The organism is uncultured Stenotrophomonas sp., assembly GCF_963519925.1.
GTDB classification, from domain to species: Bacteria; Pseudomonadota; Gammaproteobacteria; order Xanthomonadales; family Xanthomonadaceae; genus Stenotrophomonas; species Stenotrophomonas maltophilia_AE.
The window spans coordinates 1-55449 of the sequence record NZ_CAUQPH010000012.1 but is presented as its reverse complement, the minus strand read 5'-3'; the positions used below and the strand labels follow the sequence as shown (position 1 = coordinate 55449).

56 protein-coding genes (1 of these 56 only partly in view) are annotated in these 55449 nt (G+C 65.5%); 28 read left to right on the top strand and 28 right to left on the bottom strand.

Features of this window, described 5'->3' with window-relative positions:
- From RWO33_RS04355 to RWO33_RS04345, 3 genes are all read left to right on the top strand, one after another.
- Positions 1-66: the 3' end of an HAD family hydrolase gene (locus tag RWO33_RS04355; protein WP_314102482.1), read on the top strand. The gene continues 699 nt to the left of window position 1, outside the view; 66 of the gene's 765 nt are visible here — the last part of the coding sequence; its start codon lies beyond the left edge, outside the window; the stop codon is at positions 64-66.
- A gap of 4 nt (positions 67-70) precedes the next feature.
- A complete protein-coding gene (locus RWO33_RS04350) occupies positions 71-625 on the top strand; it encodes a hypothetical protein (RefSeq protein WP_314102480.1) in 555 nt (184 codons plus the stop codon).
- A gap of 301 nt (positions 626-926) precedes the next feature.
- Entirely contained in the window at positions 927-2291 is a 1365-nt protein-coding gene (locus RWO33_RS04345) for a VOC family protein (RefSeq protein ID WP_314102478.1), read from the top strand.
- Positions 2292-2548: 257 nt separating this feature from the next.
- Here the strand turns inward: RWO33_RS04345 and RWO33_RS04340 are convergent, their stop codons facing one another.
- Positions 2549-4063: an acetyl-CoA hydrolase/transferase family protein gene (locus RWO33_RS04340; RefSeq protein WP_314102476.1), complete on the bottom strand. Its 1515-nt coding sequence runs from the start codon at positions 4061-4063 to the stop codon at positions 2549-2551.
- Between the two features lie 521 nt (positions 4064-4584).
- Here RWO33_RS04340 and glnE point away from each other — a divergent pair.
- A complete protein-coding gene (glnE, locus tag RWO33_RS04335) occupies positions 4585-7443 on the top strand; it encodes a bifunctional [glutamate--ammonia ligase]-adenylyl-L-tyrosine phosphorylase/[glutamate--ammonia-ligase] adenylyltransferase (protein WP_314102474.1) in 2859 nt (952 codons plus the stop codon).
- Between the two features lie 376 nt (positions 7444-7819).
- Here glnE and RWO33_RS04330 read toward each other — a convergent pair whose 3' ends face one another.
- From RWO33_RS04330 to RWO33_RS04310, 5 genes are all read right to left on the bottom strand, one after another.
- Complete coding sequence (locus RWO33_RS04330) at positions 7820-8374, bottom strand: queuosine precursor transporter (RefSeq protein ID WP_145481274.1); 555 nt, start codon at positions 8372-8374, stop codon at positions 7820-7822.
- Positions 8375-8631: 257 nt separating this feature from the next.
- Positions 8632-9156 carry a hypothetical protein gene (locus tag RWO33_RS04325; RefSeq protein ID WP_314102472.1) on the bottom strand — a complete coding sequence of 175 codons (525 nt, stop codon included), beginning with the start codon at positions 9154-9156 and terminating at the stop codon, positions 8632-8634.
- Between the two features lie 55 nt (positions 9157-9211).
- Positions 9212-10063, bottom strand: a complete 852-nt coding sequence (locus tag RWO33_RS04320) for a DUF2145 domain-containing protein (RefSeq protein ID WP_314102493.1) — start codon at positions 10061-10063, stop codon at positions 9212-9214.
- A gap of 186 nt (positions 10064-10249) precedes the next feature.
- Complete coding sequence (locus tag RWO33_RS04315) at positions 10250-10462, bottom strand: hypothetical protein (protein WP_314102470.1); 213 nt, start codon at positions 10460-10462, stop codon at positions 10250-10252.
- Positions 10463-10536: 74 nt separating this feature from the next.
- Positions 10537-11508: a mitochondrial fission ELM1 family protein gene (locus RWO33_RS04310; RefSeq protein ID WP_314102468.1), complete on the bottom strand. Its 972-nt coding sequence runs from the start codon at positions 11506-11508 to the stop codon at positions 10537-10539.
- Between the two features lie 125 nt (positions 11509-11633).
- On the opposite strand from RWO33_RS04310, the gene RWO33_RS04305 reads away from it, so the two are divergent.
- Both RWO33_RS04305 and RWO33_RS04300 read left to right on the top strand, forming a co-directional pair.
- A complete protein-coding gene (locus RWO33_RS04305; protein WP_145481281.1) occupies positions 11634-12224 on the top strand; it encodes a malonic semialdehyde reductase in 591 nt (196 codons plus the stop codon).
- Positions 12225-12384: 160 nt separating this feature from the next.
- On the top strand, positions 12385-13092 hold the full coding sequence (locus RWO33_RS04300) for a YceI family protein (protein ID WP_314102465.1): 708 nt from the start codon (positions 12385-12387) through the stop codon (positions 13090-13092).
- Between the two features lie 197 nt (positions 13093-13289).
- Here RWO33_RS04300 and RWO33_RS04295 read toward each other — a convergent pair whose 3' ends face one another.
- From RWO33_RS04295 to RWO33_RS04285, 3 genes are all read right to left on the bottom strand, one after another.
- The gene (locus RWO33_RS04295; protein ID WP_314102463.1) at positions 13290-13706 is read right to left on the bottom strand and encodes a hypothetical protein; all 417 of its coding nucleotides are present in this window, start codon (positions 13704-13706) and stop codon (positions 13290-13292) included.
- A 442-nt stretch (positions 13707-14148) separates the two neighbouring features.
- Complete coding sequence (locus RWO33_RS04290; RefSeq protein ID WP_314102461.1) at positions 14149-14943, bottom strand: siderophore-interacting protein; 795 nt, start codon at positions 14941-14943, stop codon at positions 14149-14151.
- Positions 14944-15037: 94 nt separating this feature from the next.
- Positions 15038-15541 (bottom strand): PadR family transcriptional regulator, encoded by a 504-nt coding sequence (locus RWO33_RS04285; RefSeq protein WP_314102459.1) that lies wholly within the window; start codon positions 15539-15541, stop codon positions 15038-15040.
- 437 nt (positions 15542-15978) lie between these two features.
- Between RWO33_RS04285 and aceE the strand changes: the two genes are divergently transcribed.
- Both aceE and RWO33_RS04275 read left to right on the top strand, forming a co-directional pair.
- The gene (gene aceE, locus RWO33_RS04280; protein WP_314102457.1) at positions 15979-18666 is read left to right on the top strand and encodes a pyruvate dehydrogenase (acetyl-transferring), homodimeric type; all 2688 of its coding nucleotides are present in this window, start codon (positions 15979-15981) and stop codon (positions 18664-18666) included.
- A gap of 663 nt (positions 18667-19329) precedes the next feature.
- On the top strand, positions 19330-20415 hold the full coding sequence (locus tag RWO33_RS04275) for an ImmA/IrrE family metallo-endopeptidase (protein WP_314102455.1): 1086 nt from the start codon (positions 19330-19332) through the stop codon (positions 20413-20415).
- Here the strand turns inward: RWO33_RS04275 and RWO33_RS04270 are convergent.
- The 4 genes from RWO33_RS04270 to RWO33_RS04255 all read right to left on the bottom strand — a co-directional run bounded on the left by RWO33_RS04270 (position 20396) and on the right by RWO33_RS04255 (position 23672).
- Positions 20396-21322 carry a hypothetical protein gene (locus tag RWO33_RS04270; RefSeq protein ID WP_314102453.1) on the bottom strand — a complete coding sequence of 309 codons (927 nt, stop codon included), beginning with the start codon at positions 21320-21322 and terminating at the stop codon, positions 20396-20398. The genes RWO33_RS04275 and RWO33_RS04270 overlap by 20 nt on opposite strands.
- A 10-nt stretch (positions 21323-21332) precedes the next feature.
- Positions 21333-22307, bottom strand: coding sequence for a thymidylate synthase (locus RWO33_RS04265; protein ID WP_314102491.1), 975 nt, complete (start codon positions 22305-22307; stop codon positions 21333-21335).
- A gap of 299 nt (positions 22308-22606) precedes the next feature.
- On the bottom strand, positions 22607-23368 hold the full coding sequence (locus RWO33_RS04260; protein ID WP_314102451.1) for an HNH endonuclease: 762 nt from the start codon (positions 23366-23368) through the stop codon (positions 22607-22609).
- An 88-nt stretch (positions 23369-23456) separates the two neighbouring features.
- The gene (locus RWO33_RS04255) at positions 23457-23672 is read right to left on the bottom strand and encodes a hypothetical protein (protein WP_314102448.1); all 216 of its coding nucleotides are present in this window, start codon (positions 23670-23672) and stop codon (positions 23457-23459) included.
- Positions 23673-24010: 338 nt separating this feature from the next.
- On the opposite strand from RWO33_RS04255, the gene RWO33_RS04250 reads away from it, so the two are divergent.
- The gene (locus tag RWO33_RS04250; RefSeq protein WP_314102446.1) at positions 24011-24361 is read left to right on the top strand and encodes a SymE family type I addiction module toxin; all 351 of its coding nucleotides are present in this window, start codon (positions 24011-24013) and stop codon (positions 24359-24361) included.
- On the top strand, positions 24358-24579 hold the full coding sequence (locus RWO33_RS04245) for a hypothetical protein (protein WP_314102444.1): 222 nt from the start codon (positions 24358-24360) through the stop codon (positions 24577-24579). The genes RWO33_RS04250 and RWO33_RS04245 overlap by 4 nt, the downstream gene beginning before the upstream one ends.
- A gap of 38 nt (positions 24580-24617) precedes the next feature.
- Here the strand turns inward: RWO33_RS04245 and RWO33_RS04240 are convergent, their stop codons facing one another.
- Positions 24618-25397 carry an NYN domain-containing protein gene (locus tag RWO33_RS04240; RefSeq protein ID WP_314102442.1) on the bottom strand — a complete coding sequence of 260 codons (780 nt, stop codon included), beginning with the start codon at positions 25395-25397 and terminating at the stop codon, positions 24618-24620.
- Between the two features lie 304 nt (positions 25398-25701).
- Positions 25702-26562 (bottom strand): hypothetical protein, encoded by an 861-nt coding sequence (locus tag RWO33_RS04235; protein ID WP_314102440.1) that lies wholly within the window; start codon positions 26560-26562, stop codon positions 25702-25704.
- A gap of 191 nt (positions 26563-26753) precedes the next feature.
- Between RWO33_RS04235 and RWO33_RS04230 the strand changes: the two genes are divergently transcribed.
- The 3 genes from RWO33_RS04230 to RWO33_RS04220 all read left to right on the top strand — a co-directional run bounded on the left by RWO33_RS04230 (position 26754) and on the right by RWO33_RS04220 (position 29581).
- A complete protein-coding gene (locus RWO33_RS04230) occupies positions 26754-27686 on the top strand; it encodes a hypothetical protein (RefSeq protein ID WP_314102438.1) in 933 nt (310 codons plus the stop codon).
- Between the two features lie 157 nt (positions 27687-27843).
- Positions 27844-28608 carry a hypothetical protein gene (locus tag RWO33_RS04225; protein WP_314102436.1) on the top strand — a complete coding sequence of 255 codons (765 nt, stop codon included), beginning with the start codon at positions 27844-27846 and terminating at the stop codon, positions 28606-28608.
- Positions 28609-28957: 349 nt separating this feature from the next.
- A complete protein-coding gene (locus RWO33_RS04220) occupies positions 28958-29581 on the top strand; it encodes a hypothetical protein (protein ID WP_314102434.1) in 624 nt (207 codons plus the stop codon).
- Between the two features lie 48 nt (positions 29582-29629).
- Here RWO33_RS04220 and RWO33_RS04215 read toward each other — a convergent pair whose 3' ends face one another.
- Positions 29630-29845 (bottom strand): hypothetical protein, encoded by a 216-nt coding sequence (locus tag RWO33_RS04215; RefSeq protein WP_312326755.1) that lies wholly within the window; start codon positions 29843-29845, stop codon positions 29630-29632.
- 182 nt (positions 29846-30027) lie between these two features.
- Between RWO33_RS04215 and RWO33_RS04210 the strand changes: the two genes are divergently transcribed.
- The 3 genes from RWO33_RS04210 (at position 30028) to RWO33_RS04200 (ending at position 32230) form a co-directional block, all read left to right on the top strand.
- A complete protein-coding gene (locus RWO33_RS04210) occupies positions 30028-30309 on the top strand; it encodes an antitoxin VbhA family protein (RefSeq protein ID WP_314102489.1) in 282 nt (93 codons plus the stop codon).
- A 13-nt stretch (positions 30310-30322) separates the two neighbouring features.
- Positions 30323-30946 carry a Fic family protein gene (locus RWO33_RS04205; protein ID WP_314102430.1) on the top strand — a complete coding sequence of 208 codons (624 nt, stop codon included), beginning with the start codon at positions 30323-30325 and terminating at the stop codon, positions 30944-30946.
- A 141-nt stretch (positions 30947-31087) separates the two neighbouring features.
- Positions 31088-32230 carry a YncE family protein gene (locus RWO33_RS04200; protein WP_314102426.1) on the top strand — a complete coding sequence of 381 codons (1143 nt, stop codon included), beginning with the start codon at positions 31088-31090 and terminating at the stop codon, positions 32228-32230.
- A 558-nt stretch (positions 32231-32788) separates the two neighbouring features.
- Here the strand turns inward: RWO33_RS04200 and RWO33_RS04195 are convergent.
- A complete protein-coding gene (locus RWO33_RS04195) occupies positions 32789-33778 on the bottom strand; it encodes an MDR family oxidoreductase (protein ID WP_314102424.1) in 990 nt (329 codons plus the stop codon).
- A 108-nt stretch (positions 33779-33886) separates the two neighbouring features.
- Between RWO33_RS04195 and RWO33_RS04190 the strand changes: the two genes are divergently transcribed.
- On the top strand, positions 33887-34219 hold the full coding sequence (locus RWO33_RS04190; RefSeq protein ID WP_314102421.1) for a helix-turn-helix domain-containing protein: 333 nt from the start codon (positions 33887-33889) through the stop codon (positions 34217-34219).
- 55 nt (positions 34220-34274) lie between these two features.
- Entirely contained in the window at positions 34275-34922 is a 648-nt protein-coding gene (locus RWO33_RS04185) for a hypothetical protein (protein WP_314102419.1), read from the top strand.
- 28 nt (positions 34923-34950) lie between these two features.
- Here RWO33_RS04185 and RWO33_RS04180 read toward each other — a convergent pair whose 3' ends face one another.
- From RWO33_RS04180 to RWO33_RS04170, 3 genes are all read right to left on the bottom strand, one after another.
- Positions 34951-36474: a serine hydrolase domain-containing protein gene (locus tag RWO33_RS04180; protein WP_314102417.1), complete on the bottom strand. Its 1524-nt coding sequence runs from the start codon at positions 36472-36474 to the stop codon at positions 34951-34953.
- A 145-nt stretch (positions 36475-36619) separates the two neighbouring features.
- Positions 36620-38149: a M56 family metallopeptidase gene (locus tag RWO33_RS04175; protein WP_314102415.1), complete on the bottom strand. Its 1530-nt coding sequence runs from the start codon at positions 38147-38149 to the stop codon at positions 36620-36622.
- Complete coding sequence (locus RWO33_RS04170) at positions 38146-38541, bottom strand: BlaI/MecI/CopY family transcriptional regulator (protein ID WP_145481340.1); 396 nt, start codon at positions 38539-38541, stop codon at positions 38146-38148. The genes RWO33_RS04175 and RWO33_RS04170 overlap by 4 nt, the downstream gene beginning before the upstream one ends.
- A 226-nt stretch (positions 38542-38767) precedes the next feature.
- Between RWO33_RS04170 and RWO33_RS04165 the strand changes: the two genes are divergently transcribed.
- Positions 38768-39580, top strand: a complete 813-nt coding sequence (locus tag RWO33_RS04165; protein WP_314102487.1) for an alpha/beta hydrolase — start codon at positions 38768-38770, stop codon at positions 39578-39580.
- 107 nt (positions 39581-39687) lie between these two features.
- Positions 39688-39861, top strand: a complete 174-nt coding sequence (locus RWO33_RS04160) for a hypothetical protein (protein ID WP_314102412.1) — start codon at positions 39688-39690, stop codon at positions 39859-39861.
- Positions 39862-40065: 204 nt separating this feature from the next.
- Here RWO33_RS04160 and RWO33_RS04155 read toward each other — a convergent pair whose 3' ends face one another.
- Both RWO33_RS04155 and RWO33_RS04150 read right to left on the bottom strand, forming a co-directional pair.
- Positions 40066-40998, bottom strand: a complete 933-nt coding sequence (locus RWO33_RS04155) for a GAF domain-containing protein (RefSeq protein WP_314102410.1) — start codon at positions 40996-40998, stop codon at positions 40066-40068.
- A 117-nt stretch (positions 40999-41115) separates the two neighbouring features.
- A complete protein-coding gene (locus tag RWO33_RS04150; RefSeq protein WP_314102408.1) occupies positions 41116-42018 on the bottom strand; it encodes an MnmC family methyltransferase in 903 nt (300 codons plus the stop codon).
- Between the two features lie 156 nt (positions 42019-42174).
- Between RWO33_RS04150 and RWO33_RS04145 the strand changes: the two genes are divergently transcribed.
- Positions 42175-42660 carry a transposase gene (locus RWO33_RS04145; protein WP_314102405.1) on the top strand — a complete coding sequence of 162 codons (486 nt, stop codon included), beginning with the start codon at positions 42175-42177 and terminating at the stop codon, positions 42658-42660.
- Between the two features lie 276 nt (positions 42661-42936).
- Here the strand turns inward: RWO33_RS04145 and RWO33_RS04140 are convergent, their stop codons facing one another.
- Complete coding sequence (locus RWO33_RS04140; protein WP_314102403.1) at positions 42937-43362, bottom strand: hypothetical protein; 426 nt, start codon at positions 43360-43362, stop codon at positions 42937-42939.
- Between the two features lie 110 nt (positions 43363-43472).
- Here RWO33_RS04140 and RWO33_RS04135 point away from each other — a divergent pair, with 110 nt between their 5' ends.
- On the top strand, positions 43473-43847 hold the full coding sequence (locus tag RWO33_RS04135; RefSeq protein ID WP_314102401.1) for a hypothetical protein: 375 nt from the start codon (positions 43473-43475) through the stop codon (positions 43845-43847).
- Positions 43848-43938: 91 nt separating this feature from the next.
- On the opposite strand, the gene RWO33_RS04130 is transcribed toward RWO33_RS04135, so the two are convergent.
- From RWO33_RS04130 to RWO33_RS04120, 3 genes are all read right to left on the bottom strand, one after another.
- Positions 43939-44316 (bottom strand): MerC domain-containing protein, encoded by a 378-nt coding sequence (locus tag RWO33_RS04130; RefSeq protein WP_314102399.1) that lies wholly within the window; start codon positions 44314-44316, stop codon positions 43939-43941.
- A gap of 99 nt (positions 44317-44415) precedes the next feature.
- Positions 44416-46026 (bottom strand): ABC-F family ATP-binding cassette domain-containing protein, encoded by a 1611-nt coding sequence (locus RWO33_RS04125; protein ID WP_314102397.1) that lies wholly within the window; start codon positions 46024-46026, stop codon positions 44416-44418.
- A 144-nt stretch (positions 46027-46170) separates the two neighbouring features.
- Positions 46171-47772, bottom strand: a complete 1602-nt coding sequence (locus RWO33_RS04120) for an EAL domain-containing protein (RefSeq protein ID WP_314102396.1) — start codon at positions 47770-47772, stop codon at positions 46171-46173.
- 198 nt (positions 47773-47970) lie between these two features.
- Here RWO33_RS04120 and RWO33_RS04115 point away from each other — a divergent pair, with 198 nt between their 5' ends.
- Positions 47971-48744 carry a lytic transglycosylase domain-containing protein gene (locus RWO33_RS04115; protein WP_145481357.1) on the top strand — a complete coding sequence of 258 codons (774 nt, stop codon included), beginning with the start codon at positions 47971-47973 and terminating at the stop codon, positions 48742-48744.
- Positions 48745-48757: 13 nt separating this feature from the next.
- Here the strand turns inward: RWO33_RS04115 and RWO33_RS04110 are convergent, their stop codons facing one another.
- Complete coding sequence (locus tag RWO33_RS04110) at positions 48758-50260, bottom strand: tetratricopeptide repeat protein (protein WP_314102394.1); 1503 nt, start codon at positions 50258-50260, stop codon at positions 48758-48760.
- Between the two features lie 142 nt (positions 50261-50402).
- On the opposite strand from RWO33_RS04110, the gene RWO33_RS04105 reads away from it, so the two are divergent.
- Positions 50403-52484 carry an NHL repeat-containing protein gene (locus RWO33_RS04105; protein WP_314102392.1) on the top strand — a complete coding sequence of 694 codons (2082 nt, stop codon included), beginning with the start codon at positions 50403-50405 and terminating at the stop codon, positions 52482-52484.
- 4 nt (positions 52485-52488) lie between these two features.
- Here RWO33_RS04105 and RWO33_RS04100 read toward each other — a convergent pair whose 3' ends face one another.
- Complete coding sequence (locus RWO33_RS04100) at positions 52489-52863, bottom strand: YciI family protein (RefSeq protein WP_314102390.1); 375 nt, start codon at positions 52861-52863, stop codon at positions 52489-52491.
- A gap of 212 nt (positions 52864-53075) precedes the next feature.
- Between RWO33_RS04100 and RWO33_RS04095 the strand changes: the two genes are divergently transcribed.
- From RWO33_RS04095 to RWO33_RS04080, 4 genes are all read left to right on the top strand, one after another.
- Positions 53076-53495: a YciI family protein gene (locus RWO33_RS04095; RefSeq protein ID WP_145481361.1), complete on the top strand. Its 420-nt coding sequence runs from the start codon at positions 53076-53078 to the stop codon at positions 53493-53495.
- 27 nt (positions 53496-53522) lie between these two features.
- Positions 53523-53948: a VOC family protein gene (locus tag RWO33_RS04090; protein WP_314102388.1), complete on the top strand. Its 426-nt coding sequence runs from the start codon at positions 53523-53525 to the stop codon at positions 53946-53948.
- 13 nt (positions 53949-53961) lie between these two features.
- Positions 53962-54372 (top strand): VOC family protein, encoded by a 411-nt coding sequence (locus tag RWO33_RS04085; protein WP_314102485.1) that lies wholly within the window; start codon positions 53962-53964, stop codon positions 54370-54372.
- Between the two features lie 57 nt (positions 54373-54429).
- On the top strand, positions 54430-55449 hold a 1020-nt coding region (locus RWO33_RS04080), incomplete at its 3' end, for a sigma-70 family RNA polymerase sigma factor (RefSeq protein ID WP_314102386.1).

Genomic DNA, 55449 nt, shown 5'->3' with positions numbered 1-55449 from the left:
GCGGCTACCGCCTTCGACTGGCCGCAGGCCCTGCGCGCCATCGAAGCCAAGGCGGCGGGCGGTTGAGCCGATGAAGGTCCTGCGCGCGCTGCTGGTGGCATTGCTGCTGTGGCTGCCGTTGCAGGCGGCCGCGCAGCAGACCGCCGCCGAGTCCGATGCCTACCAGGTGGACACCGGCGACAGCTGGGTGGACGCCCAGCTGCAGGACATCAACCGCTATGCCGAGCGCTACCCGGACAGTTTCCTCGACGAGGTCGCCCGCTATGCCGGGGTCTCGCGCGGCTACATCGCCGCGCTGTTCCAGACCCACGGCTGGCAGGCCGGCGACATCTACTTTGCCTGTTTCTGGAGCAAGGTGACCGAACGATCCTGCCGCGACAGCGTCAAAGCGTGGTCGCAGGCGGTCCCGGAAGAAGGGCAGCCCAAGCGCTGGGGCGACGTCGTCGCCGACATGCCTGTCACCCCGACCAACCTGCACTGGCGCGCCCTGCGCCACGCCATCGTCGCCAGCCACGACCATTGGGACCGCCCGGTGACGCTGGACGCCACCCTGAAAGCCCAGCTGGGCGACCGCGCCAAGCGCGACGGTGCGGCCACGGAAGCTGCCACCATACGCGACCGCTGACGCAAGGCGCGGTAATGCACGCAGAGGGCTGATCGGGGTGCGGTAGGGTCGGTTCCCAAACGACCGCCGATAGGGTGCCCGCGTTCGGTGATGGCATGACCTCCGGCGGGGACGGCTTTTGTTTGTGCCCGTGGTCATGCGTTACCGGGCGTTGGCCTGCCATCGGCGGTCGTTTGGGAACCGACCCTACCGCGGCGGTTCCGAGTGCCGCCCTGATGCTGCTCTGCACCTCGCCGCCTCCGCTCCGCTGCGCGACAATACGCGCCTGCTTTTCCCTTCGTGTTCCATTGCCGAGTACGTAATGAGCGCCGACCGTTTCGTTTCACCCGACGATATCCGCAGCCTGTTCGCCCAGGCCATGTCCACCATGTACCGCACCGAAGTGCCGCTCTACGGCAACCTGGTCGACCTGGTGGCCGAGATCAACGATGCCGTGCTCACCGACAACCCGGCCCTGGCCGAGCAGCTCGAGCGCAATGACGAGCGCGCCCGCCTGGCCCAGGAACGCCACGGCGCCATCCGCGTCGGCACCGCCGACGAGCTCGCCACCCTGGGCCGCCTGTTCGCGGTGATGGGGATGTACCCGATCGGCTATTACGACCTCTCCGTGGCCGGCGTGCCGGTGCACTCCACCGCCTTCCGCCCGCGTACCGCCTCAGCGCTGGCCGCCAATCCGTTCCGCGTGTTCACTTCGCTGCTGCGACTGGAACTGATCGAAGACCAAGCGCTGCGCGGCGAAGCCGCACGCATCCTCGCACGCCGCCGCATCTTCACCGACGACGCGCTGGCGCTGATCGCACAGGCCGAACGCGACGGTGGCCTCGATGCAACCGACGCGCGCCGCTTCGTGCTGGCCGCGTTGGAAACCTTCCGCTGGCACAGCGATGCCACCGTCTCGCTGGCCACCTACAACGCGCTGAGCAACGCGCACCGGCTGGTGGCAGACGTGGTCAGCTTCCGCGGTCCGCACATCAACCACCTCACCCCGCGCACGCTGGACATCGACGCCGCCCAGGCCGGCATGCTCGCCCGTGGCATCGATGCCAAGGCCGTGGTCGAAGGCCCACCGCCGCGCCGCTGTCCGATCCTGCTGCGCCAGACCAGCTTCAAGGCGCTGGAAGAAACCGTGAACTTCCCACGCGGCGAGGGCGGCGATGCCGGCACGCACACCGCGCGCTTCGGCGAGATCGAACAGCGTGGCCTGGCGCTCACCCCGAAGGGCCGCGCGCTGTATGACCAGCTGCTGGCCCAGGCGCGCGACGCCGGCGGTGCCGGCAGTACCGGCCAGGACTATGCAACGCGCCTGGCCGCGGCGTTCACTGCCTTCCCCGACGACCACGACACCCTGCGCCGCGAAGGGCTGGGCTACTACCGCTACGCCCTCACCGACGCCGGTCGCGCCGATCCGTCGGCCGTGGGTGACCTACCCGCCGAAGCGCTGGTGGCCGCAGGCCTGGCCAGTGCCGACCCGATCGTCTACGAAGATTTCCTGCCGGTCAGTGCCGCGGGTATTTTCCAGTCCAACCTGGGCGGGGAAGAGCAGCGCGCCTACGCCGCGCACGCCAACCGCGATGCCTTCGAGCAGGCATTGGGCAAGAAGGTGGAAGACGAGTTCGCCATCTACGAGCGCCTGCAGCAGGAATCGCTGGACAGCCTGCGCAGGTGATGGCGCGCATGCGCCACGACCAACGGTCGTGGCCTACCGGATTGCACCAACCCGGTAGGTACCGACCGTTGGTCGGTACATGGCATCAACGCGCCACCCCCGGTGGGTACCGACCGTTGGTCGGTACATGGCATCAACGCGCCACCCCCGGTAGGTACCGACCGTTGGTCGGTACATGGCCTCATGCGTTCAATGTCGTTCCAACGCGCGCTGCGAACAAAAAACGCCGGGAATTCCCGGCGTTCTCATGCATTCCATCAGATCTTCATCGTGCCCGTCTCCAACCACCGCTGGTGCCACGACAACGCTTCCGGCAACAGGTGCGGGGTGTGCTTGCCGTAGCTGTCCCGGCTCGCCCGCTCGAAATAATCGTTCAACTGGTCGCGGAACTCCGGGTGCGCGCAGTTATCAATCACCGCACGCGCGCGCTTGCGCGGCGGCAGCCCACGCAGATCCGCCAACCCCTGTTCGGTCACGATCACCGACACATCGTGCTCGGTGTGGTCCACATGGCTCACCATCGGCACGATCGCGGAAATGGTGCCGTTCTTCGCCGTGGACGGGCTGAGGAACGCCGACAGGAACCCGTTGCGCGCGAAATCGCCCGACCCGCCAATTCCATTCATGATCCGCGTGCCCATCACGTGGGTGGAATTGACGTTGCCGTACAGATCCACCTCGATCATCCCGTTCATGCCGATGCAGCCCAGGCGGCGCACCAGTTCCGGATGGTTGGAAATCTCCTGCGTGCGCATGATGATGCGCTCGCGGTAGAAATCGATGTGCTCCTTGAACGTCTCATTGGCCTGCGGGCTCAGCGCGAACCCGGTGCACGAGGCGTAGCTCAGCACCCCGTCGCGCAGCAGGTCCAGCATGCCGTCCTGGATCACCTCGGTGAACGCGCTCAGGTCACGGAAGCCGCTCTTTCCCAGCCCCGCCAGCACCGCGTTGGGAATGTTGCCCACGCCGCTCTGCAGCGGCAGCAGGTTGGCCGGCAGGCGGCCGCGCGCCACTTCGTGTTTCAGGAACTCGATCAGGTATGCGGCAATCTGCTCGCTGGTCTGGTCGATCGGGCTGAACGGGCTGTTGCGGTCGGGTCCGTTGGTGCGCACCACCGCCACGATCTTGTCCGGGTCGCAGTGCAGCGCGGTTTCGCCGATGCGGTCGTTGCCGTGGATCAGCGGAATCGGCTTGCGATGCGGCGGCAGCGCGGTGCCGTAGTAGATGTCGTGCATGCCGTCCACACCGGCCGGCTGCCATTCGTTGACCTCGACGATCACCTTCTTGGCTAGGTCCAGCCAGGTCTTGTTGTTGCCCACCGAGGTGGAGGGCACCAGCGAACCATCTTCGCGGATCGCGGAAACTTCGATCACCGCCGTATCGATCTCGCCATAGAACCCGAACCCCACATGCTGCGCGACGTGGCTGAGGTGGATGTCGATGTAATCCAGCAGGCCGGCGTTGATGCGGTTGCGCGCGTCCGGGTCGCTCTGGAACGGCATGCGCATGGCGATACCATCGGCCTTGGCCAGCGCGCCATCCAGTTCCGGCGCGGTCGAGGCACCGGTCATCAGGCTGATCTGGAAGGGCAGGTGGTCGGCGTGGAACGCCTCGATGCGCTGCGCCAGCGCCACCGGTACCGCCTTGGGGTAGCCCGAACCGGTGAAACCACTCATGGCCACCGTTTCACCCGGCTGGATCAGCGCGGCGGCGGCTTCGGCAGATACAACGCGAGCGCGCAGGCGCGCGTCGGCAATGCGATCAACGGACATGACGACTACGTTTTGTGGGGGATATTCATTATCCGCCATACCACCCCCGTGCCGGGTGCGACCAAGGTGGAATGGCGCTCTCCGGGTATATGAGCTCCTATTCAGTTAAATGAGCGCATCTGTACCCGCCAGTATTGTTTTGCAGTGCAGCGTGCAACTTGTTCGCGGAGCCTAGAAGATCGCCCTGCATCCCGACGTGGGGGAGGGAGCAGAGCCCGCTGGCAGTTCGCTGCAAGCGGGCTTTTTTATGTCTGGAATTCGGCAGATGCCCAATTCACTGAAGGGCACTGCGCCATGCCGGTCGGACGGCGGTGCCTTGGTAGGGTCGCATCCCAATCGACCGCCGTTGGATCACCCGCGTTCGATGGGGCATGACCTTGGGCGGGGAAGGCCTTTACGTTCACCAACGGTCATGCGTTACCGCGCGTTGACCCGTTATCGGCGGTCGTTTGGGAACCGACCCTACCGCACCGTGTCCGTGCCATTCGGGGGCCGCGCGCGGCCCCGTGCATAATCGCTTCATGCCGATTCCTGCCGATGCCGTCCCCGCCGCCCTCGTCCCCCTGGTCGACCGCGCGCTCGCCCGTCTTGCGCTCAGCCTGAACGACTCAGGATCCTGGCCGCCCCCGGAACCGGTCCTCGCCCAGCTCCGCCTGCTGGCCATCACCAGCGACTTCGCCATCGACACGCTGTGCCGACAGCCCGCACTTTTGTCGCAATTAACCCAAAACGACTGCCCGCCGCTGCCGCTCCCGGAACTCGATCCGCAGCAGCCGGCGGACTGGCCGGTGCGCCTGCGCCGCTACCGCACCGCCTGTTCCACGCGCCTGATCTGGCGCGACCTGGAAGGCCTGGACGACGTGCCCGCCACCCTCGCCGGGGCCACCCGCCTGGCCGAGGAATGCCTGGGCCTGGCGCTGGCCGCGCTGGAGCAGGAATTCGCCACCCGCCACGGCGTGGTCCGCGCCGCCGACGGAAGCGCCCAGCAGCTGGTGGTATTCGGCCTGGGCAAGCTCGGCGGCGGCGAGCTCAACTTCAGTTCCGACGTCGACCTGGTCTACGCCTACCCGCAGGGCGGCGAATCCGACGGCGCGCGCCCGCTCGCGGCCGAGGAATACTTCGCCCGGCTCGGCCAGCGCCTCGCACGCCTGCTCGACGACACCACCGTGGACGGCTTCAGCCACCGCGTCGACCTGCGCCTGCGCCCCTTCGGCAGCGCTGGCCGCGTCGCGCTCTCCTTCGCCGGCATGGACCAGTACTTCCAGCGCGAAGGCCGCGACTGGGAGCGCTACGCCTGGCTCAAGGCGCGCGCCGTGGCCGGTGACATCGCCGCCGGCGAAGCCTGGCTGCAGTCCCTGCGCCCCTTCGTCTACCGCCGCTACCTCGACTTCACCGCGCTCGACGGCCTGCGCGAAATGAAGGCCGCGATCACCGCCGAAGTCTCGCGCCGCGACATGTTCGACGACATCAAGCGCGGCCCCGGCGGCATCCGCGAAATCGAGTTCCTCGCGCAGGCCCTGCAGCTCATCCGCGGTGGCCGCGAAGCCAGCCTGCGCGAGCGCCGCCTGCTGCACGCGCTGCCGGCGCTGGTCGCCTGCGGGCAGATGGCCGCACAGGACGGCGACGACCTGCTGCACGCCTACGGCTTCCTGCGCCAGCTGGAAAACCGGTTGCAGATGCTGCGCGACGCCCAGACCCACGCGCTGCCCGCCGACCCCACCGACCGCCTGCGCATCGCCTGCGGGCTCGGCTACGCCGACTGGGACGCGCTGCTGGCCGCGCTGGATGTGCAGCGCGAACGGGTCAGCACCGAATTTGCCGCGCTGCTCGCGCCGCGTGCCGGGCAGGCTGCCCCGGATGCGCTGGCCAACTACTGGCGCGGCATGCCCGACCGGGGCGATGCCGAAGTACTGGCCAACGCCGGCTTCCACGATCCCAACGGTGCCGACCAGTCCCTGCGCGACTTCGCCCAGTCACTGGGCGTGAAATCGCTCAGCGACACCGCCCGCGCACGCCTCGACCGCGTGCTGCCCGCCCTGCTGCACGCCGCCACCCGTTCGCCGCAGCCCGACGCCGCGCTCAAGCGCGTGCTCGGCCTGCTGCAGGCCATCCTGCGCCGCACCAGCTATCTGGCGCTGCTCGACGAACAACCCAGCGCGCTGTCGCGGCTGGTCGACGTGCTCGCGCGCAGCGCACTGCTGGCCGAACGCATCGCCGCCTACCCGTTGCTGCTGGACGAACTGCTCGACGTGCGCGTCTCCGGCCCCATGCCCGACGCCGCCGCGATGCAGGCCGAGTGCGATGCCGCCCTGGCCGTGGACGACCCGGAAGCCGCGCTTCGCCTGCTCAATGAAACCCGCCTCGCGCTGAGCTTCCGCATGGCCCTGGCCACGCTGGACGGCCGCCAGCGCGCCGTGGACAGCACCCGCCAGCTTGCCCAGCTTGCGCAAGCGGTGGTGGTCACCGCGCTGGCGATGGCGGATGCGGACATGCGCCGCGCGCACGGCGAAGTGCCCGGTGGGCGATTCGCGATCATCGGCTACGGCAGCCTGGGCGGTCTGGAGCTGGGCTTCGGATCGGACCTGGACCTGGTGTTCCTGCACGACCACCCGGCCGACCAGGACAGCAGCAACGGCGCGCGCCCGCTGGATCCGGGCCGCTGGTACGCGAGGCTGGCGCAGAAGGTGATGGCGCTGCTCGGCGCGGTCACCGCCGCCGGACGCCTGTACGACATCGACGTGCGCCTGCGCCCGGACGGCGGCAAGGGGTCGCTGGTGTCCTCGCTGGCCAGCTACACCGAATACCAGCGCGAGCGCGCCTGGACCTGGGAACACCAGGCGTTGGTGCGCGCGCGCGGGATTGCCGGCGACGCCAGCCTGCTGGCCGACTTCGAACGGATCCGCGCCACCACCCTGGCCAAATCGCGCGAACGCGACGTGCTGTTCGCCGACGTCATCAAGATGCGCGGCCGCATGCGCACCGAACTGGACCGCAGCGACGCCGCGCGCTGGGACCTGAAGCAGGGCGCCGGCGGCATCGTGGACCTCGAGTTCCTGTTGCAGACCGGCGTGCTCGACAGCGCCGCCAGCCACCCGCAGGTGGTGGAGCCGCGCGACACCCCGAGCCTGATCGACCAGCTCGCCAGCATCGCCTGGCTGCCGGGCGGCACCCGCGAGGCGCTGCACGAAGCGCACGCCGCGTTGCTGGACGTGGGATTGGCGTGCACGCTGGACAGGAGACCGCGCTTGGCGGTGCCAACGCCCGCCCTGGAAGAAGCGCAGCGCGTCATCACCGCAGCCTGCGAAGCAGCCGAACTGCCGTTCGGTAGGGTCGGTTCCCAAACGACCGCCGATAGCGGTTCAACATTCGGTAACGCATGACCTTGGACCAAAACAAACGCCGTCCCCAACGATGTTCATGCCACAACCGATCGCGGAAAACGTAACGGCGGGGCGCTCCTCCGCATCCTGCGGCCGCGCCACTCGTGCATCCATGCACATCGTCGACAGGGATGCGACCCTACCGGTACTCCATCGCAACGTGCTTGGACCCATCAAGCCGTGCGGAAATGCCTCTCGGTAGGGTCGGTTCCCAAACGACCGCCGATAGCGGTACAACATTCGGTAACGCATGACCCCGGACCAAAGCAAACGCCCTCCCCGACGATGTTCATGCCACAACCGAACGCGGAAAACGTAACGGCGGTCGACAGGGATGCGACCCTACCGGCAGTCCATCATTACGTGCCTGCACCCATCACGCCGTACGCGGCGCCATCTTCCACAGCAACGCGCGGAACGGTGCCAGCAGGAACACGCCGATGGCCAGCTTCACCGCCAGGTCGCCCGCTGCCCAGCTCACCCACGGCAGGCTGGAGCCGGCAAACGCAATGCTCCAGAAGATCGTCGTATCCAACGTCGCACTGCACGTGGTCGCCACCATCGGCGCGCGCCACCAATGCCCGCGCCGCAAGCGATCAAACACGGTGATATCCAGCAGCTGCGCCGCAATGAACGCCAGGCACGAGGCCACCGCAATGCGCGGTGTGGCGATCCAGATCGACAACACCACCGCCAACGCAAACCCGGCCCATGCCACCCTGCGTGCCGCCGCGGGACCAAACCGGCGGTTGATCAGATTGCTCACCAGGAACGCCACCGGGTAGCTGAAGGCGCCCCAGGTCAGCCAGTCGTTGATCGGGTACTGCACCAGCACGTTCGAGCCCAGCACCACTGCGCCCATGGCCAGCACCGCCAGCAGCAGCGAGCGCGGGGTCAACGGAGCGAACACGATGTCAGGGCGCGCAGTCATGGCGTACCAGGGGCAGGGCAGGGAAGCCGCGGATTATCCCCGCTCCGCGCCCCCGCAGCCACCCCGCGCTCTTCACCTGACGATTCGGCCCAATCTAATGATTCATCTCATCAATCGGCCCGGCCAAGGCGATCCACCTCACCGATCGGCCCGACGCAACGATCCACCCCACCAACCGGCTCGACGCAACGATCCATCTCACGGGCCGCCCCGACGCAATGAACCCCCGTAGAGCCACGCCCTGCGTGGCTGCTCTCCTACCATCGCTCGCTGGAACTACTCGCCGCCGCATCCGCCGTCGGCAAAAACGCCAGCGCCGTGCCCTGCGCATCGGCCACCATCCACCCGGCACCGGCCTCGGTGGGCGTGAAGGCCAACACATCGCCGGCCTTCAGCGCCTGTGCCGGACTGTCATCCCGCGCAGGCCACTGCACCACAGCCAGGTCGGCAGGTGCCTCCGGGTTCTTCAATGCCACCTGGTACGCACCATCAGCCTGCCGCTCCACCTTCTCCACGGTAAGCGGCGGCAGCGGACCGGCCTTCGTGCCAGCGGTGCCAGTCCCCTTCCCCTTGGCCGCGCTGCGCCGCTCCGAACCCTTCGCCGACCCCTTAAACCCCGCCGCCGTCAGCCAGATCGGCGCGGTAACCACGGCGATGCTCACGTAAGCACTGAGCGCCGCATAGCTCACCGACTGCTGGCTCGGGGTGAAGTGCTGCGCACCGGCCTGCGGTGCGGCAATGGCCACGCTCAATGCCACGGCCAGGATCGAATAACGCTTCATGCCAACTCCTTCTGCAAAGGCGGTACCAGCAACATGCCGGCATCGCAAAAATGAGTCACGGCTTCGGTGCCGCCATCCCCGCCACCGGCACATGCGCCACGCTCAGCTCCTGCGCCAGCGCCCCGCGCTTCTGCAGGAAATCAAACACCGATTCCACCGTTACCACCGAATAATTCCCGGAAACGCGCTCGCTGGCCGGGTGGTCGGTAGTGGCCGCATTGGCCGAGAAGAACCGCGCGCCCAACCGCTTGCCCACGCCGATATGCAACGAACTGGGCTGGTACATCTGCTCCTTCAACCACGTCTGCACCTGCGCGCGTCGCACCAGCAACGTGCCATCGCGCGACTGTGCGATCGCCGCCGCCAGCACCTCCAGCACCCACTGGTTGGAGTTCTGGTATTCATCGCTGAAGGGATAGGCCACCACGCTGTAACGCGGTTCGTGCAGTGCCTTGGCCTGGATCGCGGGCGGCGTCAGCATCGCCTTCAACGCCGCGCGCACGGCCGGCGTCAGCACGCCCACGCGCAGGTCGGTATGCGTGCCGGTTTCGCCGATGAAGTTGCTCAGCCCCTCGCGGAACAGCGTGGATTCGGATGACTTGCAGCGGTTGAGCAGATGCACCGTGCGCCAGCTGCCGTCGTCCTCGCGCACCGCTAAGGCCAGATGGCTGTGGCGCAGGCCGTACCGGCTCAGGTCCTGGCCGCCGCGCGCGATGATCACCACATCGACGTCGTCCAGGGCTTCCAGGGCTTCATCGGCGCGCTGCGCAACATCGAACATCGATGCCAGCGCGGCCGGGGTGGGGTGGCGCTCCATGCACTCGGGCTGTTGCGACTGTGCCTGCGCGGCGGGGACAGCCAGCCAAAGAACCGCGCACAGCAGTGCGGGCAGCGCGATGCGCTTCATGGGCGGTGCGGGGCAGGGCAGGTCCATTGCAGGTCAGTCTCCAGCGGTACGGGGCCGCGCGGGCATCATAGCCGTACCAGGCTGTCTGCCGACCAACGGTCGGCGCTACCGGGGTGCGGCAACGGCGGGTAGTGACACCCCACGGGTGTCATCGCAGACCCAGACCACACCAGCATCATCCCCCGTTCACCGGCTCAACTCCCGCGCACAGGGCTCACTCACCGGTACGGGCGGATCCTCCGGCCAGCGCTCCTTCTTCTGCGCGTCCGTGCGCGGCGGCTGGTTGCGATACGCAGTGAGCTCCTTGTGGCAGCTCCACGACACCGCGTCCTGCCCGGTGGGCATGCTGGAACACCCCGCCATCAACACGACAATCAATCCCAACACCGCACTACGCATGCGCGTCCTCCGTCCCTGGTGAACCTCGAATCTACCGCATCGTCGCCGCATCGACAGCCACGCACGCACCGCGGTCAAGCGCGGATACCCAACGCCTCGCGCACCTGCGCAGCAACGCGCCCGGTTTCGCGCAACGGTTCAATCGGGCCCACGCAACTCCAGTCCAGCCAGCGTTCCTGCAAGCGCCCACGCGCGCGCAGCGCCTGCTGGAACTGCACCATGCGCCCCTGCGCCTGCTGTTCCAGTGCCACCGCCACCGGCAGGCGCGTGCCGCAGGCTTCGGAGAGCAGGTTCACCGAATCGGGCGATACCACCACCCGGTCGGCCCAGCCCAGCAGCCCCGCGTACGGGTTCACCCCGTCGCCGCCATCGCCCCAGATCACATGCGGCACATCGGCGAAAGCACTGCGCAGCACCCCCACCAGCGCCGGCGGCGTGCGCCGCGACGTGGTGGCCAGCAGGCTGCCGCCCTCCGCGCGCAGCTGCTCGGCCAGCTGCTGGAACACCTTCACCATGTCCGGCTCGTGCCACGGCGCGTGCGGGGTCGGCCCACCTACCAGCAGCGCCGTACGCGGCCCCGGCAGCTCGCCGAAACCGGCAAACGCCGCACGGCCCACCGCAAGCCAGTCATCGTCCACCGGGTTCAAGCTGCCGAGCAGGGTGAGCACATTGCCGCCGCGCAGGCGGTCGTGCTCGGGCACCACCAGCAGGTCCCAATGGCGCGTGCCCAGCCGCGGGTCCAGGATCTGCACCACCTTGCTGCCACGCCGGCGCAGTTCGCGCAGCGCCCCGGCCGCCTGGCGTCCACAGCCCACCGCCAGCTGCGGCGGTTGCGCAGTCAATGACGCGAATGCCTCGCCATAGCCCCCGGCCATGCCCGGCAGCCAGCGCGGCGCCGCCCACTTCCACGGCGCGCGCGGCAACAACACCAGCGGCCGATGCACCCCCAGCTTCAGTGCCGTGGCCAGCGCCACCGCCTGCCGGACATTGCCGGCGCGACCGTCAGTGATCGTCCAGGGCGGACTCCATCGTTTCACGTGTGGCATTAATTCGTTTCAATAAGGCTGGGTGTTGCAACAGTCGCGACACTCTACACTGCGAGCCTTCGCCGGCCGCCGCTGCCCTTAAGGTAGCGCACGGTGAACAGGATTCCCTTTCTACCGGAGGCTTCATGTCCAACGTGCTCAACGATGCTGCGCTCGACCAGTTGTTCCGTACCGCCCGTACCCAGAACGCCTTCCTCGACAAGCCGGTGGAAGACGACCAGCTCAAGGCGCTGTACGACCTGCTGAAGTGGGGCCCCACCGCCGCCAACGGCAGCCCGGCGCGCTTCGTGTTCGTGAAGTCCGCCGAAGCCAAGGCCAAGCTGGCCCCCGCGCTGTCCGAAGGCAACCACGACAAGACCCTGGCCGCGCCGGTCACCGTGATCATCGGCTTCGACGAAGACTTCCACGAAAAGCTGCCGTACCTGTTCCCGCACACCGACGCCAAGGCCTGGTTCGACGGCCCGCGCGAAGGCCGCCACGAATCGGCGTTCCGCAACGGCAGCCTGCAGGGCGCCTACCTGATCCTGGCCGCGCGCGCGCTGGGCCTGGACGCCGGCCCGATGAGCGGTTTCGACCCGGCCAAGGTCGACGAAGCCTTCTTCAAGGGCACCACCATCAAGTCGAATTTCCTGGTCAATCTGGGTTACGGTGATTCTTCGGGCCTGTTCCCGCGCCTGCCTCGCCTGTCCTTCGACGAAGCGGCCCGCATCGCCTAAGCGTTTCCGCCGGAGAGAACGGCCTGGCGCCGTTCTCGACGTCGCGCAGTGACGGCCCGAAGGGTATGCACCCCGCTGGCCGGTACCATTGGCCTGTCCCTGCGGACGGGCTGTTGCACCCCTTCCTGTGTTCCCTTCCCATTCGAGAGAGAGACCTGCCATGATCGTGACCCGCAAACTGCTGCTGCCGTTGGCCCTGACCCTGGCCATCGCCGCCTGCTCCAAGCCGGCTGAAGAAACCGCCGCCCCGGCCGCCGACGCCACCCCGGCCGCTGCCGCCACCGCACCGGCCGAACCGGCTGCTGCCCCGGCCGCCGCCCCGGCTGCCGACGCCATCCAGATCGCCTCGGGCACCTACAAGCTCGACCCGAGCCACACCGACGTGCTGGCCCAGTGGAGCCACTTCGGCTTCTCGCACCCGACCGCTCACTTCGGCTCGGCCGAAGGCACCCTGGTGTATGACGCCGCCGACGTGACCAAGAGCACCGTGGAAGTGAAGCTGCCGCTGACCGGCCTGAACAGCTTCACCGCCAAGTTCGACGAACACCTGCGCAGCGCCGACTTCTTCGACGCCGCCAAGTTCCCGGCCGCCACCTTCAAGAGCACCAAGGTGGAAGCTGCCGGCACCAACAAGCTGAAGGTTACCGGCGACCTGACCATCAAGGACATCACCAAGCCGGTGACCCTGGACGTGACCGTCAACGGCGGCGGCGAGCACCCGATGGCCAAGGTGCCGGCGGCTGGTTTCGACGCCACCACCACCATCAAGCGCAGCGACTTCGGCGTGGGCGCCTACGCCCCGAACGTGAGCGACGAAGTGAACATCCGCATCACCACCGAAGCCACCGGCGAAAAGCCGGCTGCCTAAGCGGTAACGATGTTGAACGCAAAAATCCCGCCGAAAGGCGGGATTTTTGTTTGTGCGGCGGCGACGGGATAACGGAACTCCGCACCGGACGGGGGCTGCATTGGTAGGGTCGGTTCCCAAACGACCGCACGTAACGGCACAACGTCCGGTAACGCATGACCTGTACCGAAACAACCACCGTCCCAGCCCCCACAGCGTCACACCGCGGCGATCTTCACCAACCACCCGGTAGCAAAATCCGTAGGCAACCGCCGCGCAGGCGCAGTCAACCCGCTCTCCCGCAAAAACACATGCGTAGCCTGCGCGAAATTCTGCCGCGCAATCAACGCCGTCTGCTTCACCGCACCCTGCTGCTTGCGCAGCTGCACGATCTGCAGGCTCGGCTTCCCCGGCAGCGCATACTTCTGGTAACGGCGCAGCTCATCGGCCACCAGCGTGATATCCGCATTGGCCTGCACCAGCGCCAGCTGCGCCCGTGCCAGCGGCAATACCGCCTCGCGCATCGGCACCGTGGCCTGCGGCGCGGCAGTGGCCAGCGCGGCATCCAGCGCGGGATCAGCGCGCTCCAGGCGCGCGATCAGGTCGGCCAGGGCCGGAAGAGAAACTGCTTGCATCGAAAGTGGGCCGGGCAAAACGCGATTGTCGCATGGGGCGGGTCACGACCAACGGTCGTGACCTACCGGGGTGTGCGGACAACGGAGCGTTTGCAGGGCACGGGGTGCGCCGCCCGACCACACAGGGCCGGAACCCACCGGGGCCGGAACCCACCGGGGACGGAACGCACCCGGGGCCGGAACCCACCGGGGCCGGAACCCACCCGGCGCCGGAACCCACCCGGGGCCGGAACGCCACCCGGTAGCGCCGGCCGTTGGCCGGCCCACGCAGTGTCCCACCGTTCCAAACACCGAAACCACAGCTCCGCCGGCTGGGCTGCCCTTCGTCGGGGTTCCCACGGCCGGCCAACGGCCGGCGCTACCGGGTGACGTTCCGGCGGTACCGACCCACCGGCGGTAGCGCACGACCGTTGGTCGTGCGCCCACCCCGGTGGCGCGCGCTTCAATCCCCCTCATGCCCCGCATGCGCCTTCCAATACCCCTTCGAGCGGATCCACTCCTTCGGTACCCCCAGGTGCCCCTCGATGTACTTGCGCATCATCCGCGCCCGGCGCGACTCCGCGGCAATCCAGTAGAACGTATCGCCCTCGGGCTCCTCGAAATCCGTCAACACATCCTCCAGCAACGTACTGTTGGCCGCATCAAACCCATTGCGCTCCAACCACGACACCCGGATCCGCTCATCCTCAGGCAGCGCCTGGCGATCCTCCGCCTCCGGAATCTCGATATACACCTCCGCCCGCGCCTGCTCCGGCAGCGTCTCCAACCACCGCCCGATCGCCGGCAGCGCCGTCTCATCGCCAAACAGCACATACGTATCGAAATCATCCGCCGTAATGTGCGACCCACGCGGCCCACCCACCGCAATCGCATGCCCCGGCTGCGCATTGGCCGCCCAGCGCGACGCCACCCCGTCGCCGTGCATCACGAAGTCGATGGCCAGCTCGTTGCTCTCCAGGTCCCACCAGCGCGGCGTGTAATCGCGCGCAGGGGAGGGCAGTTGGCCCTCCGGATACCGCGGGCCTTCCGGCGTCATCGTCGGCACCACGAACTGGCCTTCCTCATTCGGGAAGAACAGCTTCACGTGGTCATCCGGCGAAGGCGAATCGAAGCCCTCCAGCGCCTCCCCGCCCACGATCACCCGGCGCATGCAAGGGCTGATCTCCTCGGTGCGCAGCACCTCCAGTGGGCGGAACTTCACGGTGTGGCGCACCAGTTTGTTTTCATGCAAAGCCATGGCGATGTACCTGTTTCAATGCCGCCGCAGCGGCGTATGGGGGAAAGACCTGGCTGGCGCGAAGCGGGCGGGGTCGAAAGGAATAGGGGAAAAATCAGCGCCCGAGCGCGCGGATCCGCGCAGCGGCCTCGCCCAGCGCCTGGGCAACCGCCGCCGCGTTATCGTCCTGCCAATGCGCGTGGTGCAGGCCCAGCGCCTGTTTCAGCTCACGCAGCGCATCGCGCACCACCGGCGGCAGGTTGGCCTTGGCGATCATGCGCGCGCTGTGCCGCACCCGCTGCATCGCCGCGTCCACCTCCGCGCGCTGCGCCGCCAGCTCGGCCTGGCCCAGCGCCGTGAGCTGGTAGCGCTTGCGCCCGGCCTCTTCCAGCGCCGTCACCCAGCCCGCGGCCTCGAACTGCCCCAGTACCGGGTAGATCGCACCCGCACTGGGCGTATACACCCGCACGAACATCTCGCTGATGCACTGGATCAGCTCATAGCCATGGCGCGGCTGCGCCGCCAGCAGCGAAAGCACCAGCAAGCGCAGGTCGCCCCGGCTGAGCGGGCGGGAGGTAAGCGGACGGGCAGGCCCATCCAGATCACGCGAGGGGGTCATTTCGATATATCGAATGAAGTGGACAAAAGATATATCGAAATCGACCACCCGTGTAGAGCCACGCCCTGCGTGGCTGCGCAATCGTTCAGCAAACCGGTGAGCTCTGGATGGTCTGCGTGCAGCCACGCAGGGCGTGGCTCTACGCCCGGTTGTCCACCACAACGGTACGTCTCCCAGGTGGAACACTCCGCTGGTGCCAGGCCATTCAATGACAACGCTAGCCAACGCGGCGCCCTTAAAACCGGCCCCGCATCAACCTGAAGCCGCCCGTGGAACCGAACAAACACCTCCCCACACTGTCGCTCTCTGTCCCCAAGACACAACGCCACCCCTTCCATACGCACCCGTAGCGAAGTAAGCAAACCCATTGGTGCGCTACACTTTGCGGCTAGAAATCAAAAACAGTCGCGCGCGTGCGTGCGGTCATGGGAGCGCTAATGAACTGGTTGAACGAGGTGCTGAACAACGACCCGAATCCTGTGGAAACCCAGGAATGGATCGAGTCGCTGAAGGCCGTTATTGATGTCGAGGGCCCTGAGCGCGCGCATCAGCTGTTGGAAGGCATGGTGGAACTCACCCGTCGTTCGGGTGCTTACCTGCCGTTCTCTCCCACCACCGAGTACGTGAACACCATCGCGCCGAACCTGGAGGCCAAGAGCCCGGGCAACGCCGAACTGGAATGGCGCATTCGTTCCATCATCCGCTGGAACGCCATGGCCACCGTGGTGCGCGCCAACCGCAAGCCGGGCGACCTGGGCGGCCACATCGCCAGCTTCGCCTCCGGCGCCACCCTGTACGACGTAGGCTTCAACCACTTCTGGCGCGCCCCCAGCGACAACCACCCCGGCGACCTGCTCTTCATCCAGGGCCACAGCGCCCCGGGCATCTATGCGCGTTCCTTCCTGGAAGGCCGCATCGACGAGCAGCAGCTGGACAAGTTCCGCATGGAAGTCGACGGCGGCGGCCTGTCCAGCTACCCGCACCCGTGGCTGATGCCGGACTATTGGCAGACCCCCACCGTGTCCATGGGCCTGGGCCCGCTGGCCGCCATCTACCAGGCGCAGTTCCTGCGTTACCTGGAAAACCGTGGCCTGATCGAGAAGTCCGACCGCAAGGTGTGGTGCTTCATCGGCGACGGCGAGAGCGACGAGCCGGAAACCCTCGGCGCCATCGCGCTGGCCGGCCGTGAAGGCCTGGACAACCTGATCTTCGTGGTGAACTGCAACCTGCAGCGCCTCGACGGCCCGGTGCGCGGCAACGGCAAGATCATCCAGGAACTGGAAGGCGTGTTCCGTGGCGGCGGCTGGAATGTCATCAAGCTGCTGTGGGGCGGTTACTGGGATGCCCTGCTGGCCAAGGACACCAACGGTGTGTTGCGCAAGCTGATGATGGAAACCGTCGACGGCGAATACCAGAACTGCAAGGCCTTCGGCGGCGCGTACACGCGCGAGCATTTCTTCGGCAAGTACCCGGAAACCGCCGCCATGGTGGCCGGTCTGTCCGACGACGACATCTGGCGCCTGAACCGTGGCGGCCACGACCCGCACAAGGTGTATGCCGCGTACCACGAAGCGGTGAACACCAAGGGCATGCCGACCGTGATCCTGGCCAAGACGGTCAAGGGCTACGGCATGGGCAGCGCCGGTGAAGCGCTGAACCCGACCCACCAGACCAAGAAGCTGGACGACGAAGCGGTGCGCCACTTCCGCGACCGCTTCAACATTCCGGTGACCGACGAGCAGCTCAAGGACGGCCAAGTGCCGTTCTACCACCCGGGCCCGGACTCGCCGGAAGTGCAGTACCTGCAGGAGCGTCGCGCCGCACTGGGCGGTTACCTGCCGCAGCGTCGGCGCAAGGCCACCAAGAGCTTCAACGCACCGAAGCTGGAAGCCTACGAGCGCCTGCTCAAGAGCAGCGGCGAGCGCAGCTACTCCACCACCATGGCCTTCGTGCAGAGCCTGAACATCACCCTGCGCGACAAGGAACTGGGCCCGCACATCGTGCCGATCGTGGCCGACGAAGCCCGTACCTTCGGCATGGAAGGCCTGTTCCGCCAGATCGGCATCTACGCGCCGTTCGGCCAGAAGTACAAGCCGGTCGACGCCGACCAGCTCATGTTCTACCGCGAAGACCAGAGCGGCCAGGTGCTGCAGCAGGGCATCAGCGAGCCGGGCGCCATCAGCTCCTGGATGGCCGCCGGTACCAGCTACTCGGTGTCCAACGTGCCGATGCTGCCGTTCTACATCTACTACAGCATGTTCGGCTTCCAGCGCGTGGGCGACATTGCCTGGCAGGCCGCCGACATGCGTACCCGCGGCTTCCTGCTCGGCGGCACCGCCGGCCGCACCACGCTGAACGGTGAAGGCCTGCAGCACGAAGATGGCCACAGCCATCTCGCCGCTGGTGGCATTCCGAACGTGCGCAGCTACGACCCCACCTTCGGCTTCGAAGTCACGGTCATCCTGCAGCACGGCACCAAGCGCATGATGGAAGACCAGGTAGACGAGTACTACTACCTGACCCTGATGAACGAAAACTACACCCACCCGGAAATGCCGGAAGGTGCGGCCGAAGGCATCGTCAAGGGCATGTACCTGCTCACCGACGCCGGCAAGCCGAAGAAGAATGAGCTGCGCGTGCAGCTGATGGGCTCTGGCACCATCCTGCGCGAAGCCATTGAAGCGGCCGCCCTGCTGGAGAAGGACTTCGGCGTCACCGCCGACATCTGGAGCTGCCCCAGCTACAACGAACTGCGCCGCGATGGTTTCGACGCCGAGCGTTGGAACCGCCTGCACCCGGAAGAACCCCAGCGCAAGGCCTACGTGACCGAGCTGCTGGAAGACCGCCAGGGCCCGGTGATTGCCGCTACCGACTACGTGCGTGCGTATGCGGACCAGATCCGCGCGTTCGTGCCGGCTACGTTCACCGTGCTGGGTACCGATGGCTTCGGCCGTTCGGATACCCGTGCGAACCTGCGTCGCTTCTTCGAAGTGGACCGGTACTACATCGCGCATGCCGCGATTGCGGCGCTGGCCAAGGACGGGAAGATGACCGGGAAGGATGTGGCCCGGGCTATCAAGCAGTACAAGATTGATCCTGAGAAGGCTAATCCTGTCGGGGTTTGATTGAGTTCAAGCGTAAAGGGAAGGGGCAGCCTCGGCTGCCCCTTCTCGTGCGTAGGGACAAAATCAAGAAACCGGTAACTCGAGATGCGAAGGGGTGCAGTCAATGTTCTGCGTGCGTGCTATCTAACCGCCGTGGCCCCCGCGGTCGATTATGATGCGCCGCACGGTAAGTTCAGTGAGGAGCAATTGGTCGATCGCCATTCGTCTCTTCACTGAGTTGACGGGAATGATTGTTCCCATCCAGAATCACGTGAATTGGAAGATCGTAGTCCAGCCTTGAAGAACGCGTAGCGTCCGGTTGGGCGCCTAGTTCACCGCCAGAAGAGCATTCCAGATTACCAACCTCAGTCTCCGCAGATGAACTAGCCTAGTGGACCAGATAGGTGCACATTACCTTTGCCGATCAGCGAACTAGAGATACTTGTGAAAAAGCGCTAACTGCGTCCAGACGATTAGGGCCTCGTGCTGCCAAGGCCCTTCGCGCTTTTGTGTCTGACGTAGAGGCGGTTTCCTGCCTGTCGGACCTGCCCTACAAGTTCAAGTGGGCACAGCCAGGCGCTGGGCTGGTCTCCTTGGCTGATGGTCTGGAACTGGGCTTCACGTTCTACGATCGTGAGTCCGAAGGTGGAATATCCGAGATGCGCATTGACGGGGTGAAGGCCGATGCTTAAGAATACTGAATTCAATCCTGACTGGGTTTCGCCTCCTGGGGATACAATTTCTTTGTTGGTGGCCAAGGATGGGCTTAACAAGGCATGCGCGGCCAAGCGGCTTCACCTGAGCCAGAGTGCGTATGATGAGTTAATCGATGGGCGCATGCAGATTACAGAGCAGCTGGCTCACTCATTGGCTGAACTTATAGGTCCCTCTCAAAAGTTCTGGATTAATAGAGCTGAGCGTTACTCCGCCTCGCTTCGTAGGGCTGCGCTGCGCCTTCAAAGGGAAATTGCGTTCCCTGTCGCAGACATGAAGAAGTTCGGCTGGATACCGTCTCGGTCATCAGACGAAAGCGACCTCGCACTGGAAGTGGCGAGCTTCATGGGAGTGAGGTCCATCAGTGAGTTTGAAGACGCGTTCGGCACATTGGAGGAAGCTCTCGCATTTCGAAGGTCAGCCACATTCGCATCTGAGATCGGCGCAGTGTCGGCCTGGTATCGAGCTGCTGAGCTTCGATCTCAAGAGCTAGGAAGCATTAAGTGGAGCTCGGCGAGTTTCTTGTCAAGCCTTCCTGAGGCAAGGTCATACTCGCTGATTCGAGATCCAGCATTGTTCGTTCCGAAGCTTATTGACCTTTTTGCTAGCTGCGGAGTGGCGCTCTGTATACTGCCCGCTCCCTCAGGATGCCCCGTAAGTGGCATCGCGAAGGTTAGTCGTGGCCGTGCAATGATTTCCCTTAGCTCCAGACATCTAACCGACGATCACTTTTGGTTCTCGTTGTTTCACGAAGCTGCGCACCTCATCCTTCATTCCGATAAAATGTCAATCGAAATTGAAGGTGGCGTCACGGAAGAGGACGAGGTTGAAGCCAATAACTTTGCCGCGGAGTATCTTGTTCCAGAAGATAGGCAGGCCGATCTAATGAGCCTGCCGATCAATAAGTTCAGCATTGCCAGGTTCGCAAAATCCGTCGGAGTTGCTCCTGGTATCGTTGTGGGGCAGCTCCAGCACAAGGGAAGGCTTCGGTTCAACCAAATGAACTACTTAAAGGTCCGCTATAAGTGGCGCAGAGCTATCCTCGAAATGGCTTGAACGCAAGGGGACTCTTCTGCCAGTTGCAGATAGAGTCCTCCATAACTTGCATGTTATAGCCAAGTTCATTTCCAAGCTCCATCATCAGCGCCTCATAAACACCGGTCTTCTTGCCTTCTCCGAAAAGAAGCTTGGCACCTTGTAAGGGGCCAGTTGCGCCTTTCAAGTAAGGTGAGGGCGGTGAAAGCGGGGCGATGCCGGTTTTGCCAATCATCGTGAGATAATCGAATCGTCCGATGCGGCCGAAGCTTGCAACGGCTCCCATTTTTGCATACAAGTCATCGAAAGCAAGCCCACTGTCGCCAAAGGATCGCTGAAGTGCACCGTCGAACAGAGCCTGATGCCCGCCTGCACCCAGGACCCACCCCATATAACTAGTTACCGCGTGGCCTGTGCCATTCGGTTTTGTAGCACTGCGGGATGTGTATTTCCTATGGTTTCCGAAACGTCGCTTTACCCCGTCGTCCCCGCCCAGTATGCCCTGGCTTTCATCTAGCCAGCGAAGAAAGCCTTTCAAATTGGAACTTACAGCCTGCCAGGACCATGGCTCTCCACCCAGGCAGCCGTATACATCTCTCGTCAGGCGCCACTTGTCTTTAACGTGGTGGCCGAAGTGTGTGGCAAGGAAGACCAACCATGCAGCCTCGTCAATTTCGCCGCGTTGAACCATGTACACAGCGGCCCTAATAGGGTCGAACATGGCTGAGTGGGGATCGCATCTCAATGGCGATATCGTTCGTTCAGAAATTGTGGTGACGAAGTTAATTCTCCTTTGACTCTCCACGATCTGTGAGGCAAGTGAATCAATTGCGGCGTCATCTTCGATGCCCGGCGCATCTCTCCTGACTGCAAAGCTTTCAAGCCCCTGTTTAATAAGCTCGAGCGTATGAGCGTCTTTATTGCGCATATCAGTTTCCTTAGCCTAGCTCCAGCGCACTCTGAGTGGGCTCAGGTTCGTCCGTGCGTTCAGTGGGTGCTCTAAGATCGATGTATCGATCATAGAAATTGGTTGAAAGTTTGGACTTTAATCGGCGAGCTCCCTTATAGTCCCTTCGCTTAATCCGACTGAACGCAAGCAACAAAAGCATGAAGTCCATCCAGTAGCTTTCAATACTAGCGAGCTTGTCGGGAAGCTTTCCGTGCTCCCTAATGCTCTTTTCCGCATCAAGAAGAATGCGAATCGCGGGCCTTGGGCTGCCGACTGGCATGGCAGGCATTCCCTGCCTGCGCTGATAGCCGTCCCGTACAAACGCGCTAGCCTTTTTCTCATCGTTTTGATAAAGGTGAAGGCTTCCAACGAAATGCGTGTACCTTCCAACACTAATGCCAAGCTCTCGCGCAACTATCTCCTGTATCATAGTAAACGCAAAGATATCGTGCGGTAGGCCCATGAACGCGTCGTTGGATCGCATTGACGCAATCATATCCAGTTTGCTATTTCGGACCAAAAGCTGAATTGATATCGTGCATGGCACCTCAGTACGGTTGCGGAGATCCGTCTGTCGAAAAAGCTGAACCACCGCGCGTCGGCTAGTAGATTTCTCCCTAAGGAGAGCAATGACTTTGTATAGTTGGCCATTGTGGAATAGCCGCTTCCCGTAAGCGCCTCTTACAGTCATTCCGTCTGAGGATTCTTCCCTGTATTTGGCAATGTAATAGGCTATAAATTCTAAGTCGTCAGTGCCGGCAAGATACCAAAGAACTTCCCCGAGGCTGCTAAAGAGTCTGCCTTGTCTGATCCCGCGGCCCAAGCGAGCCCTGGGGTTCTTAAGAACAAGGCAGGCACCTGAAAGCTCCCTAGCATGGCCACGGGTAGCTTGAATAACGTGGTGCGGCCTCTCAAGTAGCTGTTTCAGGACCCTGAACTGCAGGTCATCAAGTGTCTCCGACACTATGCGCAAGGTTCGCCCTCCTCCTTTCCCCCGTTTACGCTTTATAGCACCCTTCTCTTGGCCCAACTAGCCCGGGCGCAGTTGCCGAGACAACGTCTTCGTGTGTATGAGTGGTGGCGCGCCCGCAGTGGTTCAGAGCACCATGTTGTCAAATTATGCTTGATGGTGCGCGAGCTTCATTAATACTAATCAATGAGCGCGTAAGCGTTATGGGTCACGACTAAAGAAAATGCGTCGATGCAGGCTCATCGATGGTTATTTCCGGCCAGGCTGTTCGACAGCATTCCACCCGCGCGACATCACCACTCACACAGTGCTCGATGCTTCTCTATCAGAGATTTATCAACTAGATGCCGTTTGCAGGACGGAGTGGCCAGTGGTCTTCCCTTCAGCTGGGCATAGATTGACGCTGCAAGCGACGGCGCGACGCAGATCTGCATCGTGGTAGGTTCAACCCCGATAAGAAATAGGTCGAAGAGAGTGTGAACGTCTGCCCTGAGCAGCAGGCCGTTCGAGACGACGTTGGTTTCCTTACCCATGTATCGATGGATGTGGGCCGCCTCAAGGACGTCGACAACGTCACAGCCGGTCATAGCGCACTTGCTCCCATAGGCTTCCAGGAGAGCAGCCCGAAACTCCCTTTGACCCTGGCGTTGCACGATGGACCGGAGAGCTTGATTTCTCTGATCCTCGACGTTCTCTGGAAGGAAGTACCCGGATTCATCGACGAGCTGACGCTGCTGCTCCAGCCTGATCAAAGTGGCCGGGGACACTGCAGAGGTTGGCCCAACCTTCAAAAGCTTGATGAGCGCACCGGTGACCTCCGGACCAACGTTCTTCGCTGGCTTGAGGCCCTCAATCCAGTCTTCTTTGAGCTTGTCTAAGACATGAGAGATGTTCTGCATGCGGTACTCCCAAGCCTTGGGAGTCCGGCCGTGCTTAAGGGCGAGGTCTCGGTAGAGCTGCGTCTTATTCAGCTTCAACCCTTCAGCTGTACGTACCTGCATCCAGCGGTACGCGTCAACGGCGGCAGCAAGCTGCTCGTGGGTCCAATCGTCCATGTCACCTTTCCTCTCGCCCTGTGCGAATCGCCGATTCGATAGGGTGAAAAGTATGCCGTAGGCGACGAGATGTGGCGCAATCCGCCCGTTAGGTTGTGCGCCTCAATCCCGGACTCGGCCAAAACGTGTCAACGCGGCATAGATCGAATTCTCGGCCGTAGGCCAGCGCAGCATCACTAGGAGGAAGATCCGCGTACCAGGACAGCTCTCTCTCATCCATTCCGGCGTCCGCATGGTCGATGGCGAAGTACCCCAGCATCGCCTCATCAAATTCCCGCAGCCAGTCAGTGTCGATACGATTCATTTTTTCTACTGCTCTCTCAACGACTTCCATAGATTGCGTGCACTCCATCCCAGATCTTGAGACCGTAGTGGGCCATTTGCGGCAAGCATTAGGCAGCGTCTACCAAAGCACTGAAATCAAAGGAAACAATAGATTTCCCATCCTTTGACCGCTCCAGCAGAGTGGTGTCCGGAGCGTAGAAACTCCTCTAGCTGGAGAATGTTGGACGTCCCATGTCGGGAGGGTGGCTAATACAACACCCCCTGTGGAAATACGCCCGCCGGTTCCAGCTAGACGGTTTCTAACCTCCCGACTCCCTTGCCATCCCGGCGAGGGGCGATCCTTACAGGAGGTCCAACATGCATACGCACTGGGACGACACGCCCTACGACGAAGGTCATTCCCGCCCAGCCCCTGAGCGGCCCGCAGGCTCGGCCACCATCGCACCAACACCTGCCTCACCCCCAGACTTCGCCGAAGACGCCAAAATCCCCTTCATGAAGCTCCAAGGCCGCTGGCTACGCCAGATGGGCTTCAATGTAGGCTCCAGGCTGAAGATCGACGCCGCAGAAGGTGTCATCACCATCTCCCTCATCGGCAGCCCGGTCATGCCGCAGAACGGCGTTCCCAGAAGTCTGGAGCGCAAGATCCAGTACGCGGAGGTTGAAGCCGACAAGCGCCAGCCGATTCTCAGCGGAGATCCGCGATGAGCAAGCGCGTGGTGATGCGGGTGAAGGTGGCCGACAGCCTGCGTCACCACTTCCAGCAAGCGGCGTGGCGTACCAATCAGACGCCGTCGTACCTGCTGCGGAAGATGATGATGGGCTACGTGTGGCTGGCGGACGAACCGAAGTCCATCGACCTCACCGTGGAAAGCGACTCGTGCTGGCACTCGGAGCACCTGGATGCGCCTGAGGAACAGGCTTAGCTTGCAAAGGGCCGGGGTGGCGTCCCGGCCCTGTCAGTTCAGGCCTCGGCCTTGGGTGCCAGGCTCACGGTCCACTGGCCGCCTTCTTCCTCATGCGGGGTGAGCAGGTCGTAGGTCTTCACCATGCTCAGTAGCCCGGAGTGGCCGTACACGGTGGGGCTGAAGGCCGGGTCGGCGCGCTTCAGGTACTGGCCCAGTGCGTTCAAGGTAACCCTGCCGTCCGGGCTGGACGAGGCCAGCAGTTCCACTGCTTCCACCACGAAGCGGGGGCGGCGCTTGGGTAGCGGGCCGGCCGGGGCCGGCTTGGCGTCCGGCTTGGCGGCGGGGGCAGCGCGCTTGGCATCCGGGGTATCCACGTCCTTGGACTTGGCGCCGTTGTCTGCCTCAGGCGCCCATTCGAAGAATCGGTCGCAGGCGTTACGCAGCGCATCCGGCGTTTTGGCCTCGCCCACGATGTACACGTTAGCCCCGCGCTCCCTGAGCTTTCTGCAGAGGTAGGCGAAGTCGCTGTCGCTGGTGACCAGGCAGAAAGTGTCGGCACGCTTGTCGACCAGCGTTTCCAAGGCATCCAGTGCCAGGGCGATGTCGGAGGTGTTCTTCTTGGAGGCGTATTGGAACTGCAGGCAGGGGGTGAATGCCTGGCGCACCAGTGCCTGTTCCCAGTTCTTGGCGAGGGTGTTGGTGTTGCCATAGCCCCGGCGTACGGTTACCCGGCCCGCCTGGGCAGCCATGCGGAGTGCGAAGTCCACGATGTCCGGGGGGACGTTGTCGCAGTCGATCAGGATGGCGACGGCGGTTTCCTGGGCGGGGTGTGCCATTGCAGGTCCTTGTGCTGGGCCGGGGTGCCGGTAGGCGGACTATAGACAATCCCTTGGGGAGTTGCGTGGGGGGGGGGGTCATGGCTTCGGGGGCTGCCGACTAACAGTCGGCGCTACCGGGGTGTGGTGGCGGTACGGGGGTGGGGTAGCGCTTGGGGGGCGTTTGGCGGCTACGCTGGGTCAGGCCATGCGCATTGCCTGGGTCTGGGATTCGCGTACGTTGCCAGCGCGGGCATAGCTGTCCAGGATTTCAACGTCGCGGTTGGTCAATCCACTCATTTACATCTCCCTGGAAGTGCGTGGATCAACCGACCTTGTACTGGACCAGGATCGCCCGAACGGCATCCTCCATCCGCTTCCAGTCTTTCAGGAAAGCGCGCTTGTAGCTCAGCGTGATGGAAAGGCTGTTGTCCATGTCCACGAAGTAATGCGTGCAAAGCGCGGAAACGGTGCCATCCACAGGGGTGACCTCGTTGCCTTCCAGCACAACGCCGTCCTTGCGGTGCTCCGCGCTGTCGCACTGGATGAAGGTGGCGATGGCATCGTCACTCGATCGAGCAACATACCAATCCGGCTCGAATGCAAGGTTGCGGGGAAAGGGACGCCCGGTCTTGGCTTCCTGGTCGCGGGCATAGGCGCGCCGGAGCTCTTCGTTGATGGCGTAAGGCGTCAGACCCATCCATTCGGCCCGCGGCTCCCTCAGCTCAAGTCGCGCGGTCGGGTCACGACGCTGAAGGGAGCCTTCGTCGGTATGACCATCGTTGGTCACCCGCCTGGCCATCGCGTCCTTGATCGGCAGGCGATCAATGAAGTCGATCGAAACAGAAATTTCCTTCAGGAAGTCGTTGGTGCGTGGCGCGGCACGCGCGCCGGGCAAAGTGGGCTCCATTTTCGGCCACTCCAGCTTCAGTGCCAGGCCTTCACCCTCCGGACCTATCTGGTTGTCGAAGTAGTTCGCTGGAATACGGAAGGTATGGGGACCCAGCTTCACCTCCACCGGCGCATTGGTGTAAACGTGGCCATTGATGGTGCGGCCTTGCTCAACAGCTTCCGACATGCTCGAAGTCCCTTCTTGTTCAGGCGGCGTCGTCTGTGCGCACGCGCTGGCGCTCAGGGCGATGGCGAGTGCCAGTGGCAGGCATCGGCCGAGTGAAGTCAGGCGCATTGGCCATTCCGCTGCGTTGGTTGGGGTCAACTATAGGCAAAGGGTCGTCAACGGGTCAGGAATGAGACGGGCGGGCTGGCGGTGCCGGGGATCACCGGCATTGGAACCAGCCGGTCTACCTGAAGGGCGAGGTTCTATTGCCAGCCCGGGATGGCTGTCGCATGCTGCCGTTCTCAAAGGGAGATTGAGTCATGGCGGGAACGAAGGCCGTTCTTATCGGGTTGGCGGCTGTCGCGGTGATCACGGGGTTTTCCGCCTGGAAGTATTGGCCTGCGCCTGCGCATGCTGTCGGCAGGGAGGTTGCCTTTGAGCATGCAGCAACGCCTCTGCCTGCCGGACCGCGCCTGGTGCTGCCGGTAATTGCATTGGAACCGGCGGCCCTGGAAGAGAAGGTGGCGGCCTTCCGTGACCTGAAGTCGCGCGCCGAACGCGGCGAGCGGGTTGCGCAGCGGGAATTGGCCGACACCTACGCTACCTGCTTCAGTGCCAGGTTCACCGCGGATGAGGTGGCGCGCGGCGAGGTGCCTGCGTTGCTGTCCGTTTCTACCCCCGAAAGCGTTGCCGTGGCCCTGCAGATCGTGGCGAAGCGTATTGCCGATTGCCAGGCCGTTGGAAGTGGCAATCTTTTCCCCTCTATCGATAAGTTGTACGCCGAAGCCGCTCGGAACGGTGACCTGCTTGCGCAGATGGCGGTCATCACCAGAGGGGGGCAAGCGCTTGGCCCGGCTGAATCCACCCGGCTTGTACAGCGGGTAATTGCCTCGAACGATCCGGTTGCTGCGTTCAACATGGGGCAGCTCATCTTGGGCGGGCGCCCACGAACCAGTCAGTTGAAGTACGACAAGGTGCTCGAAGGGCCGGTTTCATCACTTGCGTGGGAGATCGCCGCCTGCCGGATGGGGCTGGATTGCGGCCCTGACAGCACCGTGATGGACGACGCGTGCCTGTTCTCGGGCATCTGCACGCACCAGACCTACGAGGAGCACGCGCGCTCGTGCTCCTTGCCATCCGCGGCATCGGGGTCGCTTGACCAGCAGATTGAACAGATCACGCGCCTGTTCAAGGAGCAGTGCCCTCCGCCGCAGACCGAGCGCGATGGCGTTTGTTCGCTGCGGGTAGAGTGACTGGTAGGAACAGGGGAGTGGTATGGGGGCGAGGAGAGTTGGGCTCTGGTTGGGAGCGGGGATAGTTGCGGCGTTGCTGGGCTTTGCGCTTTGGCGCAGTGACTTGGCAGCGCCACAGCCGCCCGGTGCGCCCGCTGCAACGGCTCAAGCGGCGCAGTTGCCTGATCTTCCCGAGGTGCCTGCCAGGAAGGAAAGCGCTCAGGTCAGCTACGGTAGACCGGCACAAGCGGACTGGGTGAAGGACTTTGAGGCGCTGAAGGAGCGCGCCAAAGCCGGAGATGCCGTGGCCCAGCGCCTGCTGGCAGAGACCTATGACGGCTGTTACATGTTCAATTTCGACCGCGAGGGATTTTTCAAAGACCTGCAAGTCAGGCGGGGAATGCTTGGCGACCCGGCCCATGCGGCGGTGCTGGACCAGATGGCGCAGGAACGCGCTTTGCGATGCGATGCGGTAGATGGCGGCGCCATTATTCCGTTGGCGATGATTCGCGGTTGGTACGCGCAAGCCGCCGCGAACGGTGACCTGGCCGCACGACTGATGGACAACGCGCTGAGCCAAAAAAAGCTCGATGCTGCGGAATCGGCCAAGCTGGTTGAGGAGGTTCTGGCCTCGAATGATGCTGCGGCCGTGTTTGCCATTGGCAACACAGTGGGCAGTACTTACCGGGGCGCCCCAGACGACCCGCTCGCGGCCTTGATGATCGGGGAGCAGTCCAGTCCCGCATGGCAGGTGGCAGCCTGCCGCATGGGGTACGACTGCGCGCCGTCCGGCATATTGATGGGCTCTTTGTGCCTGGCGACCAACGCATGTGCTGGAGATGGCTACGAGGAATTCTTGATGAAGTCCCAGCGCACTGATGCGGACAGGCGGGATCTGGAGCGCAGGGTCACGGAGATACTGCGGTTGGTCGAGGGGCAATGAGAGTGGGTGCATTGCTGGCTGCGCACCGGTGGCCACATCGCATCGAGCAGATGCAGGTCGTAGTCCTCGCCGTACACCAGCGCCGCTTCGCGGGGCGCCAGGTCGCAATACCTCAACAGCGTTGGCTCATCCATTCCTGCGTCTATGTGGTCGATGGCATAGAACGTGAGCATGGCCTGGTCGAACTGCTCAAGCCAGGTTGTATCGATCTGGTCCATGGGTGTTCCGCAAGCCCCTTGAAATGAAGTTCGTGATCTGGGTCACTTCGCCTGCTTGATCGCACGGATACCCTGCTTGGGCCAGCTTTTGGTAAACGCTGGGATCAACCAATTGGGACACGGAAACCCCCATGAAAGGGAAACTTCTCGGTTGTTCATTCTTCGCCTGCCTGGCCAGCGCCACTTGGGCGCAGGTGCCCTATCCAGACTCCGATCAGGGCAAGGAGATGCAGGTATTGGTGAAGAGCTACATCGCGGCGCACCCTGGCGTGTCCATCGACGATGCGATCACCCGGCTCGCGGTTCAGACCGAAATCCTGCAGCCAATGGAGGGTCTTCGGCAGGAGTTCGCAGGCCGATTGACTGCGATCTCCATCCAACACATACCGGACCAACACATTCTCGTTGAACTGAAAGGGTCGTCGCCTGTGCCCAACAGGACCCTGACAACTGCCAGCGGGAGCACCCGGGTCATCATCGAGACTGGCCACCGCCATACTGAGGAAGAGTTCTACTGGATTGTTGAGAGACATCAGGACCTCCTCTATAGCTCCATACCCGACATCACTGGCTTCTCCGGGCGCCCAGGCGACGACCTTCTTGAGGTCTACATTGCGGGCAATGAAGCAAGCGCCGAGGAACTGAAAGCGACCCTTCGAAAGCTTGAACGGGTTCTGGGTCTTGCTATTTCCCTCAGACCAAACATGCCCAGATCAGTCAATCTGGAATACATCCAAGGCGGCGCGGTGCTCTAGAACAACACTTGTACTGCACTACCGGCCGGGCATACGGCTTGATCCGCATCAGCTGTTCCACACCAACCCGGCCGGCGGCCAGATCGCCTCGCTACGATCCAGGTCGTAGTCATTGCCAATGGCTACCGCAGCCTCCCGGGGCTCCAGGTCGTAGTAGCTGATCAGCAACCGCTGATCCAGTTCCGGGTCGTGTGCCTTGATTGCAAACAGGCTGCGCATGGCGTCGTTGAGCTCTTCCAGCCAGTCGGCGTCGATCGTGTTCATGGGGGTTCCTCCGAAGCGGACGGCAGGATGGCTCACGGCCGTCTCACAGCTTGGGACACAAGCGCCCGCGGCAGACAGCGCCTAAAACGTCACTACATTGACATTACTATGTAGATGTCGCATGCTGTTGGTCTACCGAATTCCCTTGGAAGATCGCCATGAGCAAAGATGTCTTCATGCAGCTGCGAATCGAACCCGAGCTTCGGGCCAGCTTTCAAGAAGCCGCTGCTCTTGAACATCGACCTGCTGCCCAGGTGATTAGAGAGCTGATGCGAGACTATGTCGCAACCCGTTTGCGACCCGAAGCGGCGGTACCGGCAAAGCGGTTGGAGGCGGTGCGCTTTGCAGCAGCATCCGTCGCGCTGGAGGGGTTGACCGTCAGTGTTGATGCTCAAGAGCAGGCGCGGCGGTTCGTCAATGGCGAGATAAGTCTGGACGATTTGGTGGCTCTCAAGAATGGCTGAGCATGCTGAACGCATGTTGCAGTTCGAAGCAGATCGCACATTTCTTCGATCTGTCGAACTCGACCTGCGGCCAGTTGCAGGAAAATTCGATTCCTACCACCTGCAGCAGATCCACCTCCGTCTCTTTCAGGACCTGCCCGCGTTCAATCCCGGTGTGTTTCGGCAGCCAACACAGCCAGGAAAAGATTGGGTAAAGCGCCGAACCATCGAAGGCAGTCATTTTCTGGTCGCTTACTCACCACTGGACGAGGGCGCACTGAAGGATATGCGAATGGTGATGTCTGAGAACGTCCCCGCCGCGCTCCAACGTCTACCGGCTGCCAAGGTGCCTGGCGTGATCGCCGAGCTGTACTCGGCGATCGACTACGCGCATCCGTTCGCTGACGGCAACAGCAGAACCCTTCGCGTGTTCACGCGGCAACTGGCGCGGGCCGCTGGTTTCAACCTCAACTGGGAAGCGCTCGGCGTCGACAGTACCGCCCAGGCCAGGCTATACGTTGCACGCGATCTTGCTGTAAACGCACGTGCGCTTCCCCACATTCGTGGCCACGCCAACCTGCGCGACGTTCAATATGCGCTTGACGTGCTTGCCCAGAATGTAACGTTGGAGAAGCTGCTAAAACAGGCGATCAGCTAGGGCGAGCGTCTCAGGGTCCCCCCTGTTAAGATATCCGGGCCAGCCAGCCTTCCCACGTCACATTCGACCGTGTGGTTGGCCGCTCCTCCCAGCGGCCACGCGAGCCAGGATCCTTCCTCTGCCTCTCACAAGGACGCTCGCATGCACCCTCGTTCCCTGTTCCGTTCGGCCGCCCTGGCGCTGGCCGTCAGCCTGACCCTTGGCGCTCCGTCCGCCTTTGCCGCCGAAAAGGCCGGCACCACCGCAGCCGCCACCTCCGTCCAGCGCACTGCCGTGGCGCAGGGCCTTTACGAGTTGGCCTTCAGCCCCACCCAGAACGCGGTGTTCGTGGCCTCCTCGGGCGGCTTCGGCGATGCCGCCGGCCCGGCCCAGGTGCTGCGCCTGAACCCCGATTCGTTGGCCGTTGAAGCCAAGATCCCGCTGGAGCGCAAAGCCTTCGGCGTGGTGCTGGACGACGCGCACAATCGCCTGTACGTGGGCAATACCGTGGACACCTCGGTGACCGTGGTCGACACCGCCAGCAACAAGGCCGTGGGCATCGTGCAGCTGATGGAAAAGAAGGTCGGCAAGGATGGCAAGGCCGGCTACACCCACGACCTGCGCGAGCTGGTGGTGGATTCCCCGAACAACCGCCTGTATGTGACCGGTCACTCCGGCGAAGGCAGCGTGCTGTTCGTGGTGGATACGCAGTCCTTGAAGCTCATCAACACCATCCCCGGCCTGGGCAACGCCAAGGCGCCGGGCCTCACCCTGGACGCGGCCAACAAGCGCGTGCTCACCTCCAACCTGCTGGGCGAAGTGGTGACCGTGGGCACCGACACCGGCAAGGTGGAGCAGCGCTTCAAGGTCAGCGCCGAGCAGCCGATGAACCTGGCCCTGGACCCGAGCGGCAAGCGCCTGTTCGTGACTGACCAGGGCCTGGAGATGATCCGCAAGTACCAGGGCAGCAGCATCCCGGGCTTCGTCTCCAAGCACCCGGGCCAGCGCGTGCTGGTGCTGGACCCCACCACCGGCAAGGAACTGGCCAGCATCGCCACCGACGCCGGCCCGCTGGGCCTGCTGCTGGATGCACCGCGCAAGCGCCTGTACGTGACCAACCGCGAAGCGGGTACGGTGACCGCGTATGACAGCGAGAGCTACAAGCAGGTGGGCAGCTATGACGTGCCGACCCACCCGAACAGCCTGGCGCTGGATGCGAAGAAGAACGTCCTGTACGTGACCATCAAGAATGGGGACAAGGACGAGAAGGGCAGTGAGGAGTCTGTGGCGCGGATTGCGCTGTAAGGGTTTTCGTCGGCCGTGACATGAATTTTGACCGCAACATTCGACGTGTTACGGCGAAATTTCATGTTACGGCCGTAATGATGGAAGCAGCGGTGGGGCTGTCTCTTCGGCGGTTTTCCCCTCGGCTGTCTGGAGTGCGATGCCTTCGTTGTAGGTCATGCCGTAATCGGGTGTTGCACCGTTACGTGCAGTCGACTGGGGTGCGACCCTACCGAGGCAGTGCATCGCAGTGTCAGGTTCACGGCGACCGGCGAGCGGCGTCCTGCGACCGGCGTCTGGCGTCTGGCGTCTGGCGTCTGGCGTCGGGCGTCGGGCGTCGGGCGTCGGGCGATCCGCGTCCTGCGTCCGGCGCGTGGTAGATGGGCGCTGCACGAGGCGCTCCGGGACGTGGTGCCGCCGAACGGCGGTAGGGTCGCATCCCGATCGACCGCCGATAACAACGCAACGCGCGGTGGCGCATTACCAGCATCGAATGCGGCTCCTGACGGAGCCGCAACGCCGTGTGCACCCCTGCAACGACGGCGTCGCGCTGCTCGTCCAAGTTGCTGCGGCGAAAAACTATGCGTTCACATCCACCACCAACCGCCCACGCACCTTGCCTTCAAGGAACGCCGGGAATACCTCCAGCACCTTTTCCAGCCCAATCACTTCAACGGTGCTGGCCAGCTTGCCCAGGTCCAGGTCGGTCGCCAGACGCTTCCACGCCTCGGCGCGCACGGCGTGCGGCGCCTGCACCGAATCGATACCGGCCAGGGTGACGTTGCGCAGGATGAAGGGCAGCACAGAGGTAGCCAGATCGGTACCCTGCGCCAGCCCGGCGGCGGCTACCACGCCGCGGTATTTCGTCTGCGCCAGCGCATTGGCCAGCGTGTGGCTGCCGGCCACATCCACCACGCCGGCCCAGCGCTCGGCATCCAGCGGGCGGGTGCGCGGTTCGGCCAGGGTGGCGCGGTCGATGATCTCGTCGGCGCCGAGGTCCTTCAGGTACTGCGCATGTTCGGGTCGGCCGGTGGAGGCCACCGTGCGATAGCCCAGCTTGGACAGGATGGCCAGGGCGATGGAGCCTACGCCGCCGTTGGCGCCGGTCACCAGGATGTCGCCGTGCTCGGGCTTCACTCCGCCGTGCTCCAACGCCAGAACGCACAGCATGGCGGTGTAACCGGCGGTGCCGATCGCCATCGCGTCCTTGCTGCTGATGCTGTCGGGCAGCTTCACCAGCCATTCGCCGGGGACGCGCGCGCGCTGGGCCAGGCCGCCGTGGTGGGTCTGGCTTAGGCCGTAACCGTTGAGCACCACGCGGTCGCCTTGCTTGAAGCCGGCGTTGCTTGATTCCAGCACGGTGCCTGCCAGGTCGATGCCGGGAATGAGCGGGAACGTGCGGATCACCGGCGAGGCGTTGGTCATCGCCAGCGAGTCTTTGTAGTTCAGGGTGGAGTAGTCCACCTGCACCAGCACATCGCCGTCGTGCAGTTCGGCTTCGTCAAAGGCCACCAGCTGGGTGGAGACCTGGCCGTCTTCTTTCGTGGCCAGCAGGGCATTGAATTTCATGGGCAGCGATCACCTCGGGGGACATGACCTGCATGCTATGGTCGCACCGTGGTTGCCACAAGAACTATGCTTTCCCATAGGTACTATGGTTTTCAGGAGTATCCCGCAATGGCGCGGCGCGTATATGGCAAAACCGGCTGCAGCGTGGAAGCCACGCTGTCGGTCATCGGCGGCACGTGGAAGCCGGTGATCCTGTTCTACCTGGTGTCACGCACGCGGCGCTTCATGGAGCTGACCCGGCTGATTCCCAACGCCACCCAATCGATGTTGACCAGCCAGCTGAGGGAGCTGGAGGCCGACGGCGTGGTGGTGCGGCATGTGTACCCCGAGGTGCCCCCGAAGGTGGAGTACCGGCTGTCGGAGCTGGGAAGGACGCTGGTGCCGGTGCTGTTGGCGATGCGGGATTGGGGGGATTCGTACAAAAAGATGAACCGCCAGTAGAACGCCGCGCAGCTCAAAGTTATTGCCGACAGGACAAAAAATCTAAGGGGTTTGCATGTTTGACACAGGTTCGCTGAGTAAAGGTGGAGTTGCTAGTCTGATCGCATTCTCTGTAGCGATCATTCCGCTTGTGGTGAAGGGCATATACGCACTTACTCGAGGCTGGGCGCAATCGCGGAAGGAATTTCTCGACGCTTGGGATCCAACAAAGGTGGGAGATTCTTTATGGCTTGAGACTGTTGTCATGCATGCATTCGGCAATCATCCTCCTGCGGAAGTAATTCGGGGCGTTCTTCAGCTAAGAGAGCCACGCAAAATGCTTCGCGATCTTTCGGTCAACTGGAGATACTTCGAGGGTGATGACGTGCGATCCATTCGATGGAAGAAGAAGTACAGGAACAGCACTGTGCTCCGTAGGATTGAGATGCTTGTCCTTTCACTGCTCTACATTGTGCTCTGCACGGCTTCAATTTTGATGTTCAGCTCGGGCGGAACCTCCATGATCGTGGGTGGAGTGCTCGTGTTTGGACTTGCTTTGCTCTGCCTGGGTGTTCCCCTTGAGATCAGCAGCGTCAGCAGTGTCGTGACACGACTTGCCGCACTCAATTCGGAGATGCACTCGGCGCCTACCGTGCCGGGACAGCTACATCGGCAGCGACGGAGCCGCCGCCGGCGCAGCGCCCAGAATTCATGCGGAGCTTGACCGAATCTTGTGTGCCTCCAGCGCAGTGCTACAACTTCCGCACATACCGCGCGCGCCCCTCCCCATGCACCACGCTCAGCGCGTTCACCTGCCCACGAGCATCCCGGTGGAACTCCACCTGCAGCCCATCGATTTCCGGTGATACGAACCGGTTCGGGCTGAGCGGCAGCACCTGGCCGTCGCGCGGTGTGCCGGCCATGCCCACCCGCACCGCGCCGTTGGCGACCTTCACCTGCAGCGCCGGGATGTCAAAGAAGTCAGCCAAGGCGCGGCGCTGGTCCATGGCAATACCGTCGTCGCGTTCGAACACGCCGGCGTAGTCCGCATAGCGGGCGTCGCTCAGGTCCAAGGCACCGGTGAGCACCGGCGGGTTCACGCCGCGGCCGATGGCGTCGCTCAGCGCGTTGCGGATCTCCGCCGCCAGCGCGGCGCCGTTTTCGCCATTGGTGAGGATGACGAAGCCGTCGCCGGTTTCCAGATAGCCCTCGATCCAGGCGCGGTAGCTGTCGTTGGAGCCGCCATGGTGGAAGATGCGGGCCTGCCCGGCGCCATCCAGGCGCGGCCCCAGGCCGTGCCAGCTGGGCGACACCTCGGTCATCATGTCGGTGGCGATGGCGCGTGGCAGGAAGTTGCCCTGGCCGCGATAGCTGGAGGTGAGCGCGGCGACGAAGGCGGCGAGGTCGTTGGCGCTGGTCCACAGGCCGGAGGCGCCCTGCTCGGGGAACGACTGCCAGCCACGCGGCAGTGCGGTGAGGGCGCCGTCACCGTCATGGGCCTTGGCGATGTTGCCGCTGCCCGCCTGCGGGTCGCTGTAGCGGCTGCGCTGCATGCCGAGCGGGACGAACACCTGCGCGCGGGCGATGGCGTCCAGCGGCTGGCCGGTCACGTCTTCCAGTACCTGCTGCTCCACCATCACACCGCCGCCGGAATAGTCGCCGCGCTCGCCGGGGGTGTGGAGCAGGCGCACCGGTTTGTTCTTCGCCGGGGCGATGCCGTCGAGTGTCTGCTGCAGGGTGGGCAGCGGTTCGCCGGGCAGGTAGTCGGCAAAGCCGTGCACGCCCAGCCCGCTGGTGTGCGACATCAGCATGCGCAGGGTGAGCTGCGGCGCGGGCACCTGCGGGGTGGCAGGCACCTTCCAGCTGCGCAGGTAGGTGGCGATGTCCTGGTCGAGCGCAAGCTTGCCGCCGGCCGCCAGCCGCAGCGTGGTGGCGGCGGTGACCACCTTGCTCACCGAGCCGACCGAGAACAGCGTGTCCGCATCGACGGCGCTGGCGGTGCCGGCCTCCCGGGTGCCGTAGCCGGCGCTGTGCACCAGCTTGCCGTCGCGCAGCACGGCGATGGCCACGCCGGGCACGTGGTGCTGGGCCATGCGCGCCTGCAGCGACCACCGGGGCAGTGCGGCGCCGGGTTGCAGCACGGTGGGGCGCAGGCCGTTGCCGAGGGCGCTGTCGATGGCGGCGTCGTGGCGATCAGCGGCGAAGGCGGACGTGCCCAGCAGCAGCGCCAGGGCGGTGCACAGGACGCGGGGGAAGAAGGCGTGGGCGTGTTCCATACGGACCTCTCGGCGTGGGCAGCGTGAAGCGGGGGCGTGCGGATGCACGCCGCTGGGAAAGCAGGGCGATGGGGCTTGGTGCGGGCAGCAGGGGGCCTTGGGTGGTCGGCGTCGGCCACCCGGTGTCGTTGCTGTTGGAAGATGCCTAGCGGCGGTCGGCGAGGGCGCCGCGTTGCACGAGGTAATCGCGCACGCGCGGGTTGCGGGCCTGGTTGAGCGGGGAGCGCCACTGGCCGGCGTCGGCCACTACGCCGAGGTTGACGTCGGCGCCGTGGTCGATGAGGAAGGCCACGGTGTCCACGTCGCCGGAGCGGGCGGCGTTGATCAGCGGGGTTTCGTCGTAGGGCACGATGCGGTTGACGTCGGCCCCAGCGGCGACCAGCCGCTCCACCACCGGCAGGTGGCCGCGTCGCGCGGCGGCGATGGGCGGGTTGCCATCGCCGGTGGCATGCAGGTCGGGCTGGGCGCCGAGGGCGAGCAGCGCGTCCACGGCGGTGAGCTGGCCGTTGCGGGCAGCCATGATGAGCGCGGTGCCGTCGCCGCGCACGCTGGTGTCCACCGCGGTTCCAGCGTTAATCAGGTGCTGGAGTTCAGCGACATCGCCATCGGCGGCGGCAGCGAGGAGACGCTCGGCGTTCGGCGATGCGTCACGTGCGGGCTCGTCGTCCACGACGCGCTGCGGGGCAGTGCCGAGGCGCGGGGTGGCTGCCACGGTGACGCTGAGGTGCCCGCCAAGGGCGAGCACGCACAGGCCGCTCCACAGCAGGCGCGTGGTCCAGGCGGTGCGGGCGGTGTCCAGGCGCAGCAGGTTGTCGATGCGCTGGGACAGGCCGCTGCGGCTGCCGGACATCGCTACGGCAAGCGGGGTGTTGCCGCGCGCAGGGGTGCCCAGGCCGCTGATGCCGGTGAGCAGGGAGTCGGCGTAACCGCGCCCACTGCCGCCCTGCGCGGCGGCGCGGGTGTCGCAGGCGATCTCGCGGGCCAGGTCCAGGCGCTTGCCGAGCAGGCGCAGGAACGGGCTCCACCAGTACACGGCGAGTACGACGCGCTGTGCGGCGGCGATCCAGAGGTCGTTGCGGCGGATGTGGGCGGCTTCGTGCAGCAGCAGGTCGCGCAGGGCGGCGGGGGCGAGTGTGTCGGCGAGGTGCGTTGGGACGAGGATGCGGGGGGCGAACAGGCCGACGACCATGGGGCCGGCGACGGAGTCGGAGCGCGCGACGGTGGTGGCGTAGGGGAGGTCGCGGCCGAGCAGGGCGTTGAGGTCCTGGGCGCGGCGGGAGGTGCGGTGCAGGGTGGAGGCTTGGGCGATGCCGCGCAGGAGTTGCAGCAGGGCGTAGGTGGTGCCTAGTAGCCAGAGCAGAGCCATTCCCTGCAGGAGGGTGGGTGGGTTGGTTGGGGTCGGTTGGTGGTGGGGGTGCGTGGGCCGACCAACGGTCGGCGCTACCGGTGCTTCCAGGCGTGGTGTGGGGGCTGACGTGTGTGGTGTGGTGGGCCGTAGGACCAGTAGTGGGGAGGTGGCTGCCAAGGCGAATGCGGCGCAGAACAGCCAGGAGCGGGCCTCGGCGCCCAGGCGGCTGCGGCTTACTACCAGCGTGGCCAGGGCGAACAGCAGGGCGCTGTGCCAGAGGTGTTGCAGGGCGAAGCTGGCGAGGGCCTGGGTCCAGTGCACGGTCATTTCGCTTTCCCCGGTTTGGCGGCGTCGTCCACGCGCTTCTTCAGCGCCTGCAGTTCGTCCGCGTCGATGTCGTGTTCCTCGATCAGGTGCTGGGCGAGCGCGCCGGGCGAGTCGCTGAAGAACGATTTGATCAGGTTTTCCAGCGCCTGCTTGCGCGCTTCAGCACGGCTGATGGCGGCGCTGTAGATGAAGGCGCGACCCTCGGCGCGGTGGTGCACCAGGCCCTTCTTGTCGAGCACTTTGAACATGGTGAGCACGGTGGTGTAGGCCACCGGCTTCTTCTTCGACAACTCCTCGGCCACCTCACGCACGGAGGCTTCCTTCTTCTTCCACAGCACTTCCAGGATGCGGCGTTCGGAATCGGTCAACGTGGGCGAAGGAGGGCGGGCCATGGGGCTTCTACTGGTTCTTTAGTTGATGGCTGCATCGTGCGCCCGCCGGGATCGGGGTGTCAACTATGTAATTAGTAATGGGACAGCCACGTCGGCTCTGGCGCGGATGTGGACAGGGGATGGCCATGGCGTGCAGGCGATGTCAGCGCAGCTGCGTTTTTGTTCACGGGAGGCGTGCGGGTGCTTCTTTAAGGTCGAACCCTCACTCGCACCACGAAGGTTTTCCATGACTGCATCGCGCGTTCGTCTGCACATCGAAGATACCGGCGGCACCGGCCGTCCCGTTGTACTCATCCACGGTTGGCCGCTCTCCGCGGAGTCTTGGCGTGCGCAGGTGCCGGTACTGAAAGCCGCCGGTTACCGCGTGGTGGCGTACGACCGCCGCGGCTTCGGCCGTTCGGACAAGCCTGCCGATGGCTACGAGTACGACACCCTGGCCGACGACCTGGCCGGCGTGCTGGAACAGCTGGACCTGCGCGACGTCACGCTGGTGGGCTTCTCGATGGGCGGTGGCGAGGTGGCGCGTTACATCGCCCGCCACGGCGAGCAGAGGCTGCGTAGCGTGGTGTTTGCCGCAGCCGTGCCGCCGTACATGCTCAAGACCGCGGATAACCCGGATGGTCCGCTCACCGAGGAAAAGGCCGAGCAGATGCGCATGGGGCTGGAGAACCATCGCGATGAGTTCTTTGAAGGATTCACCAAGGACTTCTTCAGCGCCAAGGGCGAGTTGAAGGTCAGTGAAAAGCAGCGGGAAGAGGCGGTGGCGCTGTGCAAGCAGTCCGATCAGACTGCTGCGCTGGGTTGCATGAAGGCGTTTGGCACGACCGACTTCCGCGAAGACCTGAAGAAGGTGACGGTGCCTACATTGGTGCTGCATGGTGACAGCGATGGCACGGTGCCGTATGAAGGTTCGGGCCGGCGCACGCACGAGGCGATCCCGGGCAGTGAGGTGGTTTTGATCCAGGATGCGCCGCATGGGTGCAATGCCAGCCATCCCGAGCAGTTCAATGCGGCGTTGGTTGCGTTCCTGGCGCGGTGAGGTAGGCCAGGTTGCAGAGATGGCGTGTGATACGCATGGCGTGTCGCTACGCGGAGGTGGGGCGCGTTCTGCGCGTTCCCGCCTTCTTCTTTTCATGGGTGAGTTGAATGCGCAAGACCACTACGCCGCCTTGGAAGAAGCCCAATCCCAAGGGGAAGAAGGGGCAGCCGCTGTCGACGTCGCAGAAGGAAGCGGCGCGGCAGAGGGCGGAGGAGAATGGCCGCGCCTATCCCAATCTTGTCGACAACATGTGGGCGAAGACGTTGCCGCGCGGGGAGTAAGGGCGGGAAAGCGCCGGATCGCCGTGTAGGGACACGCCACGCGTGTCCTGCTTTAGGCCGGCTTCGTTCAGCCACGCAGGGCGTGGCTCTACGCGACACCACGTCTCGCCCCGCCAAGTGCATTTGAAATCGACACCCCGTAGAGCCACGCCCTGCGTGGCTGAGCGCGACACCACGTAACGCCTCGTCCCCTGCGGGGCGGGATCACTGACGTGCCGCCGCGTCCTTCGCCGCGCTCAACGCCTGGTCCGCGCGCAGGAACACAGTGGTGGCAGGTTCCGCGATCTGCGTGGATGCCGTACCCAGCAGCAATGCGGCGCCGATGCTCTGGCTGAGGTCACGTGCAACCTGCTCGAACTTCGCCACGGTCTCGCTGGCATCGCCACTGCCCAGCATGGCAACAAACTCACCACTGCCGGTAACGCGATTGATGCTGTCACCCCGATCGGGCTGCAGGCAGCGCTCAAGCACCTGGTCCAGCTGCTGCAGCTGGCGATCCAGCCCCCGCTCGCCGAGACGTTGTGCCAGCGCGGAGAGATCTTGCAGTTCCAGGATCACCACGGTGAAGGCACCGGTGCCTTTGGCGGCCGGACCTGCCTCGCCGGCGCCGGCTTGGTCGATGATGGCGGCCACCTGCTGCTCACGTTCGCGGCTTCGGCTCTCCATCAGGGTCATGGTCAGGCGCGCCAGCGCCTGCAATGCGTCGCGCTGGGTAGAGTTCAGCTCGCGAGGATTCACGTCTATCACGCATACGCTTCCCACGGCGGCGCCGTCTTCGGTCACCAGCGGCATGCCGGCATAGAAGCGGGCGCCGATCTCCTTCAGCATCGGATTGTCGGCGAAGCGCGCGTCCAGGTTCAGGTCGCCCACTTCCATCAACTGGTCCGGTTGCCGGATCGCGTGATCGCACACGGCGACGTTGCGTTCGGTCTGGATGCTGTCCAGGCCGGCGCGGGCCTTGAACCATTGCCGCTCGCGGTCTACCAGACTTACGAGCGCCATCGGGGTGCCGCAGACGGCTGCAGCAACCTTGACGATATCGTCGTAAGCCGGCTCGGGCAGGCTGCCCACGATGTGCAGGGCGTCGAGCGCGCGCTGGCGCTCTGTCTCGTCGATGCGGGTGGAGCCTTGGATCATGCGGGTACCTTGAAAGCGTAGGGCATGGCCCAGCCTAGGACAGACGCAACCGGCACGGGTTAAGCCCGGGTAGAGGCAGGACTACGCGTTCACCCGCGCGTTCGGCTCCGCTGCCGCTCAGCGCTTGACCGCCAGCACGCCGTCCAGCGCCAGTTCGGCCTTGAAACCGGACTTCTCCAGGCGCTTGGCGACCTCACGCGGCACGTCGCGGCCGCTGGTGAGCTTGTTCGGCGCGCCGGTGTAATGGAACATGCGCCCGCCCTTGCGGATCACCCGCGCCAGCTGGTCGTAGAACACCTGCGAGTACAGCTCACCGGCGATGCCGAAGCGCGGCGGGTCGTGCAGGATCGCGTCCACCGAGCTGCTTTCGAGTGTTTCAATCGCCTGCGAAACATCGCCGTGGGTCAGCGACAGCCGACCACCGCTGCTGGCTGCGTCCGGGTCGGGCGACCACGGATTGAGGGTGCGCAGCCACAGCACGTCGGGGTTCTTTTCGAACGACTGGATGCGGCTGACCCCGGCTTCCAGGCAGCAGGCGGCGAAGTAGCCCAGACCGCCGCACGTATCCAGCACGGTCTTTCCAGCCGGCGCCACCAGCGCCACTTTGCGGCGCGCGTCCTCGTACGGCGACACCTGCGCGCTGGGCAGCATCTTGATGCCGTCGATCTCGAAGGTAGGTGCGTCCCACTCGGTGGGCACCAGTTTGATCAGCGCCGAACCGAAGCGCGATATCGCAAGGAACTCCTCGCCGTCCCAGTAGTACAGGGTGCGGTCCTTGGTCTTGCCAGGATAGGCGTAGGTTTCGCCCTTCCACTGCCAGCTGTCTGGGCCGAGCTGAGCGGTGCCGGTGGACCGTCCCAGATCGAGCGAGCCGCTCCATTCGGTGGCACCGGCATCGCGTGCGCGGACCAGGGCGTCAGCAAGGGGGCGGGCGAGCAGGGGACCGGTGTAATGGGGCACGGGAGCAGGACCGGCCACGCTGCAGGGCAGCCAGCCGCTTGAACGGGAAGGGGTGGGCATCGTAACCGAGATGGCGGCAAGGCGGGTTCAGCTGGGCGGCCCGGTGGGGTGGCATCAGTGAGCTTTTGCGCTGACCTGTTGTTGGGTGGGGCGCTGACGAGGAGGCAGGTGTTGCCCTGATCGTTGGCGGCTGCGCGGATTTGCACACTGCAGGGCATGGCTACTCACCACGACACCTGGCAAGCCGGCGGCGCGTTCTTCTTCAGCGCGCATCTGCGTGATCGCTCCAGCCGGTTGCTGGTGGAGCATGCGCAGGTGCTGGGCCTCGCGTTCCGCGTGGCGCAGCAGGCCTATCCCTTCCGGATCAATGCGATCGTGGTGCTGCCGAACCATCTGCATGGGGTGTGGACGCTGCCGACCGGCGACGAGGGTGGTCATCGGCGTTGGCTGCGCATCCAGGCGGTGTTCGACCGCCAGCTGCCCGGCCAACCTCCGCGCGCGATGGTGCGCCGCGATCGCAGCGTCCGGCCGTTGTGGCATGACCACTTCCGCGAACATCGGCTGCGGGATGCCGAGGACGTGCAGCGGCACGTTGCCTACGTGCACGACCTGCCGGTCGAGCAGGGGCTGGTGCGTGATGCGTGCGAGTGGCCGTACAGCTCGATCCACCGACGCTGCAACAGGGGGAGTGGGCCATGCTGAGCGTCCAGCTGTCATGCTCGCGCGGCGCGCGGTGCTGCAGTACCAGTGGGGTGGAAAGCGTCCATACGGGGGTATGGGCTGCTGGCTACCCGCTGGAGCGCGCCGGTGCCTGCACGGCTGGGCCGCACAGGGGAAGGGGAGTGCACCGGGCGGCGCACTGTGGGATGCAACGGACACGCCGGGGCTGGGGGCGGAGGGGAACCGCTCCGACGAGGCAACGCTGGCGTCAGCTGCATATCCGGGGCTCGCCGCTGCGGCGCGCCATGGGTGGAGCGCTCAGGGGCAGCTCACCTGGAACACGGGCCCGGCGCCGATGAGCACCAACGCCATGTAGTCGCTGTCCTTGTCCTTTCCCTTGAGCGTGGCACCGGGATTGAAGTGGAATATGCCGAAGCCGCCGGTAGGGCGTACCAGCGCCTTGTCGATCTGGTCGACGTCGTCCTTGAAGAACCGCGCGATGTCGGCGCGCGAGGAGACCTGCAGCGGGGTGGTGTCGCGTTGCCACTGGTCGTCGCGGTTGAAGGAGACGAAATATTGGCCTTGCTGCTGCTCGATGCGGAACTCAGCCGGTTTGCGTGGATGGGTGGAGAAACAGCCCAGCATCGGGTCGGAGGAAAGCATGCCGGGACCGTTGTCGCCATCGCGGCAGGCAGACAGCAGGAACGGCACGGGCAGCAGAAGCACGATGTGGAACAAGCGCATGACGGATCCCCCCCAGGGACAGGTGTTGGAACAGCTTGCACCGGGCATTGCGCAGGGCGTGTGCACGCGCGGCGATGCTGTAGGGTTGGGGCCATCCACGGAGCCTTCCCATGCCACAGTCCAGCGTCACGCCGCACCCGGCGTCTGACAGCGCAGCCAGCGCTGCTTCTCCCGCCGCTGCAACGCCTGTTGCACCTGCCGGCAACGTGCGGTGGCCGCTGTTGGGTGCGCTCAGCTGGCTGGTGGCGCCGGCGTTGGTGTCGGCTGCTTACGCGGCTGCACAGGCATCTCCTGAAGCAGCCCGGTTCCTGGTGGGGAATGCCGGGGTGGCGTTGGGCGTGTTGGCGTGTCTGATACTGGGATTGTTGTGCGCCATCGGTTCGCGGGTGCGGCGTGAGCGTTGGCCTTGGGTGGGGAGTGTCGGTGCTGTGATCAGTGCGTTGCCGTTGAAGCTTTACCTGTTGGGGATGCTGTTTCGGTTGTAGTGGGTGGGTGGAGCAGCCAGGCAGGGCCTGGCTCTACGGCGGGGTTGGGTCACCCAGTGCCGCGGTGGGCGGTGCAGGCGTCCAGGCAGCCTCAGTGGCGGTGGCGGTGGCGGCGCCAGGCGTTCCAGACGTGGGTGCTGGCCAGCAGCAGGCTGCCGGCTACGGTCATGGGGGTCTCGGCGTCGTGGCTGGGCCAGCCGGCGGCGCCGGCCAGGAGCAGCAACAGGCCGGTCGCTGCGCTGAGCAGGGCCAACGCAGGCAACGGGTGCTGGCGATTCGCCCGCCACAGCGCGAAGCCGGTGGTGGGGGCGGCGATGGCGACGAACAGGATGTGTACCCATTCCGCCTGTGCCCATACGCCCATCAACGGCAGGGCTGCTGCGAGCAGCGGCAGGGCGAGGCAGTGGAGCAGGCAGAGGGTGGATAGGGCGATGGCCCCGGCGTCGAGCAGGGCGGAGGTAGGTTTCATGGGCGCAGGGGGCTGGAGCGTTGGTGTTATATAGTAACATTGGCGCGGGCGTTGAAGCTGGCGCCTTCATGACTGGCGTTGTGAACCAAAGCCCTCGCACTAGAGCAGGCGCAGCTCCCATCCCTGTTCGGTAGCATCAAGGTGGTGGGTCAGCTGCACTGCATCCAGCAGCGCTTGGTCATGCGACACGATCACCACGCTGCCCCGGTACTGGTTGAGCATTTGTTCCAGCGCGGCGAGTGAGGCCAGGTCCAGGTGGTTGCCCGGTTCGTCGAGCAGCAGCAACTGCGGCGGGACCTCGGCGTAGAGCACTGCGGCGAGCGCGGCCTTGACCCGTTCGCCGCCGCTGAGGGTGGCCAGCGGGCGCAGGCTGCGCTCTGCATCCAGCCCGAGCAGGGCAAGCCGGGTACGCAGCGTGGCGTCGCTGGCCTGCGGGTTCGCGCGCTGCAGCAGTTGCAGCGCGGAGTCCTCGGCGGGCAATGACGACAGGCTCTGGTCGAGCAGGGCCACGCTTGCTGCGCGCTTGACCTCGCCTGCCAGCGGCGCGAGCGCGCCGGCCAGGACGCGCAGCAGGGTGGACTTGCCACTGCCGTTGCGGCCGCGCACGCCGATGCGATCGCCGCGTTGCAGGGTCAGGTCGATGCGCTGCCACGGCGGCAGCACCCAGGGCAGCGTCACCCCTGCGAGGGCGGCGACCTGCTGCGGGCCGGGCGCGGCCAGGCTGGGGCTTGGCATCGCAATCTGTACCGCAACATCGACGCCGGCTGCCGCTTCCCGTACCCGGGTGTCGGCTGCCTCACGGCGCTCCAGCTGTTGCGCCTGCAGCCGGCCGGCGCTGTTCTCGGCGCGGTTCTTCATGCCGCCAAGCAGGATCGGTGCCTGGTTGGCGCTGCGTGCGTCGCGCTGGGCGCGCGACTGGCGATGCTCTTGGCGTTCGCGCTGCTCGCGCAGGGCGGCCTGCTCCTGCCGCCGCTCGCGCCTGCGCAGGGCCAGCTGCGCTTCGGCGGCTGCCTGTTCGTCCTGCCGCTGCGCGGCATAGTGGTCGTAGTTGCCGCCGTAACTGCGCAGGCCGCTGGGGCTGAGTTCGACGATGCGCTGCATCTGCCGCAGCAGGGCGCGGTCGTGGCTGATCACGATGAGGCCGCCGCGCCATTGCGCCAGGGCGTCGATCAGGCGCTGGCGATGGGTGCTGTCGAGGTGGTTGCTGGGCTCGTCCAGCACCAGTGCGTCGGCGTCGGAAAGCAGGGCGCCGGCCAACGCCACCTGCATGGCTTGGCCGCCGCTGAGCCGGGCCGCCGGTGCGGCTGGGTCGAGGGGGGGAAGCCCAAGTCGCTGCCATTGCGCCTGCAGCTGCTCGCGCAGGGTCCAGCGCTCGCCCACCAGGGCGAAATCGTCCGGCGCCACGCTGCCGGCTTCAATGCGGTCCAGCGCATCCAGCACGGGGGCGACGCCGGCCAGGTCGGCGATGCGGCCGGGAAGCGTGCCACTGTGCTGGGCCAGCAGATGCACGTGGCCCTGCCGCTGGATGTGGCCGCGGGTGGGCGCGAGCTGGCCGGCCAGCAGCCGGCCGAGCAGGCTTTTGCCCACGCCATTGCGCCCGACCAGACCCGTGGGGGTGCCGTCGAAGTGGGCGGAAAGATCGGAGAAAAGCACCCGGCCATCGGGCAGGGTGTGGGTCACGCGGTCGAGCGTGAGAGCGAATGCGGTCATGCGACCTCCAGCAATGCCAAGGACTCCCCCTGCGGACAGGGCGGGAAGGAGACTGGCCGTCAGACGACGGCGGCATTACTGGCGCATGCAGGCACACCTCATTACGGGGACGGCTGGATGCCGCGCGCTGATGATAGCGCAGTCCTACTCCGCGATGCCGGCGGGTTTCTGCATGTCTTCCGGGGCCTTGCCGTACTGCTTGCGGCGCTCCTCGTGGAAGGCGATGAACTCGGCAGCGGGCAACGGGCGCGAGAACAGCCAGCCCTGGCCGAATTCCACCTGGCGCGACTGCAGGTAGGCCAGCTGCGCGGAGGTTTCGATGCCCTCGGCGACAGTGAACAGACCGAGGGTGCGGGCCATGTCGATGATGTGCGAGGTGACCGGGCTGGTGGCGCTGTGGGTGCCGATGGAGTCGATGAACGACTTGTCGATCTTGAGCGCATCCAGCGGCAGCTGCTGCAGGTACTGCAGGCTGGAGTAGCCCACGCCGAAGTCGTCGATGGCCACGCAGTGCCCGGCGCGACGGGCGGCGGCCAGCGAGGTGCGCGCGCCCTGGATGTCGAGGATGCCGCGCTCGGTCGCTTCCAGCCAGATCTGCTGGGGGTGGATGCCGGTGCCGACCAGCTTGCCGGACAGCACCTTCAACGCGCGCCCGCTGCTGACGTCGCCCGCCGACAAGTTGATGGCGATGTGCGCGCTGCGGTCGTGGATGAGCAGCTCGCGCATGTCGCTGAGCACCAGGTCCATGACGTGGTCGGTGAGCGCTTCGATCAGGCCGGTTTCTTCGGCGACCGGTATGAACAGGTCCGGCCGCACCTGGGTGCCGTCGGCGCGCGACCAGCGCACCAGGGCTTCGGCGCCCACGCAGATGCCGGTGTCCAGTTCGATGATGGGCTGGTAGTGCATGCGGAATTCGCGCCGGCGCACGGCGATGGCCAGTTCGTTGCGCAGCGACAGGCGCCGGCGCGACAGCCAGATGCCTGCGGCAATGGCCAGCACCGCGCCCACCGCACCGAGTGGCAACAGCTGCCAGAACTGCTGCTGGAAGGCGGTGGCCAGGCCTACGCACGGCGCGGTGGCCACGGCCAGCCATTCCTGGTCATGTGCGGTGGCGTACAGGGTGCGCGGGGTATGTCCGCTTTCCGGTTCGCGCAGCAGGCGGTGCAGCAGCTCGGGGTCGGGCATCGGCTGCTGTGCGATCAGCCGGCCGTCCGGCGTGGCCACGGCCAGGCGCACGTTCGGGTCGGCGATGACGTCGACGAAGCGTTCCGGGTCGATCAGGATGTCGTGGCGGCCCAGCTGCACCGACACCAGCGTGCCGGTGAGGTCGCCCGCGCCGGGGCTCACGCCCAGGGTGATGGCGGCGCCGTCGGCGGTGATGTGGTCCGGGGTGGGTTCGGGCACCAGTGCGTCGACCTGGCCCCAGGACGAACACTGCAGCCGGCCTTCGGCGAAGTAGCCGACCTGTTCGGCCGAGGTGGTGGCCAGGGCCAGGCTGCGCATCAGCCGGAGATGTTCGGGCGAGCAGGGCGGCAGGCCGGACTGGTTGAGCTTGCGCAGGGCCAGCAGGCCGCCTTCGTAGGCGCGGTGGGCGCGCTGCAGGGTCCGTTCGGCGGTGCCCTGCAGGCGATCCGCTTCAGCCACCTGGGCGCGGCTCCAGCTCACGTACAGCAGCGCGGCCATGGGCAGGATGGCCCCAAGCACGGCGGCGAGCGCGATGGCGGCGATGATGCTGACGCGCTTCAAGCGGACCTCTCTGCCGGTGGGGCGTGGGAATGAGCGCTATATGACCATCTGAGCCGACGCTTGGGAACAGGGCTTCCCGCACATTCCTGTCGGGTTTTCCCCAGTGTCGGCATCGGGCCGCCGAGGCAAGGTGAAGCCGACAGGTCCGGCGCCGGGTTCACCTGCGGTTCGCGCGCCCGGCAGGATGATCGCGCCACCATGAAGCCCCTGCTGCCCGCCGTGCTGGCCCTGCTGCCGCTGTTGATGCCCGGTACGGCCGCGGCGCGCACGGTGTACCGCTGCGTGCAGGGCAATACGGTGAGCCTGGCCACGGCGCCCGAGCCGGGGTCGAAATGCAAAGCGCAGCAGATTGACGACAGCGCGGTGCAGACACCCAACCTGTGGGGAAACATGGGGGTGTTCAGCGGCACCCTCTACGAGCGCGAGCAGGACGGGCAGCTGGTGTACTCCACGCGCAACCTGCCCGGGTCGCGGGTGTTCCTGAAGTTCACCGTGTCCACTCCGCCCGGCGAACCGGCGCACGAAGGGCTGGGCAAGGTCGGCGCCCCACAGCTCAACCGGCATGCGAAACAGTTCAAGGCCGCTGCGCGGGCCACCGGCGTGGACGATGCCTGGCTGCGCGCGATCGCGCATGCCGAAAGCAACTTCGATGCCGGTGCGGTGTCGCCCAAGGGCGCGCAGGGGGTGATGCAGCTGATGCCGGACACCGCCACCGAACTGGGCGTCGCCGATCCGTTGTCGGCCGAACAGTCGATCAACGGCGGCGCCCGCTACATGAAGGCGCTGCTGGTCCGCTACAAGGGCGACCGCACCCTGGCGGCGGCCGCCTACAACGCGGGCATTGGCGCGGTCACCCGGTACAAAGGCGTGCCGCCGTATGCCGAGACACTGACCTACGTGGAGAAGGTGAGCGCGCTGTACGTGCGCTACCGCGAAGCGATGGGGTTCAAGGCCGAGACGCCGGCGCGCTAGTGCGGCGGCAGGCTCAGTAGGAGAACAGCGGCCAGGTCGCGACGCGGCCCACCCGTTCCACCGCCGTCCGCACGTCGGCACGCTGTTCCATCTGTTTCCAGCGCGCATGGAAGTCCCGCTCGCCTTCCAGCACCGGTCCGGTGCGCATGTCCTGCAGTTCCAGCAGCACCTGGCCGCGCTCCATCGGGTCGGCCAGCTGCGCGATGAGTGCCTGCGCCGCTTCGTCCATGCGGTTGTCCGCGATCAGGGCATCGCGGTAGTGGCCGGGCGTGCGGGTCCGGTTTTCCTGCAGCACCTTCCACGCACGCTGCGCGGCATCGTCGTCGCGCAGCTGCCGCGCGACCATCAGCGACACCAGGGCATGGGTGCTGGCGCCATGCACGCTCATGTCGCCGTCCACGCCGCGCAGCACCTCGCGCGCCATCATCGGCTGGTGCAAGGCCATGTACATCGCGGCCAGGTTCAGACGCTGGCTGACCGCAGGGCCGCCGGCCACGCGCACGGCGATCCGCTGGTTGGCCACGGCGCGGTCGTTTTCCCCCTGTCGGCGCAGGGCGCGGCTGCGGGTGTCCAGCATCCAGGCCGCGGCGCCGGCTTCCGCGCCGGGCGATTCGGTGGCGGCATCGGCCACGGCGGCCAGCCGGTCGGTCATGCCGACCACGTCGCCGAGCTCGCCGGCAATCATCAGTGCGGTGGCGAGCTCCACGGCGGTGTCGTTGAGGCCAGGCCGGAGCATGGTCTCCACGCGCAGCCGGTCGATCTGCCGGCGCGCCGCCGCCACCGGGTCGAAGCGGGTGTCGTCCTGGCGCAGGTAGCGGTCGAAGCGCTTGTCGCTGCGCAGCCGCACCAGCGCGATGGGCGCATCGATGCGCTCCAGCGTGGCCGCTACCCTGTCGCCGTGACCCTGCTCGACCTGCAGCGTGGCCAGTACCGCCCACAGTTCCACCGGTTCGACGCCGTCGTTCTTCCAGTCGCTGTCGAACAGCGCCTGCAGCAGGGCGAGGCGCTTTTCCGGCAGGTCTTTCAGTTCACCGTCCAGCTGCCAGACCATCTCGTTGCTGATGTCCGGCGAGGCCTTGCTGTCGGCAGCACCGCGGATGACGCTGTCGGCGGCAGCCGTGGGCTGACCGTCGAACAGCTGGAACCAGGCCAGGCGCAGGTGCGCATAGGCGTTGTGCGGATGGATCGACAGTGCCTGCTGCAGGCGCCGGGTGGCCAGCGCGAAGTCCTTCTGTTCTGCCGCCACCATCGCCGCAGCCGCCCAGACATCGCTGCGCGCATCGGTGCCGAGCGTGGCCAGGCGCGGGTCGGCCAGCAGCCGCTCGAACATGATCGAGGCGCCGAGACTGTCCCCGCGCTGGGCCTGCTGCACCGCTTCGCCGACTTCGGCCTGGAACGCACGTTCGGGCCCGGACACAGCGGCGGTGGCGTCCACGCTCGCTGCGGCGGTGGTCGCCAGGGGCGCGGCGCACAGTGACAACAACAGGGCGAGCGCGCTGGCGGTGCGGCAGGTCATGCGGTGCTTCCTTGCGTGGCTTGGATCCCGATTGAAACCGGAACGCGGCATCCAGACAAGCCACGCACGCGGGACGCAGGGTTTGCAGGCGCGCGACAAGCGGCTAAGGTCATGACCCGAACGGCGGCAGGCAAGGAACGCGATGAGGCGTGCACGATGGACGATGGCGCTGCTGGTGGCGGTGGTGGTGGCTGCGGCATTGGCCTGGACCTTCCTGCGCACACCGGTGCTGCCGCCACCACCGCCGGGCCCCGCGCCGACCGCGCTGGGCTGGACCCCGGACATCTCCCTGCTGGCCGGTGACGGCGTCGGCGGCCTGCGCGATGGCGCGGGCGCACAGGCGCGGTTCGCGGACCCGTATGGGCTGGCGCGGGACGCGCAGGGCGTGCTGTACGTAGCCGATGGCGGCGACAACAACCGCATCCGCCGGGTATATCCGGACGGCCGGGTCGACACCCTGGCCGGGCAGGGCGAGGGCTGGCGCGATGGACCGGCGCTGCAGGCGCAGTTCAATACGCCGTCGTCGATCGCGCTGGATGCGGCCGGCAATGTCTTCGTGGCCGACACCGGCAACCATGTGATCCGCCGGATCGGCACCGATGGCAACGTCAGCACCATCGCGGGCGATGGCACCGCCGGCTACGCCGATGGCCCGGCGGCGCAGGCGCGATTCGATGGGCCGATGGGCGTGGCGGTGGATGACGGCGGCCGCGTGTTCGTGGCCGACACCTGGAACGACCGGATCCGCGTGATCGAGCCGGATGGCCAGGTGCGGACGCTGGCCGGCGGCGACGCACCGGGCAACGTGGACGGCGCCGGCGTGGGTGCACGGCTGGACACGCCGGTGGCGATCGCACTGGATTCGCACGGCAACCTGCTGATCGCCGACATGCTCAATGGCGCGATCCGTCGCCTGGCGCCTAACGGTACGGTGGATACGCTGCTGGGCCGGGACAGCCTGCTCAACGGGCCGATGGCGCTGGCGATTACCCATGATGACGTGGTGTACGCGAGTGATTTCGACGGCAAGGTGGTGCAGCTGTCCGCACTGGGCCATGCGCTGGTGCTGAGCGGCGCGGCGTCGCAGCCGCGCTTCTCGCGACCGGCGGGGTTGGTACTGGATGCGGAAGGTGGGTTGTATCTGTCGGACGCCGCGTCGTACCGCGTGCACCGGTTGCGCGCGCTGTCCGCCGGTGCCACGCCGGTACCGGCGCTGATCGGTCCGGCCGCGGATGCGCCACTGCCCGACACCGGCGGGCGCTGGCCGCTGGCACCGCAACTGGGCTGGCATGAGGTGGTGGGCACGCTGGGCGAGGTGCGCGGCAACTTCAGCGGCGAGAGCCGGCACCACCTGCACGATGGCTTCGACATCCGCGGCGACGTGGGCCAGACCGTGCTGGCGATCGCCGACGCCAAGGTCAGCAGCCCGTACTCGAGCTGGGCGGTTGGCGGGCAGGGCGAAGGCCTGTCGCTGGACCGGCTGCGCTACATCCACATGAAGGTGGGCCGCGATGCGCGCGACCGCGCGTTCGACGCGCGCTGGCCGCAGCTGCGCGACCTGGACGGAAAACTGGAACGGGTGCGGGTGCGCCGGGGGACGCGCTTCAAGGCCGGCGAGCCGCTGGGCAGCATCAACCGCATGGCCCACGTGCACCTGAGCGTGGGTGCCAGCGGTTTCCAGCGCAACGCGGTGGCACTGGGCTTCGTGGACTACGCCGATACGTTCGCACCGCGCATTGCCGAGGTGGCGTTGCTGGATGACCTGGACCAGCCGATCAAGGCCGGGCCGGACGGCCGCGTGCCGGTGCCGCGCGACGGTCCGGGCGTGCAGATCGTGGTGGAGGCCTGGGACCAGGTGGACCGCAACCTGCCGCGCCGCCGGCTGGGCGCCTACCAGGTGGGTTACCAGGTCCTGGATGCGGCCGGCACGCCGCTGGCCGGATACGAACAACCGCGCTTCAACATCGTGTTCAACCGCATGCCGCGCGAGAACAGCGCCACGGTGGTGGCGTATGCGCCGGACAGTGGCATCACCGTACATGGCAGCGCGGTCACGCGCTTCCGCTACCTGGTGACCAATACCGTACGCGATGGCCTGGTGGAAACCGGCCGCTGGCGGCCCGACGCGTTGCCCGCGGGCGATTACATCATTCGTGCCAGCGCCCGCGATTACAGCGGAAACGAAGCGGTGGGCGCACGCGAGCTGAAGGTGTCGCTGCGGTAATGCATCAAGCGCCCACGCGCACCCGCTCGGCATCCATGTCGGCCACCGGCCGCACTTCGATGCTGCCGAACCGCGACCACGGGAACTGCTCGGCGATGCGCATCGCGTCCTCATGGTCGCGCGCATTGATCAGGTTGAAGCCGGCCAGCAGTTCGCGGGTTTCGGCAAACGGACCATCGGTAACCCGCGCCTGCGAAGCACGGGTGCGCAGCGTGCGCGCCTGGTCGGTCGGCTCCAGCCGCTGCGCCAGTACCAGGGTGCCCTGGGCTTCCAGCGTGTCGGCGTGCTGGATGCAGCCGCGCATGATGCGGTCGTACTCCTCGGCCGGCACGTCCTGGAGCAGGGTGGGGTCGATGTAGATCAGCAGCAGGAATTGCATGGCCGGGGCCCACGGTGCGGGGGAGCGGACATGATGCCCCAGCCTGCGCGACAAGCCTGTTGCAGTGCAGCGCCACCCGCCCGTTCAGGGCTGGGGGCGACGCCCGTTGGCGGGATCGAAATATTTTTTGGCGGGCGTGTCGATTTCCGGTCCACTGGGGCGTCGTAACCAGTGAAGGGCCCGCCAACCGGGCCGGCAACGAGGACAACGCGATGAAAGTCATGGTGATCGTGAAGGCGACCGAGGCCACCGAGGCCGGGGTGCTGCCCAGCGAGGAACTGTTGAGGGCGATGGGCGCCTTCAACGAAGAACTGGTCAAGGCCGGGATCATGCTGGCCGGCGATGGCCTGCGGCCCAGCCGCCACGGCCGCCGGGTGGCGTACACCGGTGACGCGCCGCAGGTGATCGACGGGCCGTTCGCGGAAACCCGCGAGCTGGTGGCCGGGTTCTGGCTGTGGCAGGTGCGCTCGGTGGACGAAGCGACCGAATGGCTCAAGCGTGCCCCGTTCCTGCCCGGCGACGTGGTGGAGATCCGCCCGTTCTACACCGAAGCCGATTTCGGTGAAGCCTTCACTCCCGAATTACGCGAGCAGGAACAGCGTCTGCGCGAGCGTATCGGCCAAGCCGATTGACCCACCCAACGCCATTTGGAGATTCCCATGAAACTGATCCCGTTCCTCGGCTTCAACGGCCAGACCCACGACGCCATGGCGTTCTACGCCCAGGTACTCGGTGGCAAGGTCACCTCGGAAATGAAGTACAGCGACATGCCGCAGGACGACACGATGGAAGGCTGCGGCGATGCCCCCGGCCCGGTCGACCCGAACCTGGTCGCGCACAGCCAGCTTGAAGTGGGCAGCGCGATCCTGATGGCCGCCGATGGCCCGCCCTCGGAGGGGCAGGGCACCACCACCATCAACATCGAGGTGGAGTCGGTCGAAGAAGCCGAGCGCGTGTTCGCGGCGCTGTCCGAAGGCGGCACGATCACCGTCCCGATCGGCGAAACCTTCTGGGCCAAGCGCTGGGGCATGCTGCAGGACCGCTACGGCAAGCCGTGGATGGTCAACTGCATGAAGCCCTACTGATCACAGGAAACCCATCATGTCCGACATGCCCCAGATGATCTTCGTCAACCTGCCGGTTCGCGACCTCGAAAAGAGCAAGGCGTTCTTCACCGCGCTGGGCTTCGCGCCCAATGCCACCTACACCGATGACAAGGCTGCCTCCTTCAACATCAGCGACACCATCATGCTGATGCTGCTGCTGGAGGACTTCTTCGCCACCTTCATCAACCGCCCGATCGGCGATGCACGCGCACAGGCGCAGGTGATCCTGGCGCTGTCCTCGCCCAGCCGCGCCGCGGTGGATGAGACCCTGGAAAAGGTGCTGGCGGCGGGCGGCAAGGAACCGACCGAGGCGCGCGACTATGGCTTCATGTACCAGCGCAGCTTCGAGGACCCGGACGGCCACCTGTGGGAAGTGGCACACATGGACGGCGAACCCGGCTGACGCCCGCTCCCGCGCCGCAGCTTGTGCGGCGCGGAGGGGGATGCTCTGATTCGCGGCATGGATGCTGGCCTGACACAACGACTGGATACCCTCTGGCGCATGGAGTCGCCGGTCCTGATCGCACGCCTGGCGCGGATGCTGGGCGGCGATATCGGGCGTGCCGAAGAACTGGCCCAGGACACCTGGCTGGCCGCGCTGGAGCGATGGCCAGCGCAGGGCGTCCCGGACAATCCGGGAGCGTGGTTGATGACCACCGCACGCAATCGCGCCATCGACGTACTGCGCCAGCACCAGCGCGTGGCCGGCCAGCACGCGCAGTGGGGCAGCGAACTGGAGCCGCAGCCGCTGCCGTTGCCCGACGACAGCGACGCGCTGCAGGACGATATCGGCGATGACCTGCTGCGGCTGATGTTCGTGGCCTGCCACCCGGTGCTGTCGGCCGATGCGCGGGTGGCGCTGACCCTGCGCCTGCTGGGCGGGCTGACCACCGAGGAGATTGCCCGCGCCTTCCTGCAGCCGGAACCCACCATCGCCCAGCGCATCGTGCGCGCCAAGCGCACCCTGGCGGCAAAGCAGGTGCCGTTCGAAGTGCCGCGCCAGGCGGCGCTGCCCGAGCGGCTGGGGTCGGTGCTGGCGGTGGTGTACCTGATCTTCAACGAAGGCTATGCGGCCAGCAGTGGCGATGACTGGATGCGCCCGGCCCTGTGCGAGGAAGCGCTGCGGCTGGGCCGTGTGCTGCAGCAGCGCCTGCCGGCCTGGCCGCAGGTGCACGGCCTGCTGGCGTTGATGGAACTGCAGGCCTCGCGCGCGGCGGCACGGGTGGATGCGCGTGGCAACCCGATCCTGCTGCCGGAGCAGGACCGCACGCGCTGGGACCACCTGCAGGTGGCGCGCGGACAGGCCGCGCTGCAGCAGGCGCTGGCGCTGGGCGGGGCCGATGATGGCTATGTGCTGCAGGCGGCGATTGCCGACTGCCATGCGCGGGCACGCCGCAGCGAGGACACCGACTGGGCGCGCATGGCCGCGTTGTATGCGCGGCTTGCGCAGGTGCAGCCCTCGCCGGTGGTGGAACTCAAC

Bases quoted from the DNA above. Each gene is read 5' to 3' on its own strand.
- RWO33_RS04310 (WP_314102468.1), bottom strand. From the start codon at position 11,508: ATGCCACACGTGAAACGATGGAGTCCGCCCTGGACGATCACTGACGGT.
- RWO33_RS04110 (WP_314102394.1), bottom strand. From the start codon at position 50,260: ATGACCTGCCGCACCGCCAGCGCGCTCGCCCTGTTGTTGTCACTGTGC.
- RWO33_RS04250 (WP_314102446.1), top strand. From the start codon at position 24,011: ATGCATACGCACTGGGACGACACGCCCTACGACGAAGGTCATTCCCGC.
- RWO33_RS04200 (WP_314102426.1), top strand. From the start codon at position 31,088: ATGCACCCTCGTTCCCTGTTCCGTTCGGCCGCCCTGGCGCTGGCCGTC.
- RWO33_RS04320 (WP_314102493.1), bottom strand. From the start codon at position 10,063: ATGAAGCGCATCGCGCTGCCCGCACTGCTGTGCGCGGTTCTTTGGCTG.
- RWO33_RS04170 (WP_145481340.1), bottom strand. From the start codon at position 38,541: ATGGCCCGCCCTCCTTCGCCCACGTTGACCGATTCCGAACGCCGCATC.
- RWO33_RS04185 (WP_314102419.1), top strand. From the start codon at position 34,275: ATGTTTGACACAGGTTCGCTGAGTAAAGGTGGAGTTGCTAGTCTGATC.
- RWO33_RS04260 (WP_314102451.1), bottom strand. From the start codon at position 23,368: ATGGACGATTGGACCCACGAGCAGCTTGCTGCCGCCGTTGACGCGTAC.
- RWO33_RS04125 (WP_314102397.1), bottom strand. From the start codon at position 46,026: ATGACCGCATTCGCTCTCACGCTCGACCGCGTGACCCACACCCTGCCC.
- RWO33_RS04220 (WP_314102434.1), top strand. From the start codon at position 28,958: ATGAAAGGGAAACTTCTCGGTTGTTCATTCTTCGCCTGCCTGGCCAGC.
- RWO33_RS04345 (WP_314102478.1), top strand. From the start codon at position 927: ATGAGCGCCGACCGTTTCGTTTCACCCGACGATATCCGCAGCCTGTTC.
- RWO33_RS04230 (WP_314102438.1), top strand. From the start codon at position 26,754: ATGGCGGGAACGAAGGCCGTTCTTATCGGGTTGGCGGCTGTCGCGGTG.
- RWO33_RS04190 (WP_314102421.1), top strand. From the start codon at position 33,887: ATGGCGCGGCGCGTATATGGCAAAACCGGCTGCAGCGTGGAAGCCACG.
- RWO33_RS04175 (WP_314102415.1), bottom strand. From the start codon at position 38,149: ATGACCGTGCACTGGACCCAGGCCCTCGCCAGCTTCGCCCTGCAACAC.
- RWO33_RS04140 (WP_314102403.1), bottom strand. From the start codon at position 43,362: ATGCGCTTGTTCCACATCGTGCTTCTGCTGCCCGTGCCGTTCCTGCTG.
- RWO33_RS04300 (WP_314102465.1), top strand. From the start codon at position 12,385: ATGATCGTGACCCGCAAACTGCTGCTGCCGTTGGCCCTGACCCTGGCC.
- RWO33_RS04180 (WP_314102417.1), bottom strand. From the start codon at position 36,474: ATGGAACACGCCCACGCCTTCTTCCCCCGCGTCCTGTGCACCGCCCTG.
- RWO33_RS04090 (WP_314102388.1), top strand. From the start codon at position 53,523: ATGAAACTGATCCCGTTCCTCGGCTTCAACGGCCAGACCCACGACGCC.
- RWO33_RS04155 (WP_314102410.1), bottom strand. From the start codon at position 40,998: ATGATCCAAGGCTCCACCCGCATCGACGAGACAGAGCGCCAGCGCGCG.
- RWO33_RS04290 (WP_314102461.1), bottom strand. From the start codon at position 14,943: ATGGCTTTGCATGAAAACAAACTGGTGCGCCACACCGTGAAGTTCCGC.
- RWO33_RS04340 (WP_314102476.1), bottom strand. From the start codon at position 4,063: ATGTCCGTTGATCGCATTGCCGACGCGCGCCTGCGCGCTCGCGTTGTA.
- RWO33_RS04255 (WP_314102448.1), bottom strand. From the start codon at position 23,672: ATGAATCGTATCGACACTGACTGGCTGCGGGAATTTGATGAGGCGATG.
- RWO33_RS04215 (WP_312326755.1), bottom strand. From the start codon at position 29,845: ATGAACACGATCGACGCCGACTGGCTGGAAGAGCTCAACGACGCCATG.
- RWO33_RS04135 (WP_314102401.1), top strand. From the start codon at position 43,473: ATGCCACAGTCCAGCGTCACGCCGCACCCGGCGTCTGACAGCGCAGCC.
- RWO33_RS04205 (WP_314102430.1), top strand. From the start codon at position 30,323: ATGTTGCAGTTCGAAGCAGATCGCACATTTCTTCGATCTGTCGAACTC.
- glnE (WP_314102474.1), top strand. From the start codon at position 4,585: ATGCCGATTCCTGCCGATGCCGTCCCCGCCGCCCTCGTCCCCCTGGTC.
- RWO33_RS04305 (WP_145481281.1), top strand. From the start codon at position 11,634: ATGTCCAACGTGCTCAACGATGCTGCGCTCGACCAGTTGTTCCGTACC.
- RWO33_RS04150 (WP_314102408.1), bottom strand. From the start codon at position 42,018: ATGCCCACCCCTTCCCGTTCAAGCGGCTGGCTGCCCTGCAGCGTGGCC.
- RWO33_RS04315 (WP_314102470.1), bottom strand. From the start codon at position 10,462: ATGCGTAGTGCGGTGTTGGGATTGATTGTCGTGTTGATGGCGGGGTGT.
- aceE (WP_314102457.1), top strand. From the start codon at position 15,979: ATGAACTGGTTGAACGAGGTGCTGAACAACGACCCGAATCCTGTGGAA.
- RWO33_RS04270 (WP_314102453.1), bottom strand. From the start codon at position 21,322: ATGCGCAATAAAGACGCTCATACGCTCGAGCTTATTAAACAGGGGCTT.
- RWO33_RS04100 (WP_314102390.1), bottom strand. From the start codon at position 52,863: ATGCAATTCCTGCTGCTGATCTACATCGACCCCACCCTGCTCCAGGAC.
- RWO33_RS04095 (WP_145481361.1), top strand. From the start codon at position 53,076: ATGAAAGTCATGGTGATCGTGAAGGCGACCGAGGCCACCGAGGCCGGG.
- RWO33_RS04325 (WP_314102472.1), bottom strand. From the start codon at position 9,156: ATGAAGCGTTATTCGATCCTGGCCGTGGCATTGAGCGTGGCCATTGCC.
- RWO33_RS04245 (WP_314102444.1), top strand. From the start codon at position 24,358: ATGAGCAAGCGCGTGGTGATGCGGGTGAAGGTGGCCGACAGCCTGCGT.
- RWO33_RS04350 (WP_314102480.1), top strand. From the start codon at position 71: ATGAAGGTCCTGCGCGCGCTGCTGGTGGCATTGCTGCTGTGGCTGCCG.
- RWO33_RS04115 (WP_145481357.1), top strand. From the start codon at position 47,971: ATGAAGCCCCTGCTGCCCGCCGTGCTGGCCCTGCTGCCGCTGTTGATG.
- RWO33_RS04285 (WP_314102459.1), bottom strand. From the start codon at position 15,541: ATGACCCCCTCGCGTGATCTGGATGGGCCTGCCCGTCCGCTTACCTCC.
- RWO33_RS04240 (WP_314102442.1), bottom strand. From the start codon at position 25,397: ATGGCACACCCCGCCCAGGAAACCGCCGTCGCCATCCTGATCGACTGC.
- RWO33_RS04195 (WP_314102424.1), bottom strand. From the start codon at position 33,778: ATGAAATTCAATGCCCTGCTGGCCACGAAAGAAGACGGCCAGGTCTCC.
- RWO33_RS04130 (WP_314102399.1), bottom strand. From the start codon at position 44,316: ATGAAACCTACCTCCGCCCTGCTCGACGCCGGGGCCATCGCCCTATCC.
- RWO33_RS04160 (WP_314102412.1), top strand. From the start codon at position 39,688: ATGCGCAAGACCACTACGCCGCCTTGGAAGAAGCCCAATCCCAAGGGG.
- RWO33_RS04145 (WP_314102405.1), top strand. From the start codon at position 42,175: ATGGCTACTCACCACGACACCTGGCAAGCCGGCGGCGCGTTCTTCTTC.
- RWO33_RS04295 (WP_314102463.1), bottom strand. From the start codon at position 13,706: ATGCAAGCAGTTTCTCTTCCGGCCCTGGCCGACCTGATCGCGCGCCTG.
- RWO33_RS04275 (WP_314102455.1), top strand. From the start codon at position 19,330: ATGCTTAAGAATACTGAATTCAATCCTGACTGGGTTTCGCCTCCTGGG.
- RWO33_RS04105 (WP_314102392.1), top strand. From the start codon at position 50,403: ATGAGGCGTGCACGATGGACGATGGCGCTGCTGGTGGCGGTGGTGGTG.
- RWO33_RS04330 (WP_145481274.1), bottom strand. From the start codon at position 8,374: ATGACTGCGCGCCCTGACATCGTGTTCGCTCCGTTGACCCCGCGCTCG.
- RWO33_RS04235 (WP_314102440.1), bottom strand. From the start codon at position 26,562: ATGCGCCTGACTTCACTCGGCCGATGCCTGCCACTGGCACTCGCCATC.
- RWO33_RS04165 (WP_314102487.1), top strand. From the start codon at position 38,768: ATGACTGCATCGCGCGTTCGTCTGCACATCGAAGATACCGGCGGCACC.